At 38.4% G+C, this 57,671-nt stretch carries 57 protein-coding genes (2 of these 57 only partly in view); 26 read left to right on the forward strand and 31 right to left on the reverse strand.

Annotation, left to right across the window (positions count from 1 at the left end; genetic code table 11):
- The 4 genes in view from IEX65_RS13740 to IEX65_RS13755 are tightly spaced (at most 40 nt apart) and all read right to left on the reverse strand, a layout consistent with a single transcriptional unit that may run on beyond the window.
- Window positions 1-897, reverse strand: the 5' portion of a protein-coding gene (locus IEX65_RS13740; protein WP_188766655.1) for a hypothetical protein. Its footprint begins 255 nt before the window's first position; only the first 897 of its 1,152 coding nucleotides appear in the window; its start codon is at window positions 895-897; its stop codon lies off the left edge, out of view.
- Between the two features lie 14 nt (window positions 898-911).
- Window positions 912-2,060, reverse strand: coding sequence for a hypothetical protein (locus IEX65_RS13745; protein ID WP_188766656.1), 1,149 nt, complete (start codon window positions 2,058-2,060; stop codon window positions 912-914).
- A complete protein-coding gene (locus IEX65_RS13750; RefSeq protein ID WP_188766657.1) occupies window positions 2,057-3,589 on the reverse strand; it encodes a tail fiber domain-containing protein in 1,533 nt (510 codons plus the stop codon). Before IEX65_RS13750 ends, IEX65_RS13745 begins: the two co-directional genes overlap by 4 nt.
- Before the next feature lie 40 nt (window positions 3,590-3,629).
- Window positions 3,630-3,959, reverse strand: coding sequence for a LytTR family transcriptional regulator DNA-binding domain-containing protein (locus IEX65_RS13755; protein ID WP_188766658.1), 330 nt, complete (start codon window positions 3,957-3,959; stop codon window positions 3,630-3,632).
- A 165-nt stretch (window positions 3,960-4,124) separates the two neighbouring features.
- Here IEX65_RS13755 and IEX65_RS13760 point away from each other — a divergent pair, with 165 nt between their 5' ends.
- Together IEX65_RS13760 and IEX65_RS13765 are read left to right on the forward strand one after the other, a co-directional pair.
- Window positions 4,125-4,775 carry a response regulator gene (locus IEX65_RS13760; protein ID WP_188766659.1) on the forward strand — a complete coding sequence of 217 codons (651 nt, stop codon included), beginning with the start codon at window positions 4,125-4,127 and terminating at the stop codon, window positions 4,773-4,775.
- 7 nt (window positions 4,776-4,782) lie between these two features.
- On the forward strand, window positions 4,783-6,669 hold the full coding sequence (locus tag IEX65_RS13765) for a tetratricopeptide repeat-containing sensor histidine kinase (RefSeq protein WP_188766660.1): 1,887 nt from the start codon (window positions 4,783-4,785) through the stop codon (window positions 6,667-6,669).
- 49 nt (window positions 6,670-6,718) lie between these two features.
- Here IEX65_RS13765 and IEX65_RS13770 read toward each other — a convergent pair whose 3' ends face one another.
- From IEX65_RS13770 to IEX65_RS13780, 3 genes are all read right to left on the reverse strand, one after another.
- Window positions 6,719-8,350 (reverse strand): DUF8832 domain-containing protein, encoded by a 1,632-nt coding sequence (locus IEX65_RS13770; RefSeq protein ID WP_188766661.1) that lies wholly within the window; start codon window positions 8,348-8,350, stop codon window positions 6,719-6,721.
- A 69-nt stretch (window positions 8,351-8,419) separates the two neighbouring features.
- Window positions 8,420-9,643 carry a hypothetical protein gene (locus IEX65_RS13775; RefSeq protein ID WP_188766662.1) on the reverse strand — a complete coding sequence of 408 codons (1,224 nt, stop codon included), beginning with the start codon at window positions 9,641-9,643 and terminating at the stop codon, window positions 8,420-8,422.
- A 58-nt stretch (window positions 9,644-9,701) separates the two neighbouring features.
- Entirely contained in the window at window positions 9,702-10,205 is a 504-nt protein-coding gene (locus tag IEX65_RS13780) for a methylated-DNA--[protein]-cysteine S-methyltransferase (protein WP_188766663.1), read from the reverse strand.
- A gap of 149 nt (window positions 10,206-10,354) precedes the next feature.
- On the opposite strand from IEX65_RS13780, the gene ubiE reads away from it, so the two are divergent.
- From ubiE to serA, 5 genes are all read left to right on the forward strand, one after another.
- On the forward strand, window positions 10,355-11,083 hold the full coding sequence (gene ubiE / locus IEX65_RS13785) for a bifunctional demethylmenaquinone methyltransferase/2-methoxy-6-polyprenyl-1,4-benzoquinol methylase UbiE (RefSeq protein WP_188766920.1): 729 nt from the start codon (window positions 10,355-10,357) through the stop codon (window positions 11,081-11,083).
- 24 nt (window positions 11,084-11,107) lie between these two features.
- On the forward strand, window positions 11,108-11,842 hold the full coding sequence (gene porT / locus IEX65_RS13790) for a type IX secretion/gliding motility protein PorT/SprT (RefSeq protein ID WP_188766664.1): 735 nt from the start codon (window positions 11,108-11,110) through the stop codon (window positions 11,840-11,842).
- A gap of 84 nt (window positions 11,843-11,926) precedes the next feature.
- Window positions 11,927-12,139, forward strand: coding sequence for a membrane protein insertion efficiency factor YidD (gene yidD, locus IEX65_RS13795; protein ID WP_188766665.1), 213 nt, complete (start codon window positions 11,927-11,929; stop codon window positions 12,137-12,139).
- Window positions 12,140-12,526: 387 nt separating this feature from the next.
- Window positions 12,527-13,060, forward strand: coding sequence for a YfiT family bacillithiol transferase (locus tag IEX65_RS13800; RefSeq protein WP_188766666.1), 534 nt, complete (start codon window positions 12,527-12,529; stop codon window positions 13,058-13,060).
- Window positions 13,061-13,106: 46 nt separating this feature from the next.
- A complete protein-coding gene (serA, locus tag IEX65_RS13805) occupies window positions 13,107-14,996 on the forward strand; it encodes a phosphoglycerate dehydrogenase (RefSeq protein ID WP_188766667.1) in 1,890 nt (629 codons plus the stop codon).
- 69 nt (window positions 14,997-15,065) lie between these two features.
- Here the strand turns inward: serA and IEX65_RS13810 are convergent, their stop codons facing one another.
- The 3 genes from IEX65_RS13810 to IEX65_RS13820 form a co-directional block, all read right to left on the reverse strand.
- A complete protein-coding gene (locus IEX65_RS13810) occupies window positions 15,066-16,370 on the reverse strand; it encodes a TolC family protein (protein ID WP_188766668.1) in 1,305 nt (434 codons plus the stop codon).
- 75 nt (window positions 16,371-16,445) lie between these two features.
- Window positions 16,446-18,047, reverse strand: a complete 1,602-nt coding sequence (locus IEX65_RS13815; protein WP_188766669.1) for a DHA2 family efflux MFS transporter permease subunit — start codon at window positions 18,045-18,047, stop codon at window positions 16,446-16,448.
- 55 nt (window positions 18,048-18,102) lie between these two features.
- Window positions 18,103-19,146, reverse strand: a complete 1,044-nt coding sequence (locus IEX65_RS13820) for an HlyD family secretion protein (RefSeq protein ID WP_188766670.1) — start codon at window positions 19,144-19,146, stop codon at window positions 18,103-18,105.
- Window positions 19,147-19,357: 211 nt separating this feature from the next.
- On the opposite strand from IEX65_RS13820, the gene IEX65_RS13825 reads away from it, so the two are divergent.
- The 3 genes from IEX65_RS13825 to IEX65_RS13835 all read left to right on the forward strand — a co-directional run bounded on the left by IEX65_RS13825 (window position 19,358) and on the right by IEX65_RS13835 (window position 21,743).
- Window positions 19,358-19,894 carry a MarR family winged helix-turn-helix transcriptional regulator gene (locus tag IEX65_RS13825; RefSeq protein WP_188766671.1) on the forward strand — a complete coding sequence of 179 codons (537 nt, stop codon included), beginning with the start codon at window positions 19,358-19,360 and terminating at the stop codon, window positions 19,892-19,894.
- A gap of 68 nt (window positions 19,895-19,962) precedes the next feature.
- The gene (locus tag IEX65_RS13830) at window positions 19,963-20,799 is read left to right on the forward strand and encodes an alpha/beta hydrolase (RefSeq protein ID WP_188766672.1); all 837 of its coding nucleotides are present in this window, start codon (window positions 19,963-19,965) and stop codon (window positions 20,797-20,799) included.
- Window positions 20,800-20,939: 140 nt separating this feature from the next.
- Entirely contained in the window at window positions 20,940-21,743 is an 804-nt protein-coding gene (locus IEX65_RS13835) for an alpha/beta hydrolase (protein ID WP_188766673.1), read from the forward strand.
- A 63-nt stretch (window positions 21,744-21,806) separates the two neighbouring features.
- Here IEX65_RS13835 and IEX65_RS13840 read toward each other — a convergent pair whose 3' ends face one another.
- The 7 genes from IEX65_RS13840 to IEX65_RS13870 all read right to left on the reverse strand — a co-directional run bounded on the left by IEX65_RS13840 (window position 21,807) and on the right by IEX65_RS13870 (window position 30,604).
- Window positions 21,807-22,817 (reverse strand): GntR family transcriptional regulator, encoded by a 1,011-nt coding sequence (locus IEX65_RS13840; RefSeq protein WP_188766674.1) that lies wholly within the window; start codon window positions 22,815-22,817, stop codon window positions 21,807-21,809.
- Window positions 22,818-23,045: 228 nt separating this feature from the next.
- Window positions 23,046-25,127, reverse strand: coding sequence for a bifunctional aldolase/short-chain dehydrogenase (locus IEX65_RS13845; protein ID WP_188766675.1), 2,082 nt, complete (start codon window positions 25,125-25,127; stop codon window positions 23,046-23,048).
- Window positions 25,128-25,402: 275 nt separating this feature from the next.
- The gene (locus tag IEX65_RS13850) at window positions 25,403-25,873 is read right to left on the reverse strand and encodes a LytR/AlgR family response regulator transcription factor (protein WP_188766676.1); all 471 of its coding nucleotides are present in this window, start codon (window positions 25,871-25,873) and stop codon (window positions 25,403-25,405) included.
- 250 nt (window positions 25,874-26,123) lie between these two features.
- Complete coding sequence (locus IEX65_RS13855; protein ID WP_188766677.1) at window positions 26,124-26,876, reverse strand: LytR/AlgR family response regulator transcription factor; 753 nt, start codon at window positions 26,874-26,876, stop codon at window positions 26,124-26,126.
- 235 nt (window positions 26,877-27,111) lie between these two features.
- Window positions 27,112-28,254 (reverse strand): sensor histidine kinase, encoded by a 1,143-nt coding sequence (locus IEX65_RS13860; RefSeq protein ID WP_188766678.1) that lies wholly within the window; start codon window positions 28,252-28,254, stop codon window positions 27,112-27,114.
- Window positions 28,255-28,325: 71 nt separating this feature from the next.
- Window positions 28,326-28,775, reverse strand: coding sequence for a DUF3291 domain-containing protein (locus IEX65_RS13865; protein ID WP_188766679.1), 450 nt, complete (start codon window positions 28,773-28,775; stop codon window positions 28,326-28,328).
- A 65-nt stretch (window positions 28,776-28,840) separates the two neighbouring features.
- Window positions 28,841-30,604 carry a phospho-sugar mutase gene (locus IEX65_RS13870; RefSeq protein WP_188766680.1) on the reverse strand — a complete coding sequence of 588 codons (1,764 nt, stop codon included), beginning with the start codon at window positions 30,602-30,604 and terminating at the stop codon, window positions 28,841-28,843.
- A 366-nt stretch (window positions 30,605-30,970) separates the two neighbouring features.
- On the opposite strand from IEX65_RS13870, the gene IEX65_RS13875 reads away from it, so the two are divergent.
- The gene (locus IEX65_RS13875; protein ID WP_188766681.1) at window positions 30,971-31,891 is read left to right on the forward strand and encodes an OmpA family protein; all 921 of its coding nucleotides are present in this window, start codon (window positions 30,971-30,973) and stop codon (window positions 31,889-31,891) included.
- Window positions 31,892-32,038: 147 nt separating this feature from the next.
- On the opposite strand, the gene smpB is transcribed toward IEX65_RS13875, so the two are convergent.
- Entirely contained in the window at window positions 32,039-32,494 is a 456-nt protein-coding gene (gene smpB / locus IEX65_RS13880; RefSeq protein WP_188766682.1) for an SsrA-binding protein SmpB, read from the reverse strand.
- Between the two features lie 793 nt (window positions 32,495-33,287).
- Between smpB and hflX the strand changes: the two genes are divergently transcribed.
- The 8 genes from hflX (at window position 33,288) to IEX65_RS13920 (ending at window position 40,479) form a co-directional block, all read left to right on the forward strand.
- Window positions 33,288-34,538, forward strand: a complete 1,251-nt coding sequence (gene hflX / locus IEX65_RS13885) for a GTPase HflX (protein ID WP_188766683.1) — start codon at window positions 33,288-33,290, stop codon at window positions 34,536-34,538.
- A gap of 11 nt (window positions 34,539-34,549) precedes the next feature.
- Window positions 34,550-36,895, forward strand: coding sequence for a ribonuclease R (gene rnr / locus IEX65_RS13890; RefSeq protein WP_188766684.1), 2,346 nt, complete (start codon window positions 34,550-34,552; stop codon window positions 36,893-36,895).
- Window positions 36,896-37,115: 220 nt separating this feature from the next.
- A complete protein-coding gene (locus IEX65_RS13895; protein ID WP_188766685.1) occupies window positions 37,116-38,021 on the forward strand; it encodes a TIGR01777 family oxidoreductase in 906 nt (301 codons plus the stop codon).
- A gap of 58 nt (window positions 38,022-38,079) precedes the next feature.
- The gene (locus IEX65_RS13900; RefSeq protein WP_188766686.1) at window positions 38,080-38,472 is read left to right on the forward strand and encodes an HIT family protein; all 393 of its coding nucleotides are present in this window, start codon (window positions 38,080-38,082) and stop codon (window positions 38,470-38,472) included.
- Between the two features lie 4 nt (window positions 38,473-38,476).
- Entirely contained in the window at window positions 38,477-38,758 is a 282-nt protein-coding gene (locus IEX65_RS13905) for a hypothetical protein (protein WP_188766687.1), read from the forward strand.
- A gap of 65 nt (window positions 38,759-38,823) precedes the next feature.
- The gene (locus tag IEX65_RS13910; protein ID WP_188766688.1) at window positions 38,824-39,045 is read left to right on the forward strand and encodes a type II toxin-antitoxin system Phd/YefM family antitoxin; all 222 of its coding nucleotides are present in this window, start codon (window positions 38,824-38,826) and stop codon (window positions 39,043-39,045) included.
- Window positions 39,042-39,296, forward strand: a complete 255-nt coding sequence (locus IEX65_RS13915; RefSeq protein ID WP_188766689.1) for a Txe/YoeB family addiction module toxin — start codon at window positions 39,042-39,044, stop codon at window positions 39,294-39,296. The genes IEX65_RS13910 and IEX65_RS13915 overlap by 4 nt, the downstream gene beginning before the upstream one ends.
- Window positions 39,297-39,414: 118 nt before the next feature.
- The gene (locus IEX65_RS13920; RefSeq protein ID WP_188766690.1) at window positions 39,415-40,479 is read left to right on the forward strand and encodes a carboxypeptidase-like regulatory domain-containing protein; all 1,065 of its coding nucleotides are present in this window, start codon (window positions 39,415-39,417) and stop codon (window positions 40,477-40,479) included.
- A gap of 134 nt (window positions 40,480-40,613) precedes the next feature.
- Here the strand turns inward: IEX65_RS13920 and IEX65_RS13925 are convergent, their stop codons facing one another.
- The 7 genes from IEX65_RS13925 to ribD all read right to left on the reverse strand — a co-directional run bounded on the left by IEX65_RS13925 (window position 40,614) and on the right by ribD (window position 47,775).
- Entirely contained in the window at window positions 40,614-41,600 is a 987-nt protein-coding gene (locus IEX65_RS13925; protein ID WP_188766691.1) for an NAD(P)H-dependent glycerol-3-phosphate dehydrogenase, read from the reverse strand.
- 156 nt (window positions 41,601-41,756) lie between these two features.
- A complete protein-coding gene (locus IEX65_RS13930) occupies window positions 41,757-43,157 on the reverse strand; it encodes an efflux RND transporter periplasmic adaptor subunit (protein WP_188766692.1) in 1,401 nt (466 codons plus the stop codon).
- A gap of 119 nt (window positions 43,158-43,276) precedes the next feature.
- Window positions 43,277-44,752, reverse strand: coding sequence for a TolC family protein (locus IEX65_RS13935; RefSeq protein WP_188766693.1), 1,476 nt, complete (start codon window positions 44,750-44,752; stop codon window positions 43,277-43,279).
- 229 nt (window positions 44,753-44,981) lie between these two features.
- Window positions 44,982-45,419, reverse strand: a complete 438-nt coding sequence (locus IEX65_RS13940; RefSeq protein WP_188766694.1) for a hypothetical protein — start codon at window positions 45,417-45,419, stop codon at window positions 44,982-44,984.
- A complete protein-coding gene (locus IEX65_RS13945; RefSeq protein WP_188766695.1) occupies window positions 45,397-45,861 on the reverse strand; it encodes a DUF5362 family protein in 465 nt (154 codons plus the stop codon). The genes IEX65_RS13940 and IEX65_RS13945 overlap by 23 nt, the downstream gene beginning before the upstream one ends.
- 81 nt (window positions 45,862-45,942) lie before the next feature.
- On the reverse strand, window positions 45,943-46,743 hold the full coding sequence (gene proC / locus IEX65_RS13950) for a pyrroline-5-carboxylate reductase (RefSeq protein ID WP_188766696.1): 801 nt from the start codon (window positions 46,741-46,743) through the stop codon (window positions 45,943-45,945).
- A 78-nt stretch (window positions 46,744-46,821) separates the two neighbouring features.
- Window positions 46,822-47,775, reverse strand: a complete 954-nt coding sequence (ribD, locus tag IEX65_RS13955; protein ID WP_188766697.1) for a bifunctional diaminohydroxyphosphoribosylaminopyrimidine deaminase/5-amino-6-(5-phosphoribosylamino)uracil reductase RibD — start codon at window positions 47,773-47,775, stop codon at window positions 46,822-46,824.
- Window positions 47,776-47,897: 122 nt separating this feature from the next.
- Here ribD and prmC point away from each other — a divergent pair, with 122 nt between their 5' ends.
- From prmC to IEX65_RS13970, 3 genes are all read left to right on the forward strand, one after another.
- Window positions 47,898-48,785: a peptide chain release factor N(5)-glutamine methyltransferase gene (gene prmC, locus IEX65_RS13960; protein ID WP_188766698.1), complete on the forward strand. Its 888-nt coding sequence runs from the start codon at window positions 47,898-47,900 to the stop codon at window positions 48,783-48,785.
- A gap of 76 nt (window positions 48,786-48,861) precedes the next feature.
- Window positions 48,862-49,833, forward strand: a complete 972-nt coding sequence (locus IEX65_RS13965; protein ID WP_188766699.1) for an AAA family ATPase — start codon at window positions 48,862-48,864, stop codon at window positions 49,831-49,833.
- Between the two features lie 50 nt (window positions 49,834-49,883).
- Complete coding sequence (locus IEX65_RS13970) at window positions 49,884-50,189, forward strand: hypothetical protein (protein ID WP_188766700.1); 306 nt, start codon at window positions 49,884-49,886, stop codon at window positions 50,187-50,189.
- A gap of 65 nt (window positions 50,190-50,254) precedes the next feature.
- Here the strand turns inward: IEX65_RS13970 and IEX65_RS28180 are convergent, their stop codons facing one another.
- Window positions 50,255-51,784 (reverse strand): zinc-binding dehydrogenase, encoded by a 1,530-nt coding sequence (locus IEX65_RS28180; RefSeq protein WP_188766701.1) that lies wholly within the window; start codon window positions 51,782-51,784, stop codon window positions 50,255-50,257.
- A gap of 237 nt (window positions 51,785-52,021) precedes the next feature.
- On the opposite strand from IEX65_RS28180, the gene mraY reads away from it, so the two are divergent.
- The 3 genes from mraY to IEX65_RS13990 all read left to right on the forward strand — a co-directional run bounded on the left by mraY (window position 52,022) and on the right by IEX65_RS13990 (window position 54,596).
- Window positions 52,022-53,242 carry a phospho-N-acetylmuramoyl-pentapeptide-transferase gene (gene mraY, locus IEX65_RS13980; RefSeq protein WP_188766702.1) on the forward strand — a complete coding sequence of 407 codons (1,221 nt, stop codon included), beginning with the start codon at window positions 52,022-52,024 and terminating at the stop codon, window positions 53,240-53,242.
- Window positions 53,243-53,442: 200 nt separating this feature from the next.
- Window positions 53,443-53,952 (forward strand): YciI family protein, encoded by a 510-nt coding sequence (locus IEX65_RS13985; protein ID WP_188766703.1) that lies wholly within the window; start codon window positions 53,443-53,445, stop codon window positions 53,950-53,952.
- Window positions 53,949-54,596: a peptidoglycan recognition protein family protein gene (locus IEX65_RS13990; protein ID WP_188766704.1), complete on the forward strand. Its 648-nt coding sequence runs from the start codon at window positions 53,949-53,951 to the stop codon at window positions 54,594-54,596. Before IEX65_RS13985 ends, IEX65_RS13990 begins: the two co-directional genes overlap by 4 nt.
- Window positions 54,597-54,696: 100 nt before the next feature.
- Here IEX65_RS13990 and rplL read toward each other — a convergent pair whose 3' ends face one another.
- The 5 genes from rplL to IEX65_RS14015 all read right to left on the reverse strand — a co-directional run bounded on the left by rplL (window position 54,697) and on the right by IEX65_RS14015 (window position 57,440).
- Window positions 54,697-55,080, reverse strand: a complete 384-nt coding sequence (gene rplL, locus IEX65_RS13995) for a 50S ribosomal protein L7/L12 (protein WP_188766705.1) — start codon at window positions 55,078-55,080, stop codon at window positions 54,697-54,699.
- A gap of 100 nt (window positions 55,081-55,180) precedes the next feature.
- Complete coding sequence (gene rplJ, locus IEX65_RS14000) at window positions 55,181-55,714, reverse strand: 50S ribosomal protein L10 (RefSeq protein ID WP_188766706.1); 534 nt, start codon at window positions 55,712-55,714, stop codon at window positions 55,181-55,183.
- Between the two features lie 2 nt (window positions 55,715-55,716).
- Window positions 55,717-56,415, reverse strand: coding sequence for a 50S ribosomal protein L1 (gene rplA / locus IEX65_RS14005; RefSeq protein WP_188766707.1), 699 nt, complete (start codon window positions 56,413-56,415; stop codon window positions 55,717-55,719).
- Window positions 56,416-56,606: 191 nt separating this feature from the next.
- On the reverse strand, window positions 56,607-57,044 hold the full coding sequence (gene rplK / locus IEX65_RS14010) for a 50S ribosomal protein L11 (RefSeq protein WP_188766708.1): 438 nt from the start codon (window positions 57,042-57,044) through the stop codon (window positions 56,607-56,609).
- 249 nt (window positions 57,045-57,293) lie between these two features.
- Window positions 57,294-57,440 carry a hypothetical protein gene (locus IEX65_RS14015; protein ID WP_188766709.1) on the reverse strand — a complete coding sequence of 49 codons (147 nt, stop codon included), beginning with the start codon at window positions 57,438-57,440 and terminating at the stop codon, window positions 57,294-57,296.
- A gap of 39 nt (window positions 57,441-57,479) precedes the next feature.
- Here IEX65_RS14015 and IEX65_RS14020 point away from each other — a divergent pair, with 39 nt between their 5' ends.
- Window positions 57,480-57,671: the beginning of an ABC transporter ATP-binding protein gene (locus IEX65_RS14020; RefSeq protein ID WP_188766710.1), read on the forward strand. Its footprint extends 636 nt past the window's final position; only the first 192 of its 828 coding nucleotides appear in the window; it begins with the start codon at window positions 57,480-57,482; the stop codon falls past the right edge of the window.

The following is a 57,671-nucleotide window of genomic DNA, read 5'->3' on the forward strand; positions in this document are numbered from 1 at the left end:
GCCTCGAAACATGATTACTGACTTTCCATTTCGATTTAAAGCATTAAAAGAAACCTCATTTGAAGAGTAATTTTTGGTTTCGATGCCTAATTGCAAATCACCCATTACCGATAATTTAGACTGTGGGTTTGCATCGCCAATTCCAACATTTCCGTTTCCTTGAATAACCATTTTTTGAGTAGCAGTACTTGTACCACTTTGTGTGGTATAAAACTGCATATCGGCTCCTGTGGCAGTTGTTGTCCAGTTTTGGTTAGCTACCATATCAATTCTGGCTCGTGCGGTCGTATAATCGACTGAGTTATGCCCTTTTCCACCAAAACGAGCCAATATATTACCTGAAGTGGTAGGATAAGGCAAGATATTTGACCCATTCGCACTAATACCAAAAATTGATGGAGCGTCACCAGCATACCGATATACCCCAATACCTTTATCACTATCTGATGGTTGTTGTACTTCAAGCTGATGGTCAGGTTCGGTGACAAGATAATTTCCTATTCCTACTTTTCCATTATGATTTATAAACAATCGACTCGATGTCAATGTGGTGTTATTTTGAGTCACATAGATTTCAGCCCGTGTTCCTTGGTTATTTGCATTCCAATTTTGAGTAGCGGTAAATCGCAAAGCAGCATTGAGTGCTGTAAAACTTCCACCAGCATACCCCCTACCTTCAACACTCAGAAGCGTGTTACCGTCTTGTGTTGCCGAAGGGTTGGCATGAGTGCCATTGATGCGAATTCCTACGATATTAGGAATAGCTGTACTTCGCAAAAACACGTTTTCATAATTGGTATAATCTGCATCTATTTTATTGGGGCGAATCGTGATATTTTGGGCATTGACCTGCCAAGCTGCAAAAGAGATAATACAAACTTTAAGAAATCGATACATACGGATATTGTTATTTATTTTTGTAGGCCGATAACTCTCCATCTCTGAAAAATATGGTCGTAGATTAAGGTACACCCTCCACGACCTGATATTTGAATATTAGGCGATGCAAATGGCTCGCCTGTAATAATTCTTTGACCTGCGTTAACATCTGGCGACTCATTCTGGATTTCGAGATTAGAGTCAAATTCATTGTGCCAAATTATATGTAATACGAGTCCCTCTTTTCCGTCAGTTATACCTTTGATAAATCTACTTGCATTGTCTGTCAATAAAATTACTGACCTATCATTTCTATCTAATAAACCAGTACCTCCTGGCGGTGTTGAGAAATTATCCTGCATATCAAAAGAAAAATCACCAGCCAATCTCAATTTAGTAATTGGCGAATCGGTGCCAATACCTACATTTCCATTACCATTAATTGTCATTTTTACTGTTGGGGTGGTGGTTGCACTTTCGGTGGTATAAAACTGCATTTTGGCACTTGTAGCCGTACTTGTCCAGTTTCCGTTGGCAACCATATCAATTCTGGCTCGGGCAGTTGTAAAAGAAGTGCCATCATAACCTTTTCCGCCAAATCGGGCTAAAATGTCATTATCTAATGTAGCAGTAGGTAATAAATAATTGCCTCTTGCACTTAGTCCAAAACAAGCTGGTGCATCACCACCGTAACGATAAATTCCCATACCTTTATCATCGTCAGTTGCTTGCTGAACTTCAAATTGATGGTCGGGGACAACGTTTAATGAATGATAATATTCCCCCACACCGATTTTCCCATTGTGATTGATATAAAGCCTGCTTCTGAAAGATGTTTCTCCATTTTTATTAGTAAAAAACTCCATTCGTGAGCCTTGACTACCAGCATTCCAGTTTTGCGTAGAATACATCCGAACACCCGCACGCATGGTTGTAAATCCAGCTCCTCCGTATCCTCTTCCTTCGATACTCAACAATATTTGGTTTTCATTTACGGCTGTTGGCGAAGCATGAGTTCCATTCAATTTCATTCCGATGATATTTGGGAAATCGGTGTTTCTAATGAAAATATTTTCATTCGTGTTATAATCAGTTTCAATTCGGTTTGGGCGAATTGTGATTCCCTGCGAAAATCCTTCTAAAGAAATTCCTAAGCTAATAATGCAGAGTAGTTTTTTCATGGCATTTTATCCGTTTTAATTTTATTATTTGCCTCAACACCAGATAGCCTATTTTTGAGTAATTCAATTTCTCTTTTTTGCTCATCAATCAGTTCTTTCAAAGCTTTGATTGACTCTACAAACATTGGGTCGTAATCTCCATAAGCAGTCATCAAATATCCATTCGGGTCTTCTTTGATTTTTGTAGGAAAAACTTCTTTTATTTCTTGAGCAATGAATCCATATTGGATACCTGTGGGACGCTTAGTACCTGTTTTCGTATCGTTCCATTCATAAGTAACTCCTTTGAGATTCAGCACTTTTTGTAGCATTTCTTGGCTATTTAGATACAAAATATTCGTTTTTAGACGTCTGTCTGAATGCGACGACCAGTTTCCTGCTGTATTTTTGGCAGCATCGCCCTCTACTTCAAGTCTAAAACCAGCCGTTGGAAGCCTTCCGATACCTAAATTACCGGGGGCAGAGAGTGTCATTTGCACTTGCGGAGTTGTTGTTGATGCAGGAGTAGTCGAAAAGTCAATGGCAGTAGGTGTATTTGTACTTGTCCAATTATTAGCAACCCTAAAATCAATTCTGGCTTTTGCATTTGTGAAACCAGCTCCATCATGTCCTTTTCCACCTAAACGCATTAAAATTTGGTCATTCAGAGAAGCACTTGGTATATTGCTATTTCCGCCAGCTTCAACTCCAAAAATAGTTGGGATTCCAGAGAATCTTTTCACAGCAATTCCATCATCATTATCTGCCAAAACTTCCAAGTAATGAGCTGGAGCAGTATTATTAATACCAATATTACCATTTTCGGCAATCGTCATTCTTCTCAATGGTGTATCGCCGTTGATTGGAGCTGTATAAAAGTTGATTTCAGAGCCATTTTCGGCACTTTGCCAGTTTTCTTTTGCTCTGATTTCAATTCTGGCACCTTCTTCAAAATAGCTTCCATTATGCCCATGACCTTCAAATCTTGCCAAAATTTGGTCATTAGTTGAGGCCGTTGGAGTAGTCTGGCTTCCGCTTGCTTTAGCTCCAAAAATATGAGAGTTGAAAGAATTACCATTTCCAAAGCTTTTTACCCCAAAACCTCCATTGCCGACGACCTCTAATTCGACTTGCGGAGAACTGGTTCCAATTCCTACTTTCCCGTCATGATTGATTACCATTCGTTCAGTGTTCGATAAAGTCCCGTTTGCTGTTGTATAAAAGTAAATAGCTGTTCCAGTGGTAGTGGTAGTCCAGTTTTCTGTACTTTGAAACCGCAAAGTAGCCCCTGACACAAAATTACTTCCGTCGAATCCTTGAGCTCTCAAGTCTAATAAAGTATTATCATTTATAACAGCCGTAGGAGTATCGAAAGAACCATTATACCGAACCCCGCTAAGATTTGGGTTTTGAGAGGTTTTTATTGTTAAATCATCTACACCACTTTTATTGACAGAAATGTTTGATGGTGTAAGGGAAATACTTTGAGCAAAACTCGTTAAACTCAAATATTGTCCTAAAACAATGAGGTAAATTCTTATATTTTTCATCGGAATAAAGTTTAGAAGATAGATAAATTATAGTTTATAATTATTGCCTAAAGTTTGAAATTGCATTAGCTACTTTATACAATCTCCTTCTCGAAACCACCGTTTCGAAACCATCCATGAACCGAATATGTGACTCATGAACAGTGAAAAAATTTTCTAAAAAATGTATATTTACCATACATGATTTATTGACTCTCACAAAGGGTATGCTGAGGTCTTTTTCATAGGCTTTGAGTGTCCGGGCAAGGATTAGCTTGTCGCCAGAAGTTAAAACAAGGTGGCTGTAATTAATGTCAGCTTCTATCCGAATGATTTCTTCGAGGTTTACCTTGTTTTTAGAGTTTGGATGAAGACTTTTAAATGTTTTCATGTTTCTGCTATTTATTTAATACAAATCTCAGAAATAGCAATAAACCAAAACATCGTGTAAATAAGGAGATTTTGCCGTTTAATAAATTTTTTGGTACTTCAAGCCTCCAATACTGCCTAAAGTCAGCCATTATTTATATTTTTCATCAAATTCAAATTCTCAGAAATGATAAAACTGTGCTTAGTCGATGACCACGAATTATTATTGAAAGGATTGGCCACTATCATTGATACTCAGGAAGATTTTTCGGTAATAAAAACTTGTCTGTCGGGTAATGAATTACTTGATTGGCTGGCACAAACCACCGAAATCGACGCTTTGATTTTGGATGTAAACCTACCAGATTTTGATGCCGAGGAATTATTGATTAAAATCCGAAAAATTAACCCGAAAGTACCCATTCTTTATCTAACTATTCTGCGAGGCTCTCGGATGTTTCATAAGCTTCGGAAACACTCTTTTCAAGGGTATTTATTGAAAGACACTTCTTATGATATTCTTTTTGATGCCATTCGGACGATAAGCAGCGGTGGTTTTTATTATTCGGATGATATTGATTTGAATTTCTCGAAAGATGAATCAATCCACGAAAGTTCGTATATCAATAAGAGTTCGGCGGTGGTGTTGAGTAATCGAGAAAAACAAATTTTAAAACTTATTTGTGAAGAATACAGCAGCTCGCAGATTGCAGAAAAGCTTTTTGTGAGTGTCAGCACCGTAGATACACACCGACAAAACATGATGATAAAACTCGGTGTAAGCAATACTGTTGGCTTAGTAAAGTACGCTTTTACGTATGATTTAATCCCCAAATAAACAGCCCATGAAATCAAAAATCTATTTCATTTTTTTGGTTTTTCTTACTTTTCAGCTAAAAGCTCAAGACAAACTCGATAGTCTTCAAAAAGAGATTCCAAAAGCTAAACATGATTCTATTCGACTGAAAATCTACACACAAATCATCAAATCCGCCTTATATTCAAATCCTCCTCTTTCTAAAACTTACGCCATCAAATTTGATTCAACCGCCACTTTGCTCAATAAACCAGAAGACATCGCCTTCGGCAAAAATTATCTGGGCATGGTTCATTACGTGGGTAACGAGCATCTTACGGCTATCAACTATTATTTAGATGCTATCAAACGCTTCGAGCAACTCAATAATCAATATCGGGTTGGAATTGCCCTCAACAATATTGCGGCCTGTTATCAGTTTCGTGAAAAACCACTCCAAACGATTGAATACTACAATAAAGCTTTGGTGATTTTCAATAAACTCAACGAAACCACTTGGATTGGTAATGTTTCGCACAATATTGCCAACGAATACCATAAACTGGCAAGCAAAGAAGTTGATAAAAAACTCAAGGAAAAATATTTGGCCGAAGGGCTTAAAAATGAGCAAGTTGCGATAAGGAGTTTTGAGAAAAACAAAGACACATACTCTATCGGGTTGTCGAATATTACTTTTGGAAATTTGGAATTTGTAAAAGCAAACTTTCAAAAAGCCATCGAATACTATAAAAATGCCGAAAAGCTGATTCCTGCCCAAGATGACCCCGAATCGCTTGGCATGGTCTTTCAAAACATTGGTAATGCTTTATATGAAACAAAAAAATACGATGAGTCGATTGATTACTTAAAAAAAGCCACTAAAATATTTGATGAGATTAAGTCTTTGCCTTCTAAAAAAATCACTTTAGATATTCTTCTACGAGATTATTACGAGAAAAAAGACTACAAAAATGCCTTTGAAACTCAGCGAGACTTTATCGAATTGAGCGATAGTCTTTTCAATCAAGAAAAAGATGCCGCCATGATTGATGTACTGAAAAAATACGAATCTGATAAAAAAGAACAAGAAAATAAACTACTCAATCAACAACTCGAACAGCAAAAACAACGGCAATTAGCCTACCTAATTGGCTTGGTGGGTTTGGTACTTTTTTCGAGTATTATCATCTATTTTTGGTATAAAAACCGCCAAAAAGGTATTTTAATTGAAAGTCAAAATCAAAAACTATCCGATTTGAACAAAGAAAAGAATAATCTGATTAGTATGGTTTCGCACGATTTGAGTACGCCATTCTTGACGATTAAAACATGGAATAATATATTGAAAATGAGCTTAAAAGATAATCCAAAGGCTTTAGAAGCCACCGAGGTAATTCAACAAAGCTCTGAAAGCGGTATTACGCTCATCAAAAAAATATTGGATGTCGAAAAAGCCGAAACCAATCAGCATGAGTTAGCCCTTGAATCTTTTGATTTGACCGATTCGGTAAAACAAGTGAAGGCAGAGTTTGAAGAAATTGCCAAAACCAAAAACATAGCTATTTTCAGCGTTTCAAGCCCTAAGAACATACAAATTTTATCTGATAAACATCTGATAAACAGAGTTTTAGAAAACCTAATTTCCAATGCCCTTAAATACTCAAATCCTAACTCAAAAGTCTGGATAACCACCGAAGAACTAAGCAATAGAGTATTATTGAAAGTAAAAGATGAAGGCATTGGGATATCTGAAGATGATATACCTAAACTATTTACAAAATATGGTGTTTCCACCTCCAAACCCACCGCAGGTGAGTCGTCAACTGGCTTAGGGCTAAATATTGTGAAACGGATTTTAGATGAAATTGGCGGAGAAATAAGCTGCGAAAGTCAACTTGGGGTAGGAACAGAATTTACAGTTTCGATTAAAAAATAAAAGAGAATATCTGTATGCTCATAAAAACATACAGATATTCAACCTCCTATTAAATCACATTCGCATCAAAAACGCCAGTCAGAATTTTGCCCTCACGCTTTACTTGTAACCAAACACGGTAATGCCCAGCCTTCGGAAAAACATACGGAAACGTTACCTGTCCACCATGATGCCCATTAACTTCGTGTGTCATATTTCCCATCAATAATTTATCTCGTTCGGCTTCGGTCATGGTCTGAAGTTTTGCCAAAACATTATCGACACTATCTCTAAATTTCTTTGCATTATTTAAGTTCGGACGTTTATTGCTTGTCTCGCCAATGCGTTTTTGCAAAACTTGCACAGCTGTTGAAGAGTACGTGCCATTGGGGTGCAAATGAATATAGACACTTGCATCATCTTTGATAACGGCAGCATGGCCCATCATACCCAAATAAGTTTGTAATTCGGCAGGTTTTCCGTCAGGGGCAAGCACCGAAAATTTCAAATCATATACCTTTCCAGCTACAAGTTTCTGGTTTGGTTTTTCCTCCCAAACAATGCTTGAACCATCTTGCAGCTTGGTTTTAACACCTGGGCTGCCACAAATCGTGATGCTTTCATCAACTGTCGAATTAGCACTTTTATTAAGTGCATTCGTCACCACAAAAGTATCGTCCGAGTCACCCGTGAGGGTTGGCATTACATTTACTTTTGGTGTTTGTGGAATCTCCACAGTATCAGTAATCGTATTTTGCAAGCTATGATAACGCAATACATCGGCAAAAATCAAGTACTTTCCTGCTGGCATATTAGGCAAAGGAGCTTCAAATTTTAATGTATCTTTGCGAGAAGGATGCAAATGAGCAAATACTTCCATCGAGCCTTCTTTTACCAAAAACATGTGCATTAGTTTCCCATGGTCAGGAATAATAAAACTTGTCGAACGGCCATTAACCGAAGCTGAATCTATCTTGAAATTCAATATTCGCTGCCCAGCTCTAAGACTAATACTTGATGTGGCAGTATATGGCCGATAAATATTTCGTTGATAATCTGCCGTTTCGGCATTCCACCACATATTTCCTCCAAACAACAACAATCCACAAAACGAAGCTCCAATCGTTGAGCCAACAATGCGTCTTTTCTTAGTCGAATTGTTTTCACTCTCTCCTACTTTTAGCAAGCTATCGCCCGTACTTGCTCCAATAATTGTAGTCATGATTCCGACCAAAAGTAAAGCTAACCCTGCCAAAATCCAACCTAACGAACTTGGTAGTTGGCGTTGAGCCGTAGAAAGTGCCGCAATCGGAATCAATACTTCCCCTTTCCCTCTTGCCCCTTCAATAACTACTCTTACGCTGGCCGCACCATTTTCCATGAGCCAAATTTTTCCTTCATATTTTCCTGCTTCGGTCATAATACCTTCGTCCGAACGAGGTGAACCTTCATCGCCAGTCCAATAATAAATCGGACTCATTTTTACACTTTTTATATCGTTTCCATCAACCATCACCGACACTTTGGCCGTTCCTGGAATCACATCGGGTGGCTCTACATATACTTGTACACTGTATTTGCCCGCTTTACCTTCATGCACAACACCTGCACTGCCAATGTGAGCAAACAAACGCCCCCCCGCCCCTAAAGGGGAGTTGAGGAGAAGGATTAAAATGTATTTTAATATATTTATCTTTTTCATTTGATTAAATTTCTGTTTTGTAGAGGGACACTTCAGAGAATTTGTTAGCTCCCCTTTAGGGGCGGGGGGTTACCTCTGCACTTGTTTCATCCAATTTCCCCAAGCAAGTCCGATGCGAGAAGAAATGATACTGTAAACAACCGCAAGCAAAATACCAGTCAACCAAGCCGAAAGCGGTTTATCATTCCAAGGTCCAAACTTAAAGCGATATTCCCAGTCGGCATCATTCTGAAACGACCAAGAATTGCTTCCAAAAAACCAATTTCGTGCAAGCGGAGATTCGTGCAAAAACGTACCAAACGGATAATGCGACACCAACAAAACCACTGTATAGATTACGCCCAACATCAAAGCCATTGTCCAATCATTTTTGGCAGACAACTTATCACGAAGCCAGTCAATTGCAAAGGCAGGAATAAATAAAAGCAATGGAAAGCCAAGCGTTTGATAAGTTGTAATTTGATTATGAATCGGCCCAAGCAGTGGCTCAACTGGCAAAAGTCTCAAAACAGCATTGACGACCCAATGGAAGAATAAGAAAATAAAACATATATAGGTAGTTCCCCATTTTTTTCCAGAAGCTCGTCCTGTTGCAAGCAAGAAAATTGGAAATGCCGCACTCGCTACTTGATAAAATGATGGGCTGTGCATAGCCCAGCGTCCCAACGATTCTGAAAGGAATGTAAAAATAGAGGTGATTAGAAAAGCTGCCGTAAAAATAAACATCCACTGCAAACGGTTCGTACGTTTGGTGTTTTCTTCGGCCGAAAGCGAGCTTATTTTTTCACTTCTATTCAAAAAAGCCAAAACGGCAATCATTGCCCCCATTTGAACGCTCATTAACCCCAACAACAAGACGGTGTGCGGCGGAGAAAGAATTTGTACGTCAAGACCATACGTATTATGCCACCAATCATCAAACGGTGCCGATGTAAGCGAAGCGATTCCACCCCAAATACAGAAAAGTCCACCCAAAGAACTGTAAAAAACGCCCCAAAACTTCACCATTTTCCCTTTTTCGAGCTGGTTTCCCCAAAACGAAGTTTTTAGAACTTGATAACCCGAAAAAATACCCGCAGCTGCTGCCCCAATATACGTCACCACGTGCGGAGCCGAAAAGAGTCCGTCACGGCCAATGCTCATGTGCCAAGCAATGTCCCACAAGATTCCGAGAATCACGCACATAGAAGCAATCACACTCACATATACGTAGAGCGGAATGGCCAACAAGAGTTTTGAAGATGAAGAAAAGTCTTTTTCGGTTGTAATAGACTGATTAATAGTCGTTTCCATAGATTATTGATTAGTTTGTTTAATGACATTTCTATTGTTGATTACCCCTACTTAGAAGCTAAAATAAACCTAATTGAGCCTGATTGGGCAAACTTCCCTCGTGTCGAAGCAACCATTCTTTTCGCCAAAGGTCGCCACCGTAACCCACCAAACTACCATCCGAGCCAATGACTCGGTGGCAAGGCAGAATTATTGTCAACGGATTATTTCCATTGGCCGTACCAACTGCTCGTATCGCTTTTTCGTTGCCGATTCTCCGAGAAAACTCAAGATACGAAATTGTTTTCCCATACGGAATCGTTTTCAGATATTCCCACACATTTCGCTGAAAATCAGTTCCTTGTGTCTGTAAAGGCAAATCAAAATCTCTAAGTTTTTTGTCGAAATAAGCCTCAAATTGCCTAATACATTCATCAATAATTACAGAGTTTTCGGGTGTTTCTTCTAACTGGCTACTTGGTTTCTTTTGGGCTTCTCGAAACAGTACGTGCGTCAGAAAATCATCGTTTGCGATAATCTCCAAAACGCCAATCGGTGATGAATAATGCTTGATATACTGCATAAATTGTGTTCTTCTTCATTCGATTTCAAATATACAAAAAGTATCTCTCAAAAACTTTTCTGATAATCAATCAGTTATCAATTAGTAGTTTTGTAATTTTGTAAACTTATTTTTAACATACACAAGCGATTTTGTTGAATCGCTCCACGATAATGGTAGTACCTTACAAAGAAAAAGACAGCAGCAAGCGTGAGCAAATTGCCGAAATGTTTGATAATGTTTCGCCTAAATATGATTTCTTGAACCATTTGCTCAGTGGTGGAATTGATTTTTGGTGGAGAAAAAAGGCTATTTCAATGTTGCGTGCCGAAAAACCACAATTAATTTTGGATATTGCAACAGGTACGGGCGATTTGGCCGTTGAAGCCGTTAAACAACTCAAACCCGAAAAAGTAATCGGCGTTGATATTTCGGAAGGAATGTTATCGTTTGGGCGTGAAAAGATGAAAAAACTGGGTTTAGAAAACAAAATCGAACTTCAAATGGGCGATTCGGAGAAATTACAGTTTGAAAACAATACTTTTGATGCCGTTATCGTTTCTTTTGGAGTACGTAACTTTGAAAATCTCGAAAAAGGCCTAACCGATATGTGCCGAGTAACCAAGTCGGGCGGTACGTGCATGGTCATGGAATTTTCGAATCCCAAAACTCCCGTTATTAAGCAATTATACAATTTTTACAATGCAACAATCCTGCCTTTTATAGGCCGATTAGTATCGAAAGATAGTTCGGCTTATAGCTATTTACCCGAATCGGTGAAGGCATTTCCAGAAGGAGAAAACTTCTTGAGAGTGTTTGAAAAAGCAGGATTTCGTCAGACAAAATGTATTCCGCTTACGTTTGGCGTTTGCTCAATTTACATTGGCAAAAAGCCTTGATAAGTTTTACTTTTTAAATTTTTTATGAAAAAAGTCCCTTTTCTTAGATTTACAATTAGTCTTTTTTTAGTAACAGTACTCGCACAAAGTGTGTTTGCTCAACAAACTCGCCGCCATTTTCAGGCCGATTACGATGCAAAATCACTGCGATTTGGCTATTTTTTGGGACTAACCAGTACTTATTACAACGTGAAGTTTAATAATTACTTTGTCAATAAAGATAATTATTACAGCATTACTTCTCCTTCTACTTTTGGGCTTAAAATGGGAGGTTTGGCTAATTTTAGACTCAACGATTATTTTGATTTTAGAGTCTTACCTACGGTATCCATTTATGGAAGAAGATTAGAATATAAATACATAGATACTGCACTACCAGACAGCGACCCAAATAAATTTAAAGAGAATACCGATTTACGGGAAACTGCTTGGTTTGAACTTCCTGTGATGTTTAAGTACAAATCCGAAAGACGTGGAAATGTAAGAATGTATGTTTTTGGTGGACTTCGTTATGGCGTTGAAACAAACCCTAATAGTAGAAGAAACAGGTCAAGATTCATCACAAAAACCAGTGACTTCAGTGTTGAATATGGTACAGGGATTGAGTTTTTTAGAGAATACTTCAAGTTTTCGCCCGAAATTCATTTTTCACACGGCCTCAACAATTTAGTTGACCCAGTAAATAATAAAAATACGCCCCTTCAAGGCGTTGACCGCTTGACAACTCACACGGTTACGCTCTATATATTATTTGAATAAGGAAGCCACAAGCAACCAATTTTAGACAAAAGTTGTTAGGTCTGTAAAAGCAGATTTTCACAGCTTTTGTCTATTTTTTTATCAATGAAATACATCGCCATTTTTCTTGTAAGACTCTACCAAGCAGGTATTTCGCCTTGGTTTCCGCCATCGTGTCGCTACACGCCTACTTGTTCGCAATATTCGGTTGAAGCATTTCAGAAATATGGTTTTTTCAAAGGTTTTTGGCTAACTGCCAAACGCATCGCTCGTTGCGGCCCCTGGAGCCATTCGCACGGCTACGACCCTGTTCCTTGATTTGTTAATGGTTAATGGTTAATGGTTAATGGTTAATGGTTAATGGTTAATGGTTAATGGTTAATGGTTAATGGTTAATCATAACAATTCCTCCAATACTCAGTTCCATGATAATGAGTAAATAATAAAAATTTATCGAGCGTAATTTTACCCATCGCCTATAACCAATTTCCCGACAACTAGTTTTCCAATAACTAATAACCAGTTTACCAATTCCCCAATAACTAATCACAAATAACTAATTATCACAAAATTTTCTATTGTTTTTAGGACTATTCAAAGAACTTTCTTAAATATTTGTTTATTTCTATAAAATCAGTAGTCTTTCTAACTTGTTGTTCTAAAATAGTCCGTAAATTTGGATTTACAACAAAATCATTCTTGTCAATGACTTCGGTAATGACACTCGAACAACGCCAATTTCCTATCGGAAAATGGTCTCCTAAGAAAAGTTATTCGGCCAAAGAAATCGAACGCAACATCGGTATCATTGAGAAGTATCCTGCTAAGTATAAACGACTTACCAAGAAACTTTCCGACGAAGATTTGGCCAAAGCTTACCGTGAAGGAGCATGGAATGTACGTCAATTATTGACCCACATTTCTGATATGCACATCATGCACTACGCCCGTTTCAAGCAAGCTCTTTCCGACGAAAATCCAGTTGGATTTGTAGCCAATATCAATGCTTGGAACGCCACTGCCGAAATATCCAGTACGCCACCAGCCGATGCTTTATTATTATTGGAAGCTACGCACAAAAGATGGGCATTCCTGATGAGGAATATGTCGGAAAGCGATTTCAACAAAACCTTTTTTCACGCATTACGTCAGATAAATCTCACTTTAGCACAGGCCCTAAGCATGGCTGCTTGGCACACTAAACATCATTTTGAGCATATCAGAATAGCGTTACAGTAAAATATTATTTCATTTAAAAATAGCTTCCCTTTAGGGACTGGGTTTCATGAACAATACCTATTATATCATAGATTTCGATAGCACTTTTACGAAAGTAGAAGGCCTTGACGAACTCGCCAATATTGCTTTGGCAGGAAGTGCCAATCAGGAAAAAGTTGTTGCTCAAATCAGAAGTCTGACCGAGCAAGGCATGAATGGCGAAATCACTTTTTCGGAAGCACTCAGTCGCCGAATAGAACTATTGAAGGCCAATCGTTCGCACATCAATCAATTGGTTGATTTTCTCTATACACAAGTTTCGGAGTCATTCCAACGCAACGAAAAATTCTTACGTGAATTTTCTGACCATATCTTAATCGTTTCGGGTGGTTTCAAAGAATTTATCGTGCCAATCGTAACGTCGATGGGTTTGAAAGAAGAAAACGTATATGCCAATACTTTCGTTTTCGATGCCGAAGATAATATTATTGGCGTTGACCAAGATAATGTTTTAGCTCACGAAAAAGGCAAAGTAAAACTTCTCAGTTCATTGAAACTTGATGGCGATGTGTATGCCATTGGCGATGGCTATACCGACTACGAACTTCGTGCTTCTGGACTGGCCAATCGTTTCTATGCTTTCACGGAAAACGTTAAGCGTGAGAAAGTTACGGCCAATGCCGACCACATTGTACCATCGCTGGATGAGTTTTTGTATCTGAATAAATTGCCTCGCAGCCAATCATATCCGAAAAGCCGCATTAAAGTCTTATTGCTCGAAAACGTTCACTCGGTTGCTATCGAGGCATTCAAACGTGAAGGTTTTGATGTAGAAACGCACAAAGGTGCAATGGACGAGGAAGAATTGTCAGAAAAAATCAAAGGAGTTTCGATTTTGGGACTTCGTTCAAAAACCAATTTGACGAAAAAAGTCCTCGAAAATGCCGATAAACTCATCACAGTTGGAGCGTTTTGTATCGGAACAAACCAAATCGACCTTAAAACTTGTACCGAAAAAGGCATTGCAGTTTTCAATGCACCATATAGCAATACTCGCTCAGTAGTTGAACTGGCGATTGGCGAAATGATTTTGTTGATTCGTAATGTGTTTACGAAAAGCAACCAAATGCACGCTGGTAAATGGGATAAATCGGCCAATAATAGCTTCGAGGTTCGTGGCAAAAAATTAGGTTTGATTGGTTACGGACACATCGGAACGCAACTTTCAGTTATCGGTGAAGCACTCGGTATGGAGGTTTATTTCTACGATATTGTAGATAAAATGCCCATCGGAAATGCCAAGAAATGCCGCTCTTTGGAAGAAGTTTTACGAGTATCGGATGTGGTAAGTATGCACATTGATGGCCGTAAAGAAAATACCAATGTTTTTGGCAAACGTGAGTTTGAAATGATGAAAGATGGCGTGATTTTCATGAATCTCGCCCGTGGACATGTAGTCGAAGTGCCAGCTTTGGTAGAAGCCATCAAATCGGGTAAGGTAGCGGGTGCGGGTGTTGACGTTTTCCCGTACGAACCAAAAACCAACAGCGAACCATTTGAGAACGAATTGCGTGGTTTACCAAACGTAATTCTTACGCCACACATCGGCGGAAGCACCGAAGAAGCTCAAGAGGGTATCGGACTTTATGTACCTGAGCGTTTGCTCGAATACATGAATAATGGTAGCACAACAGGCAGCGTAAACTTCCCAGAAGTACAATTACCATTGTTGCGTGATTCGCACCGTTTATTACATATTCACCAAAACGTACCAGGCATTTTGGCCAAAATCAATAATATTTTTGCGAAACACCACATCAATATCATTGGTCAGTATCTAAAAACCAACGAAACGATTGGCTACGTAATTATGGATATTAGCAAAGGTTATACCAACGAGTTCATTCAAGAAATCAAAGACATCGACGAGACTATTCGTTTCAGAATGTTATATTAAAAATAGTTATAGCACAATTTTCCAAAATGTTACGATAAAGAAACAATTTAGAAAATTGTGCTACTTTTCTCACCAAAACTTCACTCCCGATAATCTACTGATTTCGAGTTTGGCCAAAAGTGCCTGATAATCGTATTGCAATAAATTAAATTTTGCTTCTTCTAAACCTGTCTCGGCCGACTGTATTTCGAGCGGTGTACTTACGCCATTGGCCAATCTATTTTTAGCCAGTTTCAAACTATACTCAGCTTGATAAATATTACTTGCAGCCAATTCCTTTTTCTGATTCGCTACTTTTATATCGTTATAAGCATTTTCGAGGTCACGATTAATTTGTATTTTCTGAGATTCGGTCACTTGCTTTGCTGCATCAAGATTTATTTTAGCAATTTGAGTGTTGTATGCTCCACGTTTTCCTGTGTAAATCGGAATCGAAAGCTTTACCCCTACCAACGAATTGGGTCTTAAAATAGATATATCAGGCAAATAACCATTACGCACACCCACCGAGGCATTAGCCGCCAAAGTAGGCAAACTACTCATACCCGAAATTTTCACTTCTTGAGCCAAAACACTTTCTTTTGTAAGTAAACCTTTCAAATCAACATTATTCTGAATCGCCTCATTATAAGCACTTTGCAAATCAGTTTTACCATAAGCAAATTGTAGTTCAGCATTCGCTGGAATTAATTTTCTTGCATCAGAACCAATCAACGAACTCAAGAAAATATATTGTCTTTCGAGTTGGCCTTGTAGGTCTATCACTCGCATTTCGGCATTTTTGTAGCGTACTTGTACTTGCACAGCATCATAATCAAGAGCATCGCCACTTTTTATGCGGTCGGCAATGATTTTGCCGTTTTCCTGTACTAATTTTACTTGGTCTTGCTGCACGACAATGGCTTTTTGCAAGTAAATAATACTATAATATAACTGCGAAACTTGGTAAGCCAAAGTATGTTTCAGCGTCTCGATTCCTCCAGTTTGTTGCTGAATTTCGAGAACCGTTTTCTTTACACCCTCCTTAAATCTTCCCCAATCATAAATCACATACGTGGCTCCAACACTGGCATTATAATTATTATGTGGCTGAAATTGTATGGTTCGAGGTTCGCCATTAACGGGCAAAGTTGCCTTGGCAATTGGGTCAACTCTTGAGTAGCTCACATCGCCACTTACTTGTGGTTTAAGACCCGTTTCTTGAACTTTGATGCGGTAATCGCCAGTGCTAAGTAACTGCTGTTGCTCTTTTACTCTTGGCGAATATTCGAGGGCTTGATTAATAAGTTTAGAAAGTACTTGCTCGCTACTCTGAGCAAGCACTTCGTTACCTAAAAACAAGCAAACAATGATTAATAATTTATTGATTTTCATTTTTTTAGTTTCGATATTTAAGACAAAAACTTGAGATAAAATACTCATAATCAATGCCTAAAATTGATAATTATATTAGTGTGATTCGGCGGCAGCTTTGGCGGCAGCGGCAATTTCTTCGGGCGATTTTTTCTTGGTTTTTAATAATACCACCAATGGCAAGACACACAAGAAAAATATGGCCACAATTCTGAAAGTATCTAAGTATGCCAAATAGTACGATTGGCGGTCGAGCATCAACTCCAACTGTCTGTACGCTTGCGTTGAAGCCTGTGCGATATCGCCTGAGCGAGACAAAAATCCCATCTTGATAGCATTGAATTTTTCGAGAAACAACGGATTATTGGGCGTGTAATTTGCCACCAAGTCAGAGCGGTGTTGGGCGTATTGAATAGCCACGTAATTATTGGCCAATGCAATACCAAATGCTCCTCCAAGCTGACGAATCATGTTGGTCAACGAAATACCCGACCCAAATTCGTTTGGTTTCAAACCAGCCACCGAGGCATTGATGAGCGGTAATTGCAACATAACCGTACCTAAACCACGCAAAACCTGTATCGGATAAAAATCCCAACGTCCCATATCGGCAGTTGCGGTTCCGCTATAAAAACCGAAGAAAGCAAAAATCAAGATTCCCGCAATTACAAACGGAATTGGCGATGCCCCAGCCGACATTCGTCTGCCCAAAATCGGAAAGAGTGGCAAAATTGTCAATGTCGGGAAGAATAAAGACAAACCTGTTTCATAAGGCGTAAAACCATTGATACGCTGCACCATTACTGGATAAACAAAAACCGATGTAAACAATCCAACCCCCGAAACAAGTACGAAAATCGAAGAAAACGCAAAATTCCGATTAGCGAAAACCCTTAAATTTACTACTGGATGGTCGGTGTTTAGCTCTCTACTGATAAACCCTACGATTCCGAGTGCGGCAATCAAGGCCATTACCGAAATCTCTCTCGACTGAAACCAGTCTTTAGACTCTCCTTTTTCGAGAATATACTGTAACGAACCAATTCCGATAATCAACAATATGATTCCGAAGTAATCAATCTTAATATTGGCCTTGTTTTTTCCTTCTCCTTCTTTTCGTGGAATATATAAAATTGTAAGTACCGTAGCAATAATACAAATCGGAACGTTTATAAAGAAAATATCGCCCCAAGTATAATTATCTACTATATAACCACCCAAACTTGGCCCGAGTGTTGGCCCCAACACGATTCCCATTCCGAAAAGCCCCGAAGCCATGCCTCGTTCTTTTCCTGGGAAAGCATCAAACAAAATGGCTTGTGAAGTAGAAAGTAAAGCACCTCCGCCAATTCCTTGAATAAATCTCCAAAAAACCAATTCCCACAAAGAATCTGAATTTCCGCACAAATAAGATGCAATACCAAACAATACCATTGATGCCAAATAATAGTTTTTTCGACCAAAATATTCGGCCAAAAAGCCCGTCATCGGAATCACGATTACGTTGGCAATGGCATACGACGTAATCACCCAAGCTATATCTTCAATTGTTGCCCCCAACGAACCCGCAATCTGATTAAGAGCCACATTGACAATCGTTGTGTCGAGTAGCTCCATCACGGCGGCCGTTACGGTTGTCAGTACAATGATGAATCGTGCTGCACCAATGGGCTTTTTTGTATTTTCTGTATTTTCCATAAATATCAAGCCTGCAATTTCCCGCAGCTAAGGGTTTGTTTTAGAAACCCTTACATTATTTAATTTTTACTTCAACCTCTAAACTCATACCCGCACGGAGCTTGTCACGCAATTTTTCAACGCCTTCAATCGCAATCTTTACTGGAATTTTCTGCGTAACTTTCACAAAGTTTCCACTTGCATTATCTGGTGGAAGAAGAGCATATTTGGCACCTGTCGCATCCGAAAAGTCAGCAATTTTTCCTTTCAATTCCATATCAGGAAAAGCATCTAATTTAAGATTTACTTCTTGCCCAACTGCCAAACGACTGATTTGAGTTTCTTTGAAATTGGCTACAACCCAATAAAGTGAATCTTGCACGATTGTGGCCAAAGTTTGCCCTGGTTGAATAAACTGCCCTGGCTCAACGCTCTTACGACCAATTTTACCATTTTCAGAAGCGTACACTTTCGAATACGTTAGTTTCAGTTTTTGTTGTTCGATTTTTGCTCTTTGCACCGCCAAGGCCGCTTCAGCCTTGTGCAAATTTGAAGAAAGTACATCAATACGAGATTTTGAGGCCGTCCAATCTTGTTTTTGGCTATCGTACTGGGCATTCAACACTTCCAAATTAGATTTACTATCATCAACCTGACGCTTCGTAATGGCATTATCAGCAAATAATTTAGCATCACGCTCAGCATCTTTTTGAGCTTTTTCTTTGCGTAAAGCCGTTGTTTTAAGACCAGATTCGGCAGCACTGATAGTCATATTAGCATTTTTGATGCTTGCTTTGGCACTTTCTACATCAGTGAGCATTTGTTGATACATGGCTTCCATTTCGACCAATGCCAAGCGTTGTTCGCTATCATCAATATCAACCAACAATTGACCTTTCTTTACTTGCTCAAAATCTTTCATGTTTACGGCATTTACATACCCCCCCACTCTTGGCACAACTGGCACTGTGTAGGTTTCGATTTGGGCATTATCAGTAGTTTCGTAGCTTTGATTGTATTTATATTTCTGATAAGCATAAGTAGCAGCTCCAATCACAATCAATAAAAGTATGATGCGTGGAATGTAGTTTTTAAACGATTTTTTAGAAGTATTTTCCATTTTAGTATTCAGTTTCTTGCGTTTGTTTTAGTTTTTAGTTTCTCTTTGGTTCGATTAATTTTAATTTGATGGCACAAAGTAAACTAAGTTTACTAAATTAGTCAAGTAAGTTGACAATTATTTTTTTTGTATTACCTTTGTAGTATATTTATCTTTTAATCAGAATTTAATGTAGAGAGTTAGGCCTACCTAATTCATCTCACAATTAGCAATGAACGAAGAATTACTGGCAGAAGTAGCCAAAATGAAAGCCAATAAAGCACGGTTGTTTGGTAAGCTTCTCAACCGAACCTACCGCTACATGAGCGATTTGGCAGGCGATTATCTGAAAGGTATCGGTTACGAAAACTTTCGAGTGGGGCATATCGTGGCTTTAGTGCATATCGAAGTGGAAGGCACCAGCATTAATACTTTAGCAGCAGGTGCAAGCATGACCAAACAAGGCATGAGCAAACTCGTAAAAGAATTGCAAGAGCAAGGTTTTGTGATGGTTGAAAAAGACCCTACAGATGCCCGTGCTTTGATAGTAAAATATACTGAAAAGGGTCTGCGTGCTATGATTGACTGGCGAAACTGCACCAATTATATAAATCAGAAGTTTGGAGAAGTGCTTGGCGAAAACAAACTCGAAACGCTCAAAGACCTTTTGGGCGAATTGGTGCATGAATACGAAAACAATTATGTAAGTAGCTCAAAAAATCCATTGAATCACCCAATGATGCAAGCCAATTGGATGACGGTCAAATAATTATTGACTTGTGCTGGGTGCATCGCTAAAAATTGATAAATTCGCATTGTCATAAAAACGATGTGCCTATGTCTGTTACCGAAATCATTGTTTTAGTAATAGTGTTGTATGTCATTATTTGCGTAGTGGCCTACAAAGTACAAGAGTATTTTATTTTTAAGCCCGAGAAGCTGTCACAAGATTTTGAGTTTCGATACGACGACCATTTTGAAGAACTGTTCTTTGATATGCCCGACGGAGCAAGAATCAACGGACTGCTTTTTTATGATGTAGGCGAAGAAACTCGTGGCTTAGTTATTTATTTTCATGGAAACACTCGCAGCATTAAAGGCTGGGCAAAATATGCCAAAGATTTCATCTCACACGATTATGATGTGTTGATGATAGACTACCGAGGTTTCGGAAAAAGCACAGGTAAACGGCACGAAGAACGAATGTATGAAGACTCGCAAGTGGTTTATCATAAGATGCTCGCCAAAGGTTACGACGAAAAAAATATTGTGATTTACGGACGCTCGTTGGGTTCGGGTTTTGCCTGTAAATTAGCATCAAAAAATCATCCTAAAACCTTGATTCTTGATGCCCCATATTATAGTTTTTCGCAGTTAACCAATCGTTTTTTGCCATTTCTGCCTGTTACAATGATTCTGCGGTTTTCTATCCGAACCGATAAATATATTAAGTTCGTGAAATGTCCTATTTACATCATTCATGGCACAAAAGATTTCTTGATACCGTTTCGGTCAAGTGTAAAGTTGGCAAAACTTGCTCCGCAGAAAACCCGTTTAGTACCCATTTACGGCGGCGGACACAATAATTTGCCATCGTTTCCCGAATACCATAAACATCTCGAAGAAATCTTACTCGATAGATTCGATTTGATTTTTGATAAACACCTTTTTTGATTGACGAATTACGATTTACGACGGGGTCGCCCGTGCGATAGTTTGCAGATTTTTTATTCGTAAATCGTAAATCGTAATTCGTCAATCGTAAATTTCTAAACATTTTCCATTATCAATTACTCATTATCCATTAATTTTCCGTGTTTAAATTAAAATACCTTCAAATAGCCCTTACAATTTATGCCGTTCTGATTGCGGGATTAGTGCTTTTTCAGCGATTTATCATTCTACACCCTAAAAAACTGGCGAAAGATTATCTATATGAATTCCCGAAAGCCGAAGAGTTTTATGTAGTAGTAGCCCCCGAAGTAAAACTCAACGCACTTAGATTTGCGTCGGAAGATAGTGTCTCAAAAGGCGTAGTGCTTTATTATCACGGGAATGCCGATAATTTAACTCGTTGGGGTGAATATGCTTCCGAATTTACGAAGCGAGGCTACGATGTAGTGATGTACGATTACCGAGGTTTTGGTAAAAGCAATGGCCGACTGGACGAGCAAAATTTCTTGTTCGATGCCCAATATATTTTCGATGATTTAAGCCGACGTTATAACCCTGATAAAATTGTGCTTTATGGGCGTTCGTTGGGCTGTGGAGCAGCCATTAAAGTGGCTTCAAATAATGCAGTAAAGAAGTTGATTCTCGAAACGCCCTATTATAGCTTACCCGATGTAGCATTTAGTCGTTTCCCGATTTTCCCGTTTAAATATGTTTCCGAATTTAAACTAAATGCCTACGAATGGCTACCAAAAGTGCATTGCAATGTACACGTTTTTCATGGTACTGATGATGAAATCATTCCCTATAAACAAAGCATAAAGCTACTCGAATCGGCAAATAAAAACCTTGACAAAACCCTCACTACATTGCAGGGAGGGCATCACCAAGGCCTTGATAAGTTTAAGGAGTATCAGACTAAATTAGATGAATTGTTGGCTAATTAAGTCTGAAAAGTTGGTAGTCAGTTCAGTTCATATAATAGGTAACATACTTAAAACACTAATCCATTATAAACTCTTTCTACGAATCGTGTAGAAAGGGTTTTTTATTTTTATTTGCTTTTTATCAAGCAAAAGAGCGGCAGCTGTTCGGCCCATTGTTTCGAAATCAGTCGTAATTACTGTGATTTCTAATAACTCTTTTAGTGTGGTTTCGTTGAACGAAATGATACCAATATCTTCCCCCAGTTTTAAGTCTGACTGACGGGTTTTCTTTACTAATTCGGCCAAATCGGTTTCTTCTACAACCAAGTAAGCCGTTCCTGTATGTAATACTTCGTCGAGTGCGTTTTCTTTAATCTGAAATTCACGTCCGAAATTTACACAAAACTGACGAAAACCCCGCACAATATCGCTCGGATAATTTCCGTCACTCGGAAAAACCAGCACCATTCGGTTGTATTTTTCGAGCAAATCATGAAGTTCGTCGAGAGCATCAAATATATCTTTCTCAAAATCCTGATAAACACTCAAACATGGTTTTGTGTATTCGGGTAAATCTTTATCAAGCAAAATGAGTTCTTCCGAAGGAATTTTCTCCAGCGTTTTCAAGGCAAGCGACTTATCATTTTCGGGAAAGAAATGAGGCATAATTACGTAATAATTATACTTCCCGATATTATTGGCTATGATTTCGGCAAAAATTCGGGCATCGTAATGATGAATCTGTAAATCGACATTGGCTTTATTACCCAAAACTTTCAAGAAAGCATAATAAATTAGCTTTTTATAAGAACTTAACTTATTGAAAACCAGCAAGATACGCATCTTATTATTATCGGTTCGGTTTACATAAAAACCCTTTCCTTGCACCGATGATATAAAGCCACGTTCTTTTAATTCACGATACGCCTTCTCAACAGTATCACGAGCCAAGTAATATTCTTCACTCAATTCACTAATGGATGGTAGTTGTTCATCTTTTTTCAAAACCGCCCGCTCAATATCGGCAACTATTGACTGTACAATTTGCTTGTATTTAGGGGTTTTATCGTTGGGGTTGAATTGTAGTTTATACATTTTTTTAATGTAGTTATTGGGGAAACTTTCGCAATATTTTGATGTAAACTTATCTCCATCAAGTATTTCTGAAAGCCTATCGTTTTCGAATAATCATTGAGTAAATGTAATAATTATTCATCTTACAAACTCATTGGTACTAAATATAAAAATGAGTGAATTAAACAATTCACTCATTCTGCTCTCACCTAAGTCGGCTAAATTTCTCCGACCCACTTAACCTTTCTTTTATCTTACAAATGCCACTGCCACACCCCCATCAACGTTCAAGATATTTCCTGTTGATTTTGATAAACTTCCATCAACAAATACTCTTACTGCTTTGGCAATATCTTCGGTCAGAATTTCTTCGTTGAGAAGCGTGCGTGACGCATACATTTTTGGTAAATCTTCTACTTTTATGCCATAAGCTTTTGCACGGCCTTCGGCCCATTCGCCTTCCCAAATCTTACTCCCACGCAAAACCGCATCTGGATTTACGGTGTTTACTCTGATTTTATCTTTACCCAATTCGGCAGCCATGAGGCGAGTCATGTGGGCTTGGGCAGCTTTTGCCGTACCGTAACCAACATTATTTGGCCCAGCAAAAAGGGCATTTTTGCTCGCAATATTCACAATATCGCCACCAGTTGCTTGCTGACGCATGATTCTGACTGACTCTTGTGACACCAAAAACTGGCCTTTAACCAATACATCTTGTAATAAATCCCAGTCGGCAATCGTATGGTCTTCGAGGGGTTTTGAAATTGATAAACCAGCACAGTTTACGATAATATCAACCCCACCATATTGTAAAACAGCATTACGCAATGACTCGGCAATTACCTCCGAGCTTGTTACGTCAATATTCGTCGTAATAGCCGAATCTTTACCAAATTTCTGACGTAACTCAGCTTGCGTTTCGCTCAATAAATTACGGTCAGCGGCCACAACGCACGCACCCTCTTTCAATAATTCTTCGCAAATTGCTTTACCAATACCGCCAGTTCCGCCTGTTACGAAGGCAACTTTCCCCGATAATGGCTTTGGTTTTGGCATTCTTTGCAGTTTTGCTTCTTCCAATAACCAATATTCGATATTAAATGCTTCTTGCTCGTCTAAGCCAACGTATTCCGAAACCGCCTCAGCACCTTTCATTACGTTGATGGCATTGGTATAAAACTCAGCCGCTACACGAGCAGTTTGTTTGTCTTTAGCAAAAGTAAACATACCCACTCGTGGATACAAAATCACAACAGGATTTGAATCACGAATGGCTGGACTATTATCGTGTTTACAACGTTCATAATAAGCCGCATAATCGGCACGATACGCCTCAAACTGTGCTTCGATTGACTCTTTTGTAGTGCCAGTCAGCACCATCGGGCGAATTTTTGTACGCAAGAAGTGGTCGGGACAACTCGTACCTTTTTGTGCCAAACGCTCCAAATCATGTGAGTTGACATATTCAAGCACACGAGCATCATCAGTAAAATGTCCAACCATCAAACGATAACTTGAAGCCAAACCACGCAAAGTAGGCATGATTTCGGCAGCGGCCAATTTACGCTCTTCGGCTGGTTTTGATGCTAATTTTGCTCCACCAAAAACTGGACGTTTCTTACCATAGTTAGCTTCCAAATACACCGAAGCCATTTCGATAACTTCGAGCGTATTCATATAAGAATCATACGAAGTATCGCCCCATGTAAACAAACCGTGTCCGCCTAAGATTACTCCACGAAGATTCGGATTTTCATCAACAGTTTTTGATAGTTGAAGACCTAAATCGAAACCTGGACGTTGCCACGGCAACCACGCCATCGTATCACCCCAAATTTCTTTCATAATTGCTTCGCCATCTTTGCTGGCGGCAATCGCAATGAGTGCATCTGGGTGAAGGTGGTCGATGTGTTTAAAAGGAAGAAGTCCATGCAAAGGAGTATCAATCGAAGGAGCAGCACATTTTGGGTCGAACAAACAATGGTCAAAAAGAGCCACCATTTCGTCTTCAAATGCCAAACCTCTGTATCTTTTCTTTAGTGCGTGAAGTTTATCGACGTAAAGGTTTGCACAACCTTTTTTGGTTAATGTTCCAATATCACCGCCTGAGCCTTTTACCCACATCACTTCGGCGGCTTCGCCCGTTACGGGGTCAGTTTCAGTAATTTTACACGAAGTGTTTCCTCCTGCATAGTTTGTAAGGCGTAAATCAGCACCAAGCAAATTTGAGCGATAAATAAATAAATCTACTTCGTTTTGAGCTAATTCAGCGGCTTTAGTTTCGTCCCACAAATAGCTAACATGGTTGAATGTTAGTGTTTTTTCCATAATAATCTTTATCAAGTTTACTTTTTTATATCTAATAATAGTGCTACAAAACTGCGTGCATTTACGGCACGAATCTTCATGTACTCTCCTGTAAAAGATATTTTAGCGTAAATAAAGGCCCTGAAAAAATACTGGACAGAATGGCGAAAGAGAAAAAATGCAGAAAGTAGGTCAGGCCTTCGGTACAGACCTCTATAAAATAAAATAAAGTGCCGGATTTGACCAGCACTTTATTCCTCGTAACCCAAAAAGTAAAAATTAACCACGAGTAACGTTTAAGAAACTCGGATCGTAGTCTTCAATTTAATCGTAGAAGAAACGTTTTGTCCTGTTGTGCGTAGGTATCTGCGATAGCTACGACGGAACTCAGCCGCTTTTCTGCGAGAAATAAATATCTTTTGGTCATGAATCAATACTTCGCCACCTCTGCAATTAAAATACAAATCATCGACAAATTCGAGATTGATGATGTAAGAGCGGTGAGGTCTTACGAAGTTAGAGATTTCAAGAAGTTCTTCTTCAAAAATTCTAAGTGTCTTTGAGCTGATGATTTCTCTACCATCTTTCAATTTGAAGATAGTGTAGTTTTTTGCACTTTTCAGATACAAAATGTCACCAAGCTGAATCATGTTGCGTTTGCCCGCAACTCTCATCGCCAAATTTGTTCCCGTGGCTTGGCTTGCCACATTTTGAACTACCGTAAAGCCTTCAAGGCTCATCGGAGTTGAGTAAAGCAGTTTATTCATACGATTATAAAGGAAAGCTTAAATGTGCTATTGAAATAATGAAAGCAATTTATGTTCCATAATTGAACGGTACAACTACAAATCGGTAAGTGGCGGTTAAAATTCGGTAAGTGGCGGATTTATTTTTAAACGGTAGTTTTTTTGAGAAGAAAAAGTCTATTTGGTATAATTTTAATATTTTTTTTGATTATTTTATGAATATCCGAAAAAATGATTAAACGGATACATTTTATTTCTTGGTTTTTGGGCATTAAAAATTGCTTAACCATTCCAAGAATTCTTGTTTACGACGGCGAGAAACTGGAAGTTCGTTTCCTTGTTCGGTGAGAATAGTGCCGCCTTCTCCTTTTACATATTTTTTTATATAATCACGGTTGACCAGATACGAATGGTGGATTCGGAAGAAATCGTAATTGGCCAAAATATCTTCAAATTCTTTGATATTCTTCGAGACTGTTAGTTTTTGATTATCTGTCAGATGGATATAGGTATAATCATCGTCGGCTTCGCAATAAACAATCGTATTGACAGGCACAAACTGAAAACCATTAACTACCGAAATCGGGATTTTATTATTTTTATCTCTTGGATGGCGAAGATTATTTATTAAATGCTCAAGGTTATTTTGAGTGTGCTTGCCTTCAATGCGTTTTTTAGCTTTTGATACTGCTTCTTTTACCTCTTCTATATTAATAGGTTTAAGAAGGTAGTCTAATGCACTAAATTTAATAGCAGTTACGGCATAACGGTCGAAGCCCGTTGTGAAAATTACTTCAAAATTTGGTTTGGGGATTCTCTCAAGTAGGTCGAAACCACTTCCGTGTGGCATCTCGACATCAAGAAATACAATATCTGGATAAACTGTATGGATAAGTGTATATGCCTCCTGAATAGAATTAGCAGTTCCTACTATCTCTACTTCATTTGCACAAAACTGCTGAAGAATTATTTTCAGGGTTTCGACACTACGATTTTCGTCATCAACTATAATAGCCTTATACATTTTGCAAATCTTTATTTTAAGCAATCTGACTTTTATAACGCTTCTTCAAAACATTAACTAAGAAAAATATCTTCCTACATCAGAATAGCTTTATTTCTAAACAGACATAAGTAACTATTAGTCAACTATTTAACGCTTCAAATTGTTTTATTTGGTTTTGTTGAGTAAAAGTATAATAGCAAAAGTAAGGCGTGTGATAAGGTTAAGTTTTGCAAAAGAATAAAATCATCGGGTATTAACCAAATTTTGGGAATTTTATTTCGATTAATGTCCCAACATCCATTAATGGGTCTTCTGGCGACTCAATTCGGTCGGTGATTGAGAATCGAATATCCGAATCGGCTATCATATTAAATGTGCGAAGTCGTTCTTCGGTTATCTTCAAACCTTGCGACTGATAGCCTTTGCGAGATTTAGCTTGAATTTGTTTGGCTCTCTCCCGTCCTACTCCGTCATCTTCGATTCTACAAACCAAGAACTTTCCTTGATTATAGAAATTAATGTATAGATTTCCTTTTGTTTCTTTATATCGAAGGCCGTGATTAATTGCATTTTCAATAAATGGTTGCAATATCATGGTCGGAATATCAACGAATTGATTGACTTCGGGCGAAATTTCAAGATGAAAGTCGAATTTATTATCGAATCTGAGTTTTTCCATTTCGACATATAAACTCAATAGTTTTATTTCGTCAGAAAGTGTAATGTACTTGCTTCTGGACGAATCTAAAAACAAACGAATAAGATTGGCGAACTTCGATAAATAGTTATTTGCCGAAATGCTATCACGAGTAAGAATAAAACTCTGAACAGCATTCAGTGCATTAAATACAAAGTGAGGGTTCATTTGTAGCTGCAAAGTGCGAAGTTCGAGTTCGGTTACTTGTTTATAATGACGTTGTTCTTCATCAGCCCAGAATTTAAGGAAACGTTCACGGCCGTAGAACAAGCCAAAAAGTGTTACGAAACAAGCTCCCCAAAACCACCACGACCTCCACCACGGATACTCAATCTTAAATTCAATAAAGATTGGCTTACTTTCTTGATGATTGGCACTCACCATTCCAACGATTTCGAAACGATAAATAGCAGGGCTAAGGGTATCTATTCTTATCTGATTTTTGTTTGCACTTATCCACGGATAGGTTTTAGCCCCCTCAAAACTATTCTCAATGATACGATATTTATAATTTACATCTGAAATCACCGGGTCGGTCGTAAGAGATACCTCAATGGCATTATCTTCGTAGCCAATACTATATGAATTCTTGACCGGCAGGATTCGACCAGCTATTTCAATTTGTGTAACCTTTACATTAAATGGAAGAAAGTGCTGCGAAGCAAAGTTTTGCTGTCCGTAAATCTCATGATTTGCCAAAACGCATAATAAAGAAATTATGAAGCAAAATCGTGACATTTAAGGAAATTTATAAAATGAGTGAGATTGGGTTAAACGTTGGGTAAAAATACATCTTTAAATGTGAACGAAAAAGGAGTTGCTCCATTTTTATTGATACTTTCCAATCTTTCTTTTGCATCTTGTGGCGTTGGCGTATAGTTTTCGGGAATCCACCAAAGAGCGAGCATTGCTTCCGTAGGTTTGGCAAACCATTTATTACGCCCTCGCATTACACTTGCGTGAGCAGTTTTAAACGCAAATTCTTTCAAGTCTTCGATGCTTTCCCAAACCGACATATTGATGATTATCATCTCGTCATCAAACACTCGTAAAGCAGTGGCACTTTCGTTTTCGCCTTTGAGTCTCCACACGAAACCCTTGCTTTGCTCGGCGAGTGCATTTATTTCGCCGAGCTGTGCCACGAAATCTGCCAATAATGGGCTATCAATTGGCTCTAATAATTTTGAAATATTTACTTGGGCGAGGTGAAATTTTTGCATTTGATTAGACAGAAAAAGACCTGTAAGATTCTTTCTGTCTTACAGGTCTTTGGTGTATTGAAATATTAATTCAAATTCAATTCGGCTTGAATCGACTTCACTTTTTCTTTTAAGGCTTCTAAAGTAGCATCAAATTCATCTTTTTTCTTCAATTTGGCTCTTACACCTACATAAAACTTGATTTTTGGCTCAGTTCCTGATGGGCGGCAAGTAAACTTAGTACCATCAGCCGTGAAGAATTGAAGTACATTTGATGACTCGATACCCATTTCGCCAGCAGGAATTGCTTTCTCTTCGCCAGTTTTCAAATCCTTTGTCATGAGCGATTTGTAATCATCCATGCGGATAACTTTCGAGCCTGCCAATGACTTTGGTGGTTTTGCTCTAAAATCAAGCATCATTTGTTGGATTTCCTCAGCACCTGTTTTTCCTTTTTTAGTTAAAGAAATGAGTCCTTCGTAGTAGAAACCATTCTTTTGGTACATTTCGGCCAAGAAATCGAACAATGAAAGGCCTTCGTTTTTGGCAAATGCTGTTAGTTCGGCAATCATGGCACAACTTGCAATCGCATCTTTGTCACGCACTTTATCGCCAATCAAATAACCATAGCTTTCTTCTCCACCACCAATAAAGGTTTGTTTGCCTTCCAGCTCTCTGATTACTTGTGCAATGTATTTGAAACCAGTAAGCGTATTATAACAATTTACACCCGCTTTGGCTGCCATTTCGTCAATCAAATCAGTTGTTACGATTGTTTTCGCTACAAATTCATTTCCTGTTAGCTTTTTGGCTTTTTTCCATGCTTTTAGCAAATAGTAGATAATCAAACTTGCCGCTTGATTTCCATTCAATAACTGCCACTCTCCTTTTGGGTCTTTTACGGCCATACCTACACGGTCGGCATCGGGGTCAGTTGCGATTACTAAATCTGCATTGATTTCTTGGGCTTTTTTCAATGCCAAACTCATGGCTTCTTGCTCTTCTGGGTTTGGATAAACCACCGTCGGGAAGTTTCCATCTGGCGTGGCTTGTTCTTGTACTACATGCACATTTGTGAACCCTAACTGAGCCAATGCTTTTGGTACCATCGTAATACCCGTTCCGTGAATCGGAGAAAAAACAATACTCAAATCTGATTGTTTCTTAATCATTCTTGGATTTACGCAAATGCTTTTTACGGCTTTCAAATAAGCTTTATCAAGCACTTCGCCAATCATTTTGATGCGTTTCTTTACGCCTTTAAACTTAATGTCTTTTACATTAGTGATGGCGTTTACTTCATTCACGATGTTTTTATCGTGCGGAGCAACTACCTGCGAACCATCTACCCAATAAACTTTATAACCGTTATACTCACGTGGGTTATGCGAGGCCGTGATAACAATACCACTTTGACAACCCAACTGACGCACTGTAAAAGATAACTGTGGCGTAGGACGAAGTTCTTTATACAAATAAACCGTGATACCGTTGGCCGAAAGAATATCGGCTGCTACACGAGCAAACTCTGGTGAAAAATTACGGCTATCGTGAGCAATCGCTACTTTTATTTCTTGGCCCGCAAAAGTTTTATTGAGATAATTGGCCAATCCTTGTGTGGCAGCACCAACCGTATATTTATTCATACGATTAGACCCAACACCTATTTCGCCACGCATACCACCCGTACCGAACTCCAAGTTTTTGTAGAATGAGTCGGTTAGCTGAGTAGCATTTCCATCATCAATGAGTTTCTGAATACTGGCTTTTGTATCGGCATCATATTTACCTTTGAGCCAAGTTTTGATGTTTTTCTCTGCTGTTGTATCTAACTTAAGTGCTTTTAGCATGACTAAATTTCGATTGGTTGAATTTTTCTAAAAAGATTTTGAACAAATTAAATGAAGTTTTTGATGTTTTTCAAGAATGTCCAATATTTTACTCACACTTTATTGAAAATTTTCCCCAATCTGAGTATTATTCATACTGGCTTAATAGTTTTCAAAACCTAAATACGAATTTCAACATAATCCAATCATTAAAACATAGCTTTTTGGAGGTATTGAAATAGCCAAAAACTACTTACGTCATATTTAATCTTGGAATCGTCGATAAATTATGAGAATCTTTTTTTAAAATATTTTAATTTATCAATTTTACGATGGAAATTTGTTCTTTAATTACAACTCAAACCAAATTATAAATAGTAATCAAACATGAAAATGTCATTAAAACCAGTATTCGTTTTATTTGTAGGATTATCACTGACATCGTGCGTTGCGAAAAAGAAGCTTACAGCTTTGCAATCTCAGTACGATAAAGCACAAGCTGATTTAGTAAAATGCGGCGACTCAGTACAAGACTACAAAGATAAACTTGAGCGTATGAGCAAATTACAACAAGAAAGCGAAGCTCAGAAAAACGCAACTCTTGCAACTGTTCAACAACGTGACCAACAAATCAATGACTTGAAAGACCAAGTAAATGATTTGAGAAAATTACGTGACAAACAAGTTGAACAAGTGGGGAATCTAACAGTATTATCGAAAGCAGCCAATGATAATATCGACAAAACTTTATCACAACTGGCTACAAAAGACAAATACATCAATTTACTTCAAGCTGCTCGCACAAAAGCTGACTCGATTAACTTAGCTTTGGCTGTTAACTTGAAAAGTGTCTTGAATCAAGGCCTTGACGACCAAGACGTAGAAGTAAAAGTTGATAAAACTGTGGTAATGATTAATATCTCAGATAAGATGTTGTTTAGCACTGGAAGCTCGAAAATCTCACCAAATGCCAATGCGGTGTTGAATAAAATTGCTCAAATCGTAAAATCAAGACCAGATTTAGAAGTAATGGTTGAAGGTTACACTGATAACGTAGCTATCAAAACCGACTGCCTTGACGACAACTGGGATTTGAGTGTAAAACGTGCTACATCGGTTGTGCGTACTTTACAACAAAACTTCGGTATCGACCCTAATAAATTGATTGCAGCTGGTAGAGGCGAATTTAACGCTCTTACAACAAACGATACTTCTGAAAATCGTGCAAAAAACCGTCGTACTCGCATTATCTTGATGCCAAAAATCGACCAATTCTACGATTTATTAAATCCTGATAAAGTTAAGTAAGTAAACGGTCGATAGACCACAAGTCAACAGTTTTTAAACAAAAACGGTGAATATTTCAGAAATATTCACCGCTTTTGTTTTTTTAACGTGAAATAGGCTTCTCACTTACAATCACTCTCCATTATCAATTATACATTCTCCATTAAATTAATCTTCACGCATACGCTCACGAGAAACGTCTCGCTCTTTGATGCTATCACGTTTGTCATACAATTTTTTACCTTTTGCCAACGCAATATCTAACTTTGCCAAACCGCCATCATTGATAAAAAGTCTTGTCGGAATTATCGTTAAACCCTTGTCGGTCAATTTATTAACCAACTTTTTCAATTCTTTTTTCTTCAACAAAAGTTTTCTATCACGAAGTGGCTCGTGATTGTAGTGCGTACCTTGGTCGTATTTCGAGATATTAAGGTTTTTAACGTAAAGTTCGTCGTTGATAAAAAAACAATAAGCATCAACCATACTGAACTTATTCAATCGAATTGATTTTATTTCAGTACCAGTCAAGACCATTCCCGCCGAATATTTTTCCAGAAAGAAAAACTCAAAACTTGCTTTCTTATTGGTTACATCTATTTTTTTTGCTGCTTTTTCTGCCATTTTTTCTAAAGCTTTTAGCTATTAGCAATTAGCTCTTAGCTTTTTTCTAATACTATTCTAAATACTGTTTTAATCTTTCTGAATCGAAAACTAATAGCTAACCGCTAAAAGCTGATTTCTCACAAAGTTACGAATAAAAAAAATCCCTACCTCAAAAATAGTGGCAGGGATTCCGACTTACGTGCTTTCCTAATAATCCATGTATAAGCTCTATAATTGGATTCGACTTCAATTGAGAATTTTTCTTGAAAATTCTCGGGCGGGAAATCCTATTTCGGGCAACTTCCCAAAGCAAAGTTAAATATTTTTAGAATAAAAAAAATATTGTTTTATTTTTCTTATCTAAAGGAGGCATCAGAGACGCCTCCTTTTAACTTTCCTTTATCAGAAAATCTTGTTCTAACTGCTTCATTAAAGAACAAATATTTTCTGGATTTCGATTTAAAAAAATCAGATTTTTTTGGGTTATGAGTCTTTGTTACCGTTCAATAGTTTTTTTTCGGTAACACTTTTTTATAAACTAAAAGCGTGCCAAACTTTTCTCAAAAAATGATTAAACGGCATACATATTTTATAAACCACTCATAATCAACAAATTAAATCAAAAAAAAGTTTTAAACGATTACACCGCTCAATAATTTTTTTTCGCACAAGCCCGAAATCAGAAGCAGTTATTTGCAAGAAATTTGGATTTCTCAATAATTTTTCTTATATTTAAAGAAATGGTAATCAGACAAAAGAAACTTTTGGTTACCGGATATAGTTATTTTAAGGTAATAAATTTTTTAGTCAATTGTTCAAATCACCCGTTTTTTCTACAGCAAAGCAGCAAGAAACTGCAATTTTGGTTGGTCTCATCACGCAAAAACAAAATGCCGAACGAACCAAAGAATATCTCGATGAATTAGAGTTTTTAGCAACGACAGCCGGCGTAATTACCAAACGAGTTTTTACGCAACGCCTCGAACGTGCTGATTCTAAGACCTTTGTGGGGAAAGGTAAATTAGAAGAAATAAAAATTTGGTTGATTGAAAATCCAGTCGATAGTATCATCTTCGACGATGACCTCACGGCTCCGCAAGTGCGAAACCTTGAGTCGATGTTTCAGGAAATCAAGATTCTTGACCGTAGTTTATTGATTTTGAATATATTTTCGCAGCGAGCCCAAACCGACCAAGCAAAACGTCAGGTTGAGTTGGCTCAGTATCAGTATATGTTGCCTCGCCTTACCCGTATGTGGTCGCACCTTAGCCGCCAAAAAGGTGGGATTGGTATGCGTGGCCCTGGTGAAAAAGAATTAGAAACTGATAAGCGTATAGTAAAAGACCGCATTGCGTTTTTGAAGGATAAGCTCGAAAAGATTGATAAACAGAGTTTTACCCGCCGAAAAGAGCGTAGCCAGCTCGTGCGTGTGGCACTGGTGGGCTATACGAACGTCGGGAAATCAACTTTGATGCGTCGTTTAGCAAAAACCGATGTTTTTGCCGAAAACAAACTTTTTGCCACCATCGACTCGACCGTTAGAAAGGTAGTTTTAGGAAATATTCCGTTTTTGCTGACCGATACTGTTGGCTTTATCCGAAAACTACCCACGCAATTAATCGAGTCGTTTAAATCAACATTGGACGAAATCCGTGAAGCCGATATTTTGGTTCATGTGGTTGATATTTCGCACCCATCGTTTGAAGAGCAGATTGAAGTTGTAAACGTGACTTTATCCGAAATCGGAGCTTCAGAAAAATCAATGGTGTTGGTTTTCAATAAACTCGACCTCTTCAAACCCGAATCGGAGGAGAACCTCGATGAGCATCTCGAAACAATTGATGAAGGTGTTTTAGAACGTAACCTTGACAGACTAAAGAATAGTTACCTCAAGAAAAACACCGAAAATGTTGTGTTTATTTCCGCCGAACACAAAGAAAACTTAGGCGAATTACGCAAGGTTCTAATGAATAAGATTCAAGAAAAACATTTCTTGATTTATCCAAACTGGGACCCAACCCAAAACCCAATGTATGATTGGCAGGGGGTTGAGCAAGAATGATAAAACAAACAATGGCAAAAAACAAACAAAAATCATATTATGACCAACTAAAAGCCGAGATATTGGCTTTTTTGTCGGTGAATATTGAGCGTCCATACACTTTACAAGACCTATTTACGCACTATGATGTAAAAAACAAGCAAGAAAAAGCCTTGTATGGAATGCTTGTGGAAGACCTTCTCGAAGAAGGCAAAATTTATCAAATAGATAAAGGAAAATATACGGTTGATGTCAACGCAAACGCTGTCGTTGGTCGCCTCGACCACGTAAATCCAAAATTTGGCTTTATCAGATACGATGACACAAAACCCGATATTTGGGTAGATGCCGATGACCTAAAAGGTGCAATCGACGGCGATTTAGTAAAAGCCACCATCTACGGAGAATTTTATAAAAAAGGTAATAACCCCGAAGGTGCAGTTATTGAGATTATTGAGCGTGGTCGCAAAGAAATAGTGGGTAAAATTCAAGTTTTTGGAAATTATGCCCTCGTTCGCCCCGACCACAAGAACCTGCACGACGATATTTTTATCCCGAAAGATAAAATCAATGGTGCAACGAAAGACGATTTAGTTATCGTAAAAATCGTTGAATACCCAACCAATGTTCAGCAAGGAGTTGGTGAAGTAACCGAAATCTTAGGAAAATCGGGCGATAATAACGCAGAAATGCACGCAATTTTGGCCGAATTTGGTTTACCAATCAGATTCGATAAAGCAATTGAGGAAGAAGCTGCAGCCATTTCGGAAGTTATTACGGAAGAAGAAATCAAGAAAAGACGAGATTTTAGAGAGATTCTGACTTTCACGATTGACCCGCACGATGCCAAAGATTTTGATGATGCTCTGAGTTTTAGAATTCTTGAAAATCAGAATTACGAAATCGGCGTTCATATTGCCGACGTAACGCACTATGTGCAAGAAGGCACAAGGCTCGAAGAAGAAGCCCTCAACCGTGCCACTTCGGTATATTTGGTTGACCGCACAATTCCGATGTTGCCCGAAAAACTCTCGAATAACCTTTGTTCACTTCGTCCGCACGAGGATAAACTGACGTTTTCGGCGGTTTTTGAAATGACCCACGACGGACGATTGATAAACGAATGGTTTGGCAGAACGGTTATTCATTCTGACCACCGATTTACGTACGAAGATGCTCAAAAAGTATTGGAAAACGAAGAAGGCGATGTGCTGAATCCTGCAACGGAACCGGATGAAATTCTTGAAAAATATCGTTTCCCACTACATACGCTCAATCATTTAGCAAAGATTCTTAAAAAAGAGCGTTTCAGAAACGGAGCGATTAATTTTGAAACCAACGAAGTAAAGTTCAAACTCGATGAAACTGGCAAGCCGCTCGGTGTGGTGTTGAAAATCAGAAAAGATGCCCACAAGCTTATCGAAGAATTTATGCTTTTGGCCAATAAAAAAGTGGCGGAGTTTGTTTTCAAACTTAAAAATGAAGCAAATTCAGAAGCCAATACGATGGTCTATCGTGTGCATGAGCCACCAAATCCTGAGAAATTACAGAACTTTGCCAATTTTGCTGGTCGATTTGGTTTTTCAATCAAAACTGATTCGGATAAGACCCTATCGAATTCGATGAACAAAATGATGGCCGAAGTTGAGGGAACGCCCGTACAGAATGTACTGGAACAACTGGCAGTTCGCACGATGTCTAAAGCTCGTTATACAACAGAACCTTTGGGGCATTTTGGCCTTGCTTTTGAGCATTACAGTCACTTTACGTCGCCTATTCGTCGTTATCCTGATATGATGGCACATCGACTTTTGCAACATTATCTAACGGCTTTACCGAAAGATAGAAATAAGGTCTCGCACGATGAATATGAGAAGAAATCGAAACATTCGTCTGACCGAGAAAAGCTCGCTGCCGAAGCCGAAAGAGCCTCAATTAAGTACAAACAAGTAGAATTTATGAGTCTGCAAGAACGTCGAACAATTTTCACGGGCGTTGTGACAGGCGTAACTGATTTCGGGATTTTTGTGGAAATAACTTCTACAAGTTGTGAAGGAATGGTTCGTTTAGCTGATTTGAAAGATGATTTTTACGAATGGGATAGAAATAATTATCGAGTTGTAGGAAAACGCACAGGTCGAGTAATCAACTTTGGCGATACCGTGAAAGTAACCGTAAAAGGCACTGACTTGGAGCGTAGAAGCATGGATTTGGAATTGGTAGGCCTGGAAGGAAAATCAATGCCTGCGAGCAGTACGAAACGAAGTAATAAAGATGCTACAAGTAGCCGAGGCGGTCGAAGAGAAAAACCAAGTCGAACTGCCCCAAAAAGCAGCCGAACAAGCAGTAAAGACAAAGGCAAACGAAAGAGGAAGTAACTGGTTATTGGGAATTAGCGGGCGGCGTTCCGTTTATTGATTAATCGGTTTTCGGAAACAATTCTAATCTATAAAGGTTAAATAAACAGGTAAGTAGCTGAATGACTATTTACCTGTTTTTTGTTTACGTCATTTTAAATTTACATTCTGATACATTTTGCAAAAACGTCCAAATTGGACGTTCCTACGTGTAAAATTTGACTAATAAAATTAATCGAAAATGAATATTCTAATTACAGGCGGCACGGGTATGATTGGGCATCGGCTCACCGAATTACTTTTGGCAAAAGGCCATAAGGTTTCATATTTGAGCAGAAAAAAAGAAAAACTACCCAATGTAGAGGTTTTTCAGTGGGATATTCAGAAAGGATATATCGAAGAAGGTGCTTTAGAGGCGACTGATTATGTAGTCCATTTAGCAGGAGCAGGCATAGCCGATAAACGTTGGACTGACGAACGCAAAAAAGAAATCATCGATTCTCGAATTCAGCCGATTGAGTTGATTAATAAGCATTTACAAGAAAAAAACATTCAACTCAAAGGCTTTATTTCAGCATCTGCTATCGGGATTTATGGCGGTGATACGGGTGATGTTAAATTAGATGAAAGTAGTGTTTTAGGAAATGACTTTTTGGCCGAATGTACCAAACTTTGGGAAATTCATGCAAAAAAAGTTACGAATGCTGCTCGAATCGTGAGCGTCAGAATCGGTATTGTTTTGAGCGAAAAAGGTGGAGCTTTGCCTAAACTTGTTCAACCTATTCGCCTTGGTTTTGGGGCAGCTCTGGGAAGTGGAAAACAATTTATGTCATGGATTCACGTAGATGACCTTTGTGGAATTTTTGTAAAAGCCATCGAAGATGAAAAAATGCAGGGGCCGTATAATGCCGTTGCACCAAATCCTGTAACGAATCAAGAAATAACAAACGTTGCTGCGGAAGTGCTGAAAAAGCCACTTTGGCTACCGAATGTTCCGAGTTTTGCATTAAAATTAGTTTTCGGAGAAATGGGAATTGTCGTAACTGGTGGTAACTTTGTGCAGAACAAAAGGCTTTCGCAAGAAACCAATTTTCAGTATAAATTTACAACTATTAAAGACGCATTGAGAGATTTATTGGGGAAATAGTCAACTGTCCACGGTCGGCAGTCAACAGAAAAATAACTCATAATTCAGAACTCAAAAAATGGCTTCCATATTTTCAAGAATTATTGCAGGTGAAATTCCTTGCCATAAAATTGCCGAAAACGACCAATATTTTGCATTTTTAGATGTATTTCCGTGTGCAGTTGGCCACGTTTTGGTTGTTCCGAAACAAGAAATAGATTATCTATTCGACCTCAGCGATGAGCTTTATGCGGGTCTGATGGCTTTTGCCAAACAAATCGAGCCAGCCATTCGTAAGGCAGTACCTTGCAAGCGTGTAGGTGTTGCTGTTATTGGTTTAGAAGTACCTCACGCCCACGTTCATCTGATTCCAATGAATAGCATGAGCGATATGAATTTTCATAATAAACTAAAACTTTCACCAGAAGAACTCGCCGAAACTGCTGCTAAAATCAGAAGTTTTCTCAATTAATATCATGGAAATTATTTATGCCATTATCATTGCGATATTACCTTTGTTTTTATCGCTAAGAACTATTTTTTTGCTTCGTAAAAATCCGAAAATATCTGATTTTATGAAAAGCATCATTATCGCTGTTTTGTGCGGAATAATTTTGGTATCAATCAGTGTAAGTGTGCATCATTTCATGAATCTTGCCGATGCAAAATCTAATATGAGTGTGGGCGTCCTGACGAGCGTACAAATCATTATGTCAGGCGTAGTATTCTTGGTTTCGAGGGTTTTGAGTAGGGTTTAAACTCGCCTATTTTTCTTTGACACTTTTCATAATTAATGTATATTTGTTTATTAAAACAAAATAATATGTCAACGCAGACTTTGATAATTGAGGCTGAAAACGATAAAATAAAAGCACTTAAAGCCTTTTTAACAGCTTTTGGTATAAACTATCGAATCAAAAAAAATAGCTCCAAAGATACAACTGAGTACTTGATGAGTAATCCTAAAAATAAGAAAAGATTGCTGGAATCAATTGAGCAATTAAACAATGGCACTACCGAAACTCATAGCCTCATTGAAGCATGAATCTGATATGGACACCTCATGCTTGGGAGGAATATACTTCTTGGCAAGATGTTGATAGAAAAATTGTCAAAAGAATCAACGACCTTATAAAAGAGTGCTTACGAACACCTTTTGAAGGTAAAGGAAAGCCAGAACCTTTGAAAGGAGATTTAAGTGGTTTTTGGTCGAGAAGAATAACTGATGAACACCGACTTGTTTATAAGGTTAGTAGTACAGAAATAGCTATTGTTCAATGCAGAAATCACTATTGATTTCTACAATTCGAGTATTTTAAATCTACAAAAAAATTTCTGAAAATATTTTCAAATTTTCTTATGGAAATTTAAACTCATAAGCATCAATATTCCAAAACCTAAAATATTGATGCCTATGAAAAATACTCTTCAACTCTCGGTTTCTCAACCTTGTCACGAAAATTGGGATAATTTTACCCCTACTCCTTCTGGAGGTTTCTGTGGGTCTTGTCAAAAAAACGTACGAGACTTTACTCAAATGTCTGATACTGAACTCATTGCTTATTTTAGAAATGCTGCAACTAAACAAAGTGAGTCGATGTGTGGTCGTTTTCGAGATAATCAACTTCAAACCAAATACGATATAAATCAGTGGTTTCCAGAATGGATTATTGAAGAAAATCAACTCTTCTACGAAATTCCTATTAAGAAATTATCGAACAAGAGCTTACGTATTGAATTACCCAGTTTTTCAAACAAACACTTTATCAGAAATTCGATTGCAGCAATGCTGATTTTGAGTTTTTCGGTCAATGCACAAAAGAAAATAATCTCAGGCAAAATTACTGACGCCAATGATGGCTCCGGCCTACCTGGTGTTTCGATTCAGATTGTGGGTACAGAGAAGGGGGTAATTTCAAACACTGATGGAGAATACAAAATTGAAGTTGAGAAAAACCAAAAATTACGTTTTGGTTTTGTGGGCTATGAAACCCAAGAAATTAAAGTCGAAGATAGCCCTAATATCAATCTAAAAATGGAAGGTGAAATAATGGGAGAAGTTGTGGTGACATCTTATGCCAATAGAAAGGGGAAAGTTGCGTTAGGAGGCTATATTAGTGTAATCAGTGGCAATATTTGCCCCATTGAAGATGCTCAAGAAAAACTTCCTCAACCGACAAGGCTATCTATTTACCCAAATATCGCACGAGCAAATGATATTTTTCTAAAACCAGAAGCACTCGAAACCGAAAATGGAACAAAAGCGACTGCTTTTGGTAAAATAGAAAAACTGGAAGTTTATGATTATTATACAGGAAAAAACTTCAAAATAAGCTATAATAAAGAACCAAATGGTGAGCTAAAACTTGATATTTCAAGAATGCCTAATGGGCTTTATGTAGTCAGGCTTTTGCAAGAAAACGAAACTGCTATCGAAAAACCTATCGTTTCGATTGCAAGATTAGTTATTGAAAGATGACTTATTGATTTCTTTCGGTGGGGTTCGACTACCCACCGAAAAATAGGTCACGTTACTGAAAAAAATCCAAGTTTTTCTTCGATGCCTCGTTGCCTGAGCGAAGTCGAAGGTAACGAGGCATCGAAGAAGAAGAATCACTTCAACTTCCCTTTCAAAACCTCAAATTCTTTCTTTAAAGAAGCATTTTTATAAAGAGTCTGATACGCAAAATCTGTTATTGGCATATCTATTTCGTGTTGCAGCATCATTTCGTAAATACATTTTACGGCATAATAGCCTTCGGCAATCATATTCATTTCGAGTTGAGCCGCTTGTACGCTATATCCTCGACCAATCATATTGCCAAAAGTACGATTTCGGCTAAATTGTGAATAGGCCGTTACGAGCAAATCGCCCAAGTAGGCAGAGGCACTTAAATCTCGCTCCATTGGTGCAATCACATCAACTACTCGCCTGATTTCTTGCATGGCGTTTGAAACCATTACTGCTTGAAAATTATCTCCTCCACCTAATCCGTGTGTGATTCCGCAAGCCAAAGCCACGATATTTTTCATTACTGCGGCATATTCTACGCCATAAATATCAGCCAACACCGAGGTTTTCACGAATCGGCAACGCATCAATTCTGCAAATTCAGTAGCCAATTCGATATTCGGAGAAGCGATTGTGAGGTACGATTGTTTTTCAAGAGCCACTTCTTCTGCATGGCAAGGACCAGCGATGATTCCCATATTTTGATGAGAAACGCCATAGTTTTCCGCCAAATAATCTGTGATAAGCTGATTACTTTCGGGAATCATTCCTTTGATAGCTGAAATGATTTTTTTATTGACTAAATTCTCTGCTGATATAGATTTAACGGCATCACTCACAAAAGCCGCAGGAACGGCCAAAATCACCCATTCGGTGCCTCGAAGTGCTTCTTTAAGATTAGTATAAGGTTTAACTTTAGAAGGATGAACCTCAACGCTACTCAAATATTTGGGATTATGGTGGTGTTTTTTTATATGCTCCACATCACTTACGCTTCGCATCCACCACTTTATTTGCACATTTCCTTGACTCAATATCTTTACGATTGCCGTAGCCCAGCTTCCTCCACCGATTACTGTGATTTTCATTCTATTCAAACGATTATGAACAAGTTTGGAAACTTGTTCTACTTTTTCGATGCTAAGTAAATTAAAAGACTTGAATAAAAAAAATAAGGAAGCCTTCGCTTTGAGCGAAGACTTCCTTAGATGCACTATATAAATAGCTTAAAATAAACTCACTATCTATTCCTTCTTCTTGTCTTTATCGTCTTTTTTAGCCTCTTTTTTCATTACGAGTTCGCCATCTTTCAGTTTTTTAGAAACTGCAATAAATGGCCCCGAAACGATTTCTTCGCCCTCTTTCAAACCACTAATCACCTCGATTGTGCCTGCAGCTGTATCAGTAATACCAGTTTTTACTTCACGAATCTTCACTTTGTCTTTATCATGAATAAATACTACTTCTTTAGGCTTATCTTTTTTCGTAGGTTTTGGCTCTTGCGTAGCTTCGACTGGAGCATCATTATCTTTCTTCACATCGGTGCTTACAGCATCGTCGGCACCACGAGTGGTTACGGCGGCAATTGGTACACTCATTACACCCAGTTTCTTCTCTGTTACGATGTCAACCGTGGCAGTCATACCTGGTTTGAATGGATATACTTTGCGAGCCTTACGGTCAACCAATTCACGGTAAGATTCTGGCAAAATTCTAATTCTTACTTCAAATTCCGTTACGGCATCGGTTGATGCAGCCGCCAACGTACTTGTACCCGAACCGTTAGCCGTATTAGCTATCTCGGTAACAATTCCTCTGAATTTTTTTCCAGTCATGGCATACGAATCTACATCAATGATGGCTGTATCGCCCAAACTTACACGCACAATATCATTTTCGTTTACATTGATTCTAACTTCCATGTTATTCAAATTTGCAATACGAAGTATTTCTGTACCAGCCATTTGTGAAGTTCCAACAACCCTTTCACCTAATTCAACGGCCAGTTTCGATACAATACCGCTCATTGGTGCGTAAATACTTGTCTTACGTAAGTTTTCTGAAGCATCTTTCAAGCCTGCTTCGGCACTTTTTACGTTAAATTTCGATGCCTCTACACTTGATTTAGCAGCTTCTAAATCTTGACGAGCAACTTTCAAATTAGTTTCTGCAATTTCTAAATCAGATGCCGAAACAACTTTTTCATCAAATAATCTTTTTTGGCGATTATACTCGGCTTGGGTTCTTACCAAACGAGCTTCTGCTTGAGCAATCGTTGATTTTGCCTGCTCCGCACTTGCTTTGGTCTGATTCACTACGGCTTCGGCACGTTGTGCAATCGAAATGTAGTTTTCTGGCTGGATTTTCAATAATAGTTGTCCTTTTTTCACAGAATCACCTTCTTTTACGTACAAAGCAATGATTTCGCCCGGTACGTCAGGCGTGATTTTCACTTCAACTTCAGGCTGAATTTTTCCCGATGCCGAAACGGTTTCTGTGATATCAGACTTTCCAACTTTCACAAATTCAACTTCAGTTGGTTTTTCCTTACCAATCCAACCTTGTTGTTTTGCAACCAATAAAAATATAACAAGTAGGGCAACAACGCCACCCAAAATCCACCAGAGTCTATTTGATTTTTTCATTGAGAAATTTTATTTAGTCCATAGTCGATGGACGTCAGTAATAGTATTTGGTTATTGGTTACTTGTTATCGGTAGCTTGGTTATCCAAATAACCAGTAACCAATAACTAATCACCACGCTTAAAACGAAAGCGGTTTATTTTGATAATAATCTAAAATCTTGATTCGGAAAATATAATCGTATTTGGCTTGAATCTGATTAATTCTGGCACGGTCGAGGTTAGTTTTTGAAATGCTATAATCTAAGGCATTCAACGACCCAACATTGAATCTCGATTCTGCCGCACGGAAAGATTCCTCTAAAGCTCTTACTTGATTACCCAAAGCCGAATATCTTTTGGCCGAGTTTGTGAGGTTTACGTAGGCTTGGTCGATGTCCTGACGCAAACGTAAGCGTACATTTTCGGCTTGCACTTCGCTTTGTTTTTGATTGATTTGGGCAGTTGTTAATCTAAACTTAGTGCTGTAACCATTAAAAATTGGAATTCTTACACTTAACCCTAAAGAAGCATTGCTATTACCTCCTAACTGACGGAAATAATTGATTTTTTCACTCGTCGAACTCGATGTTGGCAAAAAGGCAATAACGGGATAGCGAGTTCCGCCTACATTTACATAACCAGCTTCGGTTTCAACAATTTTTTGTGTAACGCTCACGTTTTCAGCAGCGGTCGAATAAGATGAGTTCAAACCTGCACTGGCTGTTACGACTGGCATTTTCAAGCCTTTGGCAATATCAACCGATTTCTGTGAAGCCTTTACACGCATATCAGCCGCTTGCACATCAGCTAAAAAGCTCTGAGCAATTTCATATACTTGTGCTGCTGAATTTGGATAAGGCTGAATATTTGGGTTCGGCACCTCAACTCTAACAACTTCAATATCACGGTCAGCACCTGCATTCATGAGTTGTTTTAGTGTCAATTTTGCTGAAATAATGGCGTTTTCGGCATTTACAACGCTTACCTCGTCATTTGCCAATTGTGCTTTTATATCGTAAAGATTTGTTTCGGGCAATGAACCTGCATTGACGAGCTTTTGTGTACGCTCAAGCTGGGTTTGTGTAACTTCCATTTGGCGTTGAGCAACTGCCAATAAATCTTGCTGAGAAAGCACATTCAAGTATCCTACCACAATATTAAGCGTGATTTGGTTTTTCATGGCTTGCAAATCAAGGCGAGAAGCTTCTAAATTCAGTTGATTTAGGGCAATGCCATTGCGGGTTTGATAACCATCAAAAAGGGTTACGCCACTATTTAAACCAAAACCATTTGAGCCAACTGTATTCGTAATGATACCATTGGTGTAGGGGTTGATATTTCGACCTGAGAAAAGGTTGAAGTTTGTTCCGCCATTAAGTGTTGGATACCTTGCCCATTTCGATTGTTCGAGGGTGTTGAGTCCCTGCTCTACCTGTAGGCTATTTTGCTTAATTGAAAGATTATTTTTCAAAGCAAAATCAATGGCTTCTTGCAAAGTCACTTTTTCTCCTGTTGAAGTAGTACGCTCTCCACTCCCTGACACAGCCGAGGACTGTGCGAAGGTAATGGTATTGGCAAGAAGAAAAGTTGAAAGTAAAATTTTAGCTAATTTCATACGAATGTTAGATGCTGAGGTCAAAACTTTTTCAAACCATTGAGATGCAATAGTGGCTTTGACACAACAATCTTACGAAAGATTCGTATATGCAGGGTATAAGAAATGGATAAACGGTTTTATTGAAGTGTAGAGTCGCAAATGGCTATTTTGAATATTGTGGTAAATAAGCAAAACAGCGATTCAGCTTAAAACAGAATCGCTGTTAAAACTTCTTCAAAGGCCTGATTTAGTGTGTAGGTGCGAAGCTATTTTGAAATTGATTAACCCAATAAATCAAATAAAATGTGCTTACCCAAAACATTGCTAATACCACACAATTAGCAATAAAACAATACTGAAAATGAAGACGTAAGAGTTTTAGTCCATTATTCATTTCATCAAATTGCTCGTGGTAGCTTGCTTTATAAAGTTTAATCGAAGAGACTGTCAGCAAAATGGCAGGAACAAGAAAAAACAATAGTACGAACAATGGTGAAAGATATGGATGAAAAGGGACTGAGATAAAACTACTGATGGAAATTTTGCCACCATCTTCTGTAATTAAACCTTGCGAAAAAGCATAATACAGAAAAAGACAAACATTAAAAATACTTAAAATTCCGATGATTCTCCCCCAGCGACTCATCGAAATCAGCGAAGCCCTAGAATGATTCGTTATATCCATTGTTTGAGAAGTTTAATGATTTAACAATAATTATAAAAATCGAAATACTCACAGCTACTATAATGAGACCATAAGTCTCAAAGTATTTGCTTAGCTCTTCCAAAGTTTCGTCAAATTCATCTTGATTTTTTTCGATGATTGCCTTTTTTAAGTCATAGCCTAATCGGTTAAGTTTAGCACTCGCTAATACAAATACAACTGAAGCGATGATGCCAATAATGTACAAAAAATAAGGAACTGACTCAAAGCTCAAGTATTGAGCGTAACGAAAAAAGGCAACTCCAACAAAGGAAGAAAGCAGTAAAATAGTAGAAAAAAAACAAACAATAGTGCCAATCATTATTCCACAAAAACCCATGTTTTTGTAGAATCGACTCATGTTTGTAAATTCATCAATATCAGCCTTTGAAAGCTGAAAGAGAGCAGTTTGTTCTGTGGTCATTTGTTTATAGTTTTTATTAAACAGCAATTTGTTGTGAAAAAAGGTAGAGTTTCGATAAATTCAAAACCCTACCCTCAGACTTTATTTCGATAATTCTTTAGCTCTATTTTCGGCCGCCAAAATACCTTTCGAGATTCCTTCTGGAATATTATTTTCTTCAAAAGTTCGCAAAGCTGCTTCGGTTGTTCCGCCTTTTGAAGCAACAGCTTTTATCAAATCATCAAGGCTCTGTTCGGCATTATTGATGAGGTGATACGAACCCAACATAGTTTGCTTAACGAGCAAGCTGGCCATTCCTTCATCAAAACCCATTTTCTTGCCAGCTTCAATCATGTGCTTCACAATATAGTAAAAATAGGCTGGCCCACTACCACTCAATGCCGTTACGGCATCAATCATACCTTCGTCTTCCAAATAAACTGAGCGGCCTGTTGCATTGATTAAATTCTCAACTTTGCGGAGTTTCGGAGCATCAACTTCGGGCGAAGCCGTAAAACCAGTAATTCCCATACCCAACATTGCGGGCGTATTTGGCATGGCACGAACCACTAATTTATGGTCGAGAACAGTTTGGATTTTAGACATCGGTACACCTGCCATAATTGACAAAACCACTTGTTGCGGCTGAATAACAGCACGGAGTTCGTCTTGAACTGAAGCAAAATCCTGTGGTTTTACCGAAAGGATAATCAACTCATAATCAGCAATTTGCGAGTTAATTACACTCACAACCATGCCTTCTTTGGCTGTGCGGAGTGCTTCGCTTCGCTCTTGACTTTTTTCGATAAGGAGTAAATCTTCTTTTTTTACTAAATCATACTGCAAAAATGAGCGAGCAAACGCCATACCCATATTTCCGCAGCCTACGATGGCAATTTTCATGATAACTGTTTTCTTTGGAGGAAGTATTTAAAATACAAAAATAGAATTTTGAAGGCATTAATCCGTAATAAATAACGCTTATTTATCTGACTGATAAATGGTTAGCTCATCGTCCAACAGGTTTTGCCGAGACATTATCGTAATATTTTTAGGCAAAACAGGTGCCAAAATTCCTTTTTTTAGTTGCTTTGGGCTTTTAAAAACCCTGATTTCGTCAAATAAATTGGCATCAATAAAACTTTGTAAAAGCTGCGTTCCGCCTTCAACGATGATTGATTGTATTTTTTCTTTTTGATACTCTTCCCACCCAAAAGGGTCAGATAATATCAATGTTTTTACTGAATCATCGAATAAATGTAGGTCTTTCGGCAGACGATTACTTCTGTCAATTACAATCCGTATGGGATTTCGACCTGTCCATTCTCTTACGTTTAGCCTTGGATTATCGTGTAAAGCTGTATTTGTTCCGACCATGATGGCATCTTCTTTGCTCCGCCATTTATGTGAAAGTTTGTGCGAAAGTGCATTACTAATCTTAATTTGCTCGAAATTTTCGCCCGCAATAAAACCATCGGCAGTTTCGGCCCATTTCAAAATAATGTAAGGTCGGTTTTTCTCAACTACCGTAAAGAAACGAGCATTCAATTGCCTTCCTTTTTCTTCTAAAACTCCCGTAACTACCTCAATACCAGCATCAAGCAGTTTTTGAATACCTTTCCCTGCAACTAATGGGAAAGGGTCGTGATTGCAAATCACTACTTTCTTTAATTGGTGCTTTACCAGTAAATCGGCACATGGAGGTGTTTTCCCAAAATGCGAACAAGGTTCGAGCGTCACGTAGGCGGTTGCTTCGGCAAGTAAGGTTTTATCTTTTACAGAGTTTACGGCATTTACTTCGGCGTGCCAATCACCATATTTTTTGTGCCAGCCCTCACCGATAATTACATCGTTATGCACAATTACACAGCCAACCATCGGGTTCGGACTTACACTTCCTCGACCGATTTCGGCCAGTTGTAAGGCACGGAGCATATATTTTTCGTTGAAATCCAATGGAATTAATGATTGAATTAGTGAATGAGTGAATGAATGAATATTTTTGCAATAAATGTGGAGCGAACATCCTGTTCGCATATCTTAGTAAATGCAAATCTATGCAATCAAGCAAACAATTATACAATAATTTACTACTACAAATTACGGCCTACGAATCACAAGAAGCAAAAGAAATTGTTTTTTGGTTGATGGAATTTTATTTAGGTCTTAGAAAAATTGATATTCTTGGCGATAAATCTTTTGAAAAGGACATTGATTGGGCAAATATTATCGAAAGATTAAACACCAATGAACCAATCCAATATATTTTGGGAGAAACCGAATTTTACGGACGAAGATTTTTAGTCAATGCTTCGGTACTCATTCCAAGACCCGAAACCGAGGAGTTGGTAAAATACATTGTTGAGAAACAAAAAAAACAATTTCCAGTAACCAATAACCAGTTATCAATTCTCGATATTGGTACAGGAAGCGGCTGTATTTCCATTTCACTGGCGAAAGAATTGCCGAATTTTAAAGTTACGGCCTACGATATTTCAGAAAAAGCCCTCGAAACTGCAAAAAGGAATGCAGAACTGAATAAAGCCGACGTAACTTTTGAAAAAGTAGATATTTTAAATAATCAATTCTTAATTCTTAATTCTCAAGCGGAACGCCGCCCGTTCTCAATTATCGTCAGCAATCCTCCGTACGTAACGAAGCAGGAAATCGACCGAATGCAGAAAAATGTACTGGATTTTGAACCACATTTAGCACTTTTTGTTGAAGATTCTGAGCCATTGATTTTCTATGAAGCAATCGCCAATTTTGCATTCAATAACCTTACTGAAAATGGTTTAGTAGCAGTTGAAATCAATGAAGCTTTGGGCGAGGAAACAGCCGATGTTTTTAGAAGAAGAGGCTTTTCTGAAGTAGAAATTATTAAAGATATTCATCAAAAAGATAGGTTCGTGAGTGCCATACTTCATAAAAAAGATGGGGAATGATGGCGGCTTTTTGATGCTTTTTGTTAACTTCACGTTTTAAAGACTCCACAATTTTGAAAATTGTGCTACAAAATATATGGAAACCTCAAGAATTTTACATAAAAAAATAAGAGACGTTTTTGCTGAAACTGGAAAAGTGGTGATTGGTCAGGAAAAATTGATTAATCGCTTATTGATTGGGCTTTTTACGGGTGGACACATCCTGCTCGAAGGCGTTCCAGGATTAGCTAAAACCAAGACTATCAACACTTTAGCAAAAGTTTTAGATTTAGGTTTCAATCGTATTCAGTTCACGCCTGATTTACTACCTGCCGACCTTGTGGGTACGATGATTTACAACCAAAAATCAGGCGATTTTGAGGTAAAAAAAGGGCCAATTTTTGCGAATTTGATTTTGGCCGATGAAGTAAATAGAGCTCCTGCAAAAGTACAATCGGCACTTTTAGAGTCAATGGCCGAAAAACAAGTAACTATCGGCGACGAATCTCATAAACTCGACCGTCCGTTTATGGTAATGGCTACCCAAAACCCCGTTGAGCAAGAAGGAACTTACCCCTTACCCGAAGCCCAAGTTGACCGTTTTATGATGAAAGTTTTTGTTGATTATCTCAATAAAAATGATGAGTTAGAAATGGTAAGAAAAATTGCCAATCTGAACGAAAACTACGTACCGAAACCTATCCTTGATAAAGAAGAAATTGCAGCAATCGGGCAAGAAATCAACAGGATTACCATCTCAGAAATGCTCGAACGTTATATAATTGAGTTGGTTTTTGCTACTCGTCGACCAGCCGAATATGGTCTAAAAGATGAAGCTCGTTACATTCAATTTGGGGTTTCACCACGTGCGGGAATTTCGCTCTATAATGCAGCCAAAGCACTTGCATATTTTGATGAACGAGACTACGTTTTACCCGAAGACATCAAGGCTCTCGTACACGATGTTTTCAACCATCGAATTATACTAAACTACGAAGCCGAAGCCGATGGCCTTACCACCCACGAAGTGATTGATAATGTACTGAAACGTGTAGCGATTGGGAGGTAAATTGATGCAGTAAAAATGAGTTTTTACACAACATAAACAGTTCAAAATTTATGAAAACGCTACTCTTTTCTCTGTTTATCTGCACAGCAGCAGCGGTGCAAGCTCAAACTTTACCTCGTTCATCAGAAAAAAGTCTTACCGATAAGTTTTCGGATAAATTAAAGCCATCAATTCAGTATCCGTCGTATAAATTTAATTTCGATGAAGGATATAAAACAATAAAGTCTTCGGATAGACCCAATATTATTACCTATAAAATGCCTGTGAAGGATGTTAAAGCCGATAATTCGGTTATAAGAGTCTATGAGCCAGATTCTCTTTTTAAGTCAAATATGATTGTTAAGAAGTATAAATAATATGTAAGGTCTGCACGCAGGTCTGACCAATTTAAAAGCCAGACCTGTGATGCAGACTTCAATTTCTACTCATAAACCACACTCAACAACTCCGCCACACAAGCGGGTTTCTCAGAGCCTTCTAACTCAAAAACAGCATCAATGATGAGTTTAGCTCCGTTGGGTTGCATATCTTCTACATCTTTCAAAGTAGCTTTCATACGCACACGACTACCCACAGGCACGGGCGAGATAAAACGTACTTTATTTGTGCCATAATTCAGTCCCATTTTGGCAGATTCTACCTTAAACATTTCGTACATGAATTTTGGAGAAAACGAAAGCGACAAAAATCCATGAGCAATCGTCTTTCCGAATGGCGACAGTTTAGCTTTCTCTTCATCCACATGAATCCATTGGTCATCGAGGGTTGCGGCGGCAAAAGCATTGATTTTATCTTGTGTAAGCGTCTGCCAATCTGATGTGCCGAGTGGGTTGCCAATATGATTTTTTAGGGCCGCTAAATCTTTAAAAATCAGCGTTCCAGATTGCTCAATTTTAGGATTTTCAGTCTTCAAAATAGCTCCCTCCCTATCGGGGAGGGTTGGGGAGGGGCTATAGCTTGGCATTTGCACATCATCCGACATTACCACTACTGCTTTCCCGACCACTTTTCTATTCATCAAATCATTTAGTGAATCGGCCGCTTCGGCGAGCGAGTAAAGTTTATGAATATGCGGACGTAAATTTCCTTTCATAAAATACCCCGCCAGTTCTTGAATGTTCTTGAAGTTTTGAGCAGGTTCTTTTTCGGCAAACTGTCCCCAAAAAACGCCAACAATCGCACAGCCTTTCAATAATGCTAAATTCAGAGCAATTTTTGGAATTTCGCCCGCCGCAAAACCAACTACCAAGTATCGTCCTTTCCAAGCAATCGAACGGAGAGCTGGCTCGGCATATTTATCGCCCACGGCATCATAAATCACATCAACGCCTTTACCTTCGGTAATACTTTTTATTTTTTCTCGTAAATCTTCGCTTGTATAATTTATCGTAAAATCTGCTCCTTTTTCTCGGCAAATGGCCAGCTTTTCATCGCTCGAAGCTGCTGCAATTACAGTTGCCCCCATCAATTTCCCTAATTCGACTGCCGCCAAACCTACACCACCCGCTGCACCGAGTACCAAAAGGGTTTCTCCTGTTTTTAATTCGGCACGGTCTTTCAGAGTGTGGTAAGATGTACCATAATTATACATCACCGAGGCTGCCGTTACGAAATCCATTTTGGGTAACATCGGAAACACCCTACGAGCATCGACCAGCACTTCTTCGGCCATTCCGCCCCAGCCAGTCATGGCAAAAACTTTATCGCCTACTTTTAGGTGCTTTACGCCCTCACCTACTTCTTTTACAATGCCCGAAACCTCACCTCCAGGTGAAAAGGGCAGAGCAGGCTTGAACTGATATAAATTTCTGATAATAAGCGTATCTGGAAAATTGACGCTACACGCCTTGATACTTATTACGACTTTACCAGCTTCGGCTTTCAAAGCGGGTAAATCCTCCAAAACGAGGGTGTCGGGCATACCAAATTCTTTACAAAGAAGAGCTTTCATTATGGTTTTTGTTTTGTTAAATAGTTATTTTAGTCCACGGTCGATGGTCAACAGGCTACAGTTAGGTCTTAGCCACAAACTTACAACTGTGAACTGTCGACAATTGACTGTTGACTTAAAAATTGAGACAAAAAACGTAAATATCACGCTCATTTTTTACTTTTTTTAGCCATTTATTTCTTAGGTTTTCAAAAAAAAGTATCTTTGCCAGTACTTTCCTATAAATTCTAATGTCCTATGCTTTACTACTTATTTACTTACCTTGACAAAGCCTTCGATTTCCCAGGGGCGGGTGTGTTTCAGTACATTACTTTCCGTGCGATGGGGGCTATCGTTTTCTCACTGCTAATTGCCTCAATCTTCGGAAAACGAATCATTCTTTTACTGCAAAATCTTCAAATCGGAGAATCAATCCGTGACCTTGGCTTACAAGGACAAATGCAAAAAAAAGGAACACCAACGATGGGTGGTTTCATTATTTTGGCATCGTTGATGATTCCAGTATTGCTTTTTGCTAAGCTCGACAACGTTTATATTGTGTTGTTGATAATCGCTACTCTCTGGACTTGCGGTATTGGTTTTGCCGATGACTATATCAAGGTTTTTAAGAAAGACAAAGAAGGCTTAAAAGGTCGATTCAAAATTATTGGTCAGGTAGGCTTAGGCCTAATTGTGGGTCTGACACTCTATTTTAATGACTACGTAAAAATCAGAGTTTACGAAAAAGGCAAAATTGCCAGCTCAATTGGTGAAATTCAGAAATACACCGATGTTCATTCATTGACTACAACAGTTCCATTTTTTAAAAACAACGAGATTGATTATCAGATATTTGGTAGTTTTTTACCCGAAAGTTTGGCTTGGTTGCCTTATGTTTTGGTTGTAATTTTTATCATCACGGCGGTTTCAAATGGAGCAAATATCACCGATGGAATTGATGGTTTGGCAGCAGGAACTTCGGCAATTATTGGTATAACTTTAGCCGTTTTTGCTTATTTATCGGGAAATAAAGTTTTTGCACAATACCTCAATATCATGATGATTCCGAACTCGGGCGAGGTCGTAATCTTCTGTGCCGCCTTTGTCGGGGCCTGTATTGGCTTTCTGTGGTACAATGCTTATCCTGCACAAGTTTTCATGGGTGATACGGGTAGCTTGATGCTCGGAAGCGTGATTGCAGTATTGGCTCTGGCACTCAGAAAAGAATTATTGATACCTGTCATGTGCGGAATTTTCTTGATTGAAAATCTTTCGGTGATTATGCAGGTAAGTTATTTTAAATACCAACGTCGCCGTCGAGGCTTAGAATTTGCCCAGCAAAATCGTTTATTCTTGATGTCGCCTTTGCACCACCACTACCAGAAAAAAGGCTACCACGAAGCTAAAATCGTTACTCGTTTCTGGATTATCGGTATCGTGTTGGCGGTGGCTTGTTTGGTAACTTTGAAGCTAAGATAATTTTAGTATTCCACAGTCAGTAGTCTACAGTCCACAGCTTATGACTACGTTGGGTTCTATTAAATACTTTCACGCAAAAAAACTTCTTCTCTGATTTTGCACAGAAGAAGTTTTTTGTTTTTAAGCCTTCATTCTTTTTACGCATACTACATTTTATTCCTATCTTTGAAAAGTAGATTTTAGTCAAAACTTTCGCAAAAATGATAAATCGTCAAACCTTCCTCAAAATATTCTTATTCGTAGCCATTGCTTCGGCGTCATATAGCTGTTTAGTTCCTGAGAAAAAACGAGTGGCACAAGTCGATACAACCGAAGCTGGTTCGGGGATTGATAGTGTTTTAGCTGTCCACTTGGGTGCCGATGAATACGGCATGAAAAATTATGTGATGGCTCTACTGAAACGAGGACCACGCCGTTGGATGATTGATTCGGTAACGGCTTCAAACCTCCAAAAAGCACACATGGCTAATATCACACGTTTGGCAGATGAGGGTAAATTAGTAGTTGCTGGGCCATTTACTGATAATACTGACTTAAAAGGAATCTATGTTTTTGATGTAAAAACGATTGAAGAAGCCAAAAAACTCTGCGAAACCGACCCCGCAATCAAGGCTGGCTCATTGATGATGGAATTGCACCCTTGGTATGGTTCGGCGGCGATGTTACAAATTCCCGCTATTCATAACAAAATCGCTAAAAAACAGCCGTGAGAAAATCGTTGATAGTTTTATTACTGCTCGCAACATTGCAGTCATTCGGGCAAAAGTTAAAGATTGTTGAAAAGCCAATCATCTGGGATTCAACTCGCATTGCTTTATCGGTAGAATATCTCAAACAACGCCACGGAATTGAGCAAACTCAACCAACTATTCGCCCTAAAATGGTTGTGGTACATTGGACGGCCATTCCAACCTTCGAAAAATCGTTTTTTGCCTTCAATTCCTCAACATTACCAAACGCCCGCAAAGAGTTACAAAACGCCAGCCAACTCAATGTTTCGGCACATTATCTGATTGATAGAGACGGAACAGTTTATCACCTAATGCCCGATACACTTCTGGCTCGCCACGTAATCGGACTTAACTATTGTGCAATAGGTATAGAAAACGTAGGAGATGGCAGTAAAAACCCATTAACCGAAGAACAATTTAGAGCCAACTACTTATTAATCAAACAATTACAGAAGAAATATAAAATAGAATACCTCATCGGGCATCACGAATACACAAAGTTCAAAGGTTCAAAAATTTGGAAAGAAACTGACCCAAATTATCAAACTGTAAAATCTGACCCGGGTGATGATTTTATGAATAGATTAAGAGAGAAATTTAAGAAACTTCGTAAAGAGCCGTGATAAATATAAAATTTCAAATTACTGCATAAACAAAAAGCCCTGTTTGAATAATCAAACAGGGCTTTTATATAAAGAATCGGTTTCCCGAAGAATATCAAACTTATTTGATTTCAACTTCAGCACCAGCTTCTTCTAAAGATTTTTTCAAACCTTCAGCTTCGTCTTTAGCTACACCTTCTTTCAATGCTTTTGGAGCACCGTCAACTAAATCTTTAGCTTCTTTCAAGCCAAGACCAGTTAAGTCTTTTACTAACTTAACAACTTGTAATTTGTTAGCACCAGCTGATTTCAAGATTACATCAAATGATGTTTTCTCAGCAGGAGCTTCAGCAGCGTCACCACCACCAACAGCACCAGCTACCATTACTGGAGCAGCAGCAGCAGGCTCGATGCCATACTCGTCTTTCAAAATTTGAGCTAACTCATTTACTTCTTTTACAGTTAAGTTTACTAACTGTTCTGCGAATGCTTTTAAATCTGCCATTTTTATAGATTTTAAAAAGTTTTTTACAAAAAATAGATAATAATAAATTTTTAATGATTAACCGAAAACTGCCAGTTGATGGCTATTAACGGAAAACTGCTTAGGCTGCTTCCTTCTCTGAAAGAGTTTTGAGGATACCAGCCAATTTGTTGCCACCGCTTTGTAAGCCAGAAATAACATTTTTGGCAGGTGACTGCAACAAACCGATGATTTCGCCAACCAATTCTTGCTTTGATTTCAACGTTAACAACGTATCCAATTGGTCGTGTCCGATGAAAATGCTTGAATCAACTGATGCACCTTTTAGTTTGATGCTATTTTTGTTTGCTTTAAGGAAATCCTTAATTAGTTTCGCCGCTACTTTGCCCGACTCTTGGTGGAACATTACGCCTGAGAAACCTGTCAATACTTCCGCATCAAATGATGAATAGTCAGTATCTGTACTTTCGAGAGCCTTTCTAATCAAAGTATTTTTGATTACACGGTACTCGATACCACGCTCAAAGCAAAGACGACGTAATTCGTTGGTTTTTGCAACGTTTAAGCCACTCGCATCGGTGATATAGAAGTAAGGTGTATTCGCAAACTTCTCCGAAAGCTCTTCGATTATTGCTCCTTTTTCTTCTTTTGTCATGATTACAATCCATTAATGGTTGTTTTGTCGATTTGGATACCAGGTCCCATTGTGCTTGCAAGTGAAATGCTTTTCACGTACGTACCTTTTGCAGACGAAGGTTTCAATTTCAACAAAGTTTGAATCAATTCGGTGGCATTTTCTGCCAATTTCTCAGGCGAGAATGAAACTTTACCGATAGAAGCGTGAATGATACCAGTTTTGTCAACTTTGAAGTCGATTTTACCAGCTTTCACTTCTTTAACGGCAGTTGCAACATCCAAAGTAACTGTACCTGACTTAGGGTTTGGCATCAATCCACGAGGTCCGAGGATTTTACCTAATTTACCTAATTTCGCCATTACAGTTGGCATTGTGATGATTACATCAATATCAGTCCAACCTTGCTCGATTTTTTGGATGTATTCGTCCAAACCTACGTGGTCAGCACCCGCTGCTTTCGCATCTGCTTCTTTATCTGGTGTACAAAGTACCAAAACACGAACAGTTTTACCTGTTCCGTGAGGTAATGCAACCACACCACGAACCATTTGGTCAGCTTTACGAGGGTCAACACCGAGGCGTACGTGTACGTCCACCGATGAGTCGAATTTAGTGTAAGCAACTTCCTTCAAAACACCAGCCGCTTCTGTAAGCGAGTAGGCTTTGTTGGCGTCAAACTTAGCATTCGCCTCTTTTCTTTTTTTAGTTAATTTTGCCATTGGCTTAATTTGGTTTTAGCGTTAAAGTCTAATTATGAATGAGCGAATGATAGAATGAGTGAATAGATTCAAACAAAAAACATTTCTACTACAATCAGAAAAACCTTTAACTCCCAGTGAATAAATTTAGATGAAGAGATAATGATTTTATGAGCTTTTATTCACTCATTCTATCATTCACTCATTCAAAATTAAAACGGTGCGTTGCCTGTAATAGTAATACCCATGTTTTGAGCAGTACCGGCAATCATCTTCATTGCTGAGTCAACAGTAAAGCAATTTAAATCAGGCATTTTGGTTTCAGCGATAGTTTTCACTTGGTCCCAAGTAACTGTTCCAACTTTCTTACGGTTTGGTTCAGCCGAGCCTGTTTTTACTTTAGATGCTTCCAACAACATGATAGCAGCGGGAGGAGTTTTGAGTTGAAATTCAAACGATTTGTCAGTAAAGTAAGTGATTACCACTGGCACAACCATACCCATTTTATCTTGAGTACGAGCGTTGAATTGCTTACAAAATTCCATGATGTTCAAGCCTTTTGAACCCAACGCTGGACCAATTGGTGGAGCTGGGTTTGCTTGACCGCCTTTTACCTGAAGTTTCACATAACCTGCGATGTCTTTCGCCATTGTCTTTCAGATTTAAAAGAATGTTGTATTAAATAAGAATCTGGCCGCAACACAAAAGGTAACAATCTCTTGAATCTCTGACCATTTAAAAAAATTCGCTATTAGTCAGGGGAAGCGACGGCACAAATGACGTCAAGACTAATAGCAGAATTTCGACCGAAAAAGACGGATGTTTGCACATCTATCGAAAATCGGAGTGCAAAGGTAGAAGTTTGCGTTTAAATATGCAAAGCTTTGATGGAAAATGTTTTAGCTTTTCTTTTCGGTGGGGTTCGACAGCGGTGGCAGTCCGATTCGCTCACCCACCGAAAACCTCAAAATCGTTGCCTGAGCGTAGTCGAAGGTAACGGTGTAGTAAAAAAATATTCCACAAAAAACTTGCTTTTTAAATTTCAAAATCAATACATTTGTAGTGTACTATACAACTAATACACTATGATTAATATTCAAAATCTTTCTTTTGGTTATAATCGAAAGAAAATGCTTTACGAAAACCTTAGTTTGAGCCTTGAAGCAGGTAGTATCTATGGCCTTTTAGGTAAAAATGGTGCAGGAAAATCTACTTTGCTTTGCAATATGATGGGTTTGCTATTTCCTAACTCGGGCAAAATTGAAGTTGTGAAGCAC

Origin of the sequence: Emticicia aquatilis, from assembly GCF_014644295.1 — a bacterium.
Lineage (GTDB): Bacteria > Bacteroidota > Bacteroidia > Cytophagales > Spirosomataceae > Emticicia > Emticicia aquatilis.

Coding starts and splice junctions, on each gene's coding strand:
- IEX65_RS13745 (WP_188766656.1), bottom strand. CDS start 2,060: ATGAAAAAACTACTCTGCATTATTAGCTTAGGAATTTCTTTAGAAGGA.
- IEX65_RS13750 (WP_188766657.1), bottom strand. CDS start 3,589: ATGAAAAATATAAGAATTTACCTCATTGTTTTAGGACAATATTTGAGT.
- IEX65_RS13755 (WP_188766658.1), bottom strand. CDS start 3,959: ATGAAAACATTTAAAAGTCTTCATCCAAACTCTAAAAACAAGGTAAAC.
- IEX65_RS13760 (WP_188766659.1), top strand. CDS start 4,125: ATGATAAAACTGTGCTTAGTCGATGACCACGAATTATTATTGAAAGGA.
- IEX65_RS13765 (WP_188766660.1), top strand. CDS start 4,783: ATGAAATCAAAAATCTATTTCATTTTTTTGGTTTTTCTTACTTTTCAG.
- IEX65_RS13770 (WP_188766661.1), bottom strand. CDS start 8,350: ATGAAAAAGATAAATATATTAAAATACATTTTAATCCTTCTCCTCAAC.
- IEX65_RS13775 (WP_188766662.1), bottom strand. CDS start 9,643: ATGGAAACGACTATTAATCAGTCTATTACAACCGAAAAAGACTTTTCT.
- IEX65_RS13780 (WP_188766663.1), bottom strand. CDS start 10,205: ATGCAGTATATCAAGCATTATTCATCACCGATTGGCGTTTTGGAGATT.
- porT (WP_188766664.1), top strand. CDS start 11,108: ATGAAAAAAGTCCCTTTTCTTAGATTTACAATTAGTCTTTTTTTAGTA.
- yidD (WP_188766665.1), top strand. CDS start 11,927: ATGAAATACATCGCCATTTTTCTTGTAAGACTCTACCAAGCAGGTATT.
- IEX65_RS13800 (WP_188766666.1), top strand. CDS start 12,527: ATGACTTCGGTAATGACACTCGAACAACGCCAATTTCCTATCGGAAAA.
- serA (WP_188766667.1), top strand. CDS start 13,107: ATGAACAATACCTATTATATCATAGATTTCGATAGCACTTTTACGAAA.
- IEX65_RS13810 (WP_188766668.1), bottom strand. CDS start 16,370: ATGAAAATCAATAAATTATTAATCATTGTTTGCTTGTTTTTAGGTAAC.
- IEX65_RS13815 (WP_188766669.1), bottom strand. CDS start 18,047: ATGGAAAATACAGAAAATACAAAAAAGCCCATTGGTGCAGCACGATTC.
- IEX65_RS13820 (WP_188766670.1), bottom strand. CDS start 19,146: ATGGAAAATACTTCTAAAAAATCGTTTAAAAACTACATTCCACGCATC.
- IEX65_RS13825 (WP_188766671.1), top strand. CDS start 19,358: ATGAACGAAGAATTACTGGCAGAAGTAGCCAAAATGAAAGCCAATAAA.
- IEX65_RS13830 (WP_188766672.1), top strand. CDS start 19,963: ATGTCTGTTACCGAAATCATTGTTTTAGTAATAGTGTTGTATGTCATT.
- IEX65_RS13840 (WP_188766674.1), bottom strand. CDS start 22,817: ATGTATAAACTACAATTCAACCCCAACGATAAAACCCCTAAATACAAG.
- IEX65_RS13845 (WP_188766675.1), bottom strand. CDS start 25,127: ATGGAAAAAACACTAACATTCAACCATGTTAGCTATTTGTGGGACGAA.
- IEX65_RS13850 (WP_188766676.1), bottom strand. CDS start 25,873: ATGAATAAACTGCTTTACTCAACTCCGATGAGCCTTGAAGGCTTTACG.
- IEX65_RS13855 (WP_188766677.1), bottom strand. CDS start 26,876: ATGTATAAGGCTATTATAGTTGATGACGAAAATCGTAGTGTCGAAACC.
- IEX65_RS13865 (WP_188766679.1), bottom strand. CDS start 28,775: ATGCAAAAATTTCACCTCGCCCAAGTAAATATTTCAAAATTATTAGAG.
- IEX65_RS13870 (WP_188766680.1), bottom strand. CDS start 30,604: ATGCTAAAAGCACTTAAGTTAGATACAACAGCAGAGAAAAACATCAAA.
- IEX65_RS13875 (WP_188766681.1), top strand. CDS start 30,971: ATGAAAATGTCATTAAAACCAGTATTCGTTTTATTTGTAGGATTATCA.
- smpB (WP_188766682.1), bottom strand. CDS start 32,494: ATGGCAGAAAAAGCAGCAAAAAAAATAGATGTAACCAATAAGAAAGCA.
- rnr (WP_188766684.1), top strand. CDS start 34,550: ATGGCAAAAAACAAACAAAAATCATATTATGACCAACTAAAAGCCGAG.
- IEX65_RS13895 (WP_188766685.1), top strand. CDS start 37,116: ATGAATATTCTAATTACAGGCGGCACGGGTATGATTGGGCATCGGCTC.
- IEX65_RS13900 (WP_188766686.1), top strand. CDS start 38,080: ATGGCTTCCATATTTTCAAGAATTATTGCAGGTGAAATTCCTTGCCAT.
- IEX65_RS13905 (WP_188766687.1), top strand. CDS start 38,477: ATGGAAATTATTTATGCCATTATCATTGCGATATTACCTTTGTTTTTA.
- IEX65_RS13910 (WP_188766688.1), top strand. CDS start 38,824: ATGTCAACGCAGACTTTGATAATTGAGGCTGAAAACGATAAAATAAAA.
- IEX65_RS13915 (WP_188766689.1), top strand. CDS start 39,042: ATGAATCTGATATGGACACCTCATGCTTGGGAGGAATATACTTCTTGG.
- IEX65_RS13920 (WP_188766690.1), top strand. CDS start 39,415: ATGAAAAATACTCTTCAACTCTCGGTTTCTCAACCTTGTCACGAAAAT.
- IEX65_RS13925 (WP_188766691.1), bottom strand. CDS start 41,600: ATGAAAATCACAGTAATCGGTGGAGGAAGCTGGGCTACGGCAATCGTA.
- IEX65_RS13930 (WP_188766692.1), bottom strand. CDS start 43,157: ATGAAAAAATCAAATAGACTCTGGTGGATTTTGGGTGGCGTTGTTGCC.
- IEX65_RS13935 (WP_188766693.1), bottom strand. CDS start 44,752: ATGAAATTAGCTAAAATTTTACTTTCAACTTTTCTTCTTGCCAATACC.
- IEX65_RS13940 (WP_188766694.1), bottom strand. CDS start 45,419: ATGGATATAACGAATCATTCTAGGGCTTCGCTGATTTCGATGAGTCGC.
- IEX65_RS13945 (WP_188766695.1), bottom strand. CDS start 45,861: ATGACCACAGAACAAACTGCTCTCTTTCAGCTTTCAAAGGCTGATATT.
- proC (WP_188766696.1), bottom strand. CDS start 46,743: ATGAAAATTGCCATCGTAGGCTGCGGAAATATGGGTATGGCGTTTGCT.
- ribD (WP_188766697.1), bottom strand. CDS start 47,775: ATGCTCCGTGCCTTACAACTGGCCGAAATCGGTCGAGGAAGTGTAAGT.
- prmC (WP_188766698.1), top strand. CDS start 47,898: ATGCAATCAAGCAAACAATTATACAATAATTTACTACTACAAATTACG.
- IEX65_RS13965 (WP_188766699.1), top strand. CDS start 48,862: ATGGAAACCTCAAGAATTTTACATAAAAAAATAAGAGACGTTTTTGCT.
- IEX65_RS13970 (WP_188766700.1), top strand. CDS start 49,884: ATGAAAACGCTACTCTTTTCTCTGTTTATCTGCACAGCAGCAGCGGTG.
- IEX65_RS28180 (WP_188766701.1), bottom strand. CDS start 51,784: ATGAAAGCTCTTCTTTGTAAAGAATTTGGTATGCCCGACACCCTCGTT.
- mraY (WP_188766702.1), top strand. CDS start 52,022: ATGCTTTACTACTTATTTACTTACCTTGACAAAGCCTTCGATTTCCCA.
- IEX65_RS13985 (WP_188766703.1), top strand. CDS start 53,443: ATGATAAATCGTCAAACCTTCCTCAAAATATTCTTATTCGTAGCCATT.
- rplL (WP_188766705.1), bottom strand. CDS start 55,080: ATGGCAGATTTAAAAGCATTCGCAGAACAGTTAGTAAACTTAACTGTA.
- rplJ (WP_188766706.1), bottom strand. CDS start 55,714: ATGACAAAAGAAGAAAAAGGAGCAATAATCGAAGAGCTTTCGGAGAAG.
- rplA (WP_188766707.1), bottom strand. CDS start 56,415: ATGGCAAAATTAACTAAAAAAAGAAAAGAGGCGAATGCTAAGTTTGAC.
- rplK (WP_188766708.1), bottom strand. CDS start 57,044: ATGGCGAAAGACATCGCAGGTTATGTGAAACTTCAGGTAAAAGGCGGT.